The sequence below is a fragment of the Kiloniella sp. genome (assembly GCF_965205715.1).
Taxonomy (GTDB): domain Bacteria; phylum Pseudomonadota; class Alphaproteobacteria; order Kiloniellales; family Kiloniellaceae; genus Kiloniella.
This window is the reverse complement of record NZ_CBDBHW010000012.1, coordinates 112,552-166,814: the sequence shown is the minus strand read 5'-3', so window position 1 is coordinate 166,814 and position 54,263 is coordinate 112,552. Positions and strand designations below refer to the sequence as shown.

Annotated in this window: 54 protein-coding genes (1 of these 54 running past the window's edge); 28 read left to right on the top strand and 26 right to left on the bottom strand. The window is 46.8% G+C overall.

The window, feature by feature from the left end:
* From ACOGW3_RS11125 to ACOGW3_RS11110, 4 genes are all read left to right on the top strand, one after another.
* A partial coding sequence (locus ACOGW3_RS11125) for an efflux RND transporter periplasmic adaptor subunit (RefSeq protein WP_419903032.1) occupies positions 1 to 601 on the top strand: 601 nt, incomplete at its 5' end.
* 2 nt (positions 602 to 603) lie between these two features.
* A complete protein-coding gene (locus ACOGW3_RS11120) occupies positions 604 to 1,404 on the top strand; it encodes an efflux RND transporter permease subunit (RefSeq protein WP_419903031.1) in 801 nt (266 codons plus the stop codon).
* 74 nt (positions 1,405 to 1,478) lie between these two features.
* Positions 1,479 to 2,711 (top strand): ISL3 family transposase, encoded by a 1,233-nt coding sequence (locus ACOGW3_RS11115; RefSeq protein WP_419901077.1) that lies wholly within the window; start codon positions 1,479 to 1,481, stop codon positions 2,709 to 2,711.
* Positions 2,687 to 5,095 carry an efflux RND transporter permease subunit gene (locus ACOGW3_RS11110; RefSeq protein WP_419903037.1) on the top strand — a complete coding sequence of 803 codons (2,409 nt, stop codon included), beginning with the start codon at positions 2,687 to 2,689 and terminating at the stop codon, positions 5,093 to 5,095. The genes ACOGW3_RS11115 and ACOGW3_RS11110 overlap by 25 nt, the downstream gene beginning before the upstream one ends.
* 62 nt (positions 5,096 to 5,157) lie before the next feature.
* On the opposite strand, the gene ACOGW3_RS11105 is transcribed toward ACOGW3_RS11110, so the two are convergent.
* From ACOGW3_RS11105 to ACOGW3_RS11090, 4 genes are all read right to left on the bottom strand, one after another.
* Positions 5,158 to 6,375: an NAD(P)/FAD-dependent oxidoreductase gene (locus tag ACOGW3_RS11105; RefSeq protein WP_419903030.1), complete on the bottom strand. Its 1,218-nt coding sequence runs from the start codon at positions 6,373 to 6,375 to the stop codon at positions 5,158 to 5,160.
* Positions 6,376 to 6,467: 92 nt separating this feature from the next.
* A complete protein-coding gene (gene infC / locus ACOGW3_RS11100) occupies positions 6,468 to 6,989 on the bottom strand; it encodes a translation initiation factor IF-3 (protein WP_419903029.1) in 522 nt (173 codons plus the stop codon).
* Between the two features lie 185 nt (positions 6,990 to 7,174).
* Positions 7,175 to 9,094 carry a threonine--tRNA ligase gene (gene thrS, locus ACOGW3_RS11095; RefSeq protein WP_419903028.1) on the bottom strand — a complete coding sequence of 640 codons (1,920 nt, stop codon included), beginning with the start codon at positions 9,092 to 9,094 and terminating at the stop codon, positions 7,175 to 7,177.
* A gap of 170 nt (positions 9,095 to 9,264) precedes the next feature.
* Positions 9,265 to 10,161: a LysR family transcriptional regulator gene (locus ACOGW3_RS11090; RefSeq protein WP_419903027.1), complete on the bottom strand. Its 897-nt coding sequence runs from the start codon at positions 10,159 to 10,161 to the stop codon at positions 9,265 to 9,267.
* A gap of 213 nt (positions 10,162 to 10,374) precedes the next feature.
* On the opposite strand from ACOGW3_RS11090, the gene ACOGW3_RS11085 reads away from it, so the two are divergent.
* Positions 10,375 to 11,439: a D-cysteine desulfhydrase family protein gene (locus tag ACOGW3_RS11085; RefSeq protein WP_419903026.1), complete on the top strand. Its 1,065-nt coding sequence runs from the start codon at positions 10,375 to 10,377 to the stop codon at positions 11,437 to 11,439.
* Positions 11,440 to 11,518: 79 nt separating this feature from the next.
* On the opposite strand, the gene ACOGW3_RS11080 is transcribed toward ACOGW3_RS11085, so the two are convergent.
* Positions 11,519 to 12,742: a glycosyltransferase family 4 protein gene (locus tag ACOGW3_RS11080; protein WP_419903025.1), complete on the bottom strand. Its 1,224-nt coding sequence runs from the start codon at positions 12,740 to 12,742 to the stop codon at positions 11,519 to 11,521.
* Between the two features lie 31 nt (positions 12,743 to 12,773).
* Between ACOGW3_RS11080 and ACOGW3_RS11075 the strand changes: the two genes are divergently transcribed.
* The 5 genes from ACOGW3_RS11075 to ACOGW3_RS11055 all read left to right on the top strand — a co-directional run bounded on the left by ACOGW3_RS11075 (position 12,774) and on the right by ACOGW3_RS11055 (position 16,181).
* Entirely contained in the window at positions 12,774 to 13,571 is a 798-nt protein-coding gene (locus ACOGW3_RS11075; protein WP_419903024.1) for an alpha/beta hydrolase family protein, read from the top strand.
* Positions 13,572 to 13,697: 126 nt separating this feature from the next.
* The gene (locus ACOGW3_RS11070) at positions 13,698 to 14,660 is read left to right on the top strand and encodes a bifunctional helix-turn-helix transcriptional regulator/GNAT family N-acetyltransferase (protein ID WP_419903023.1); all 963 of its coding nucleotides are present in this window, start codon (positions 13,698 to 13,700) and stop codon (positions 14,658 to 14,660) included.
* 45 nt (positions 14,661 to 14,705) lie between these two features.
* On the top strand, positions 14,706 to 15,455 hold the full coding sequence (locus tag ACOGW3_RS11065) for an AzlC family ABC transporter permease (protein WP_419903022.1): 750 nt from the start codon (positions 14,706 to 14,708) through the stop codon (positions 15,453 to 15,455).
* Positions 15,452 to 15,769, top strand: a complete 318-nt coding sequence (locus tag ACOGW3_RS11060; RefSeq protein ID WP_419903021.1) for an AzlD domain-containing protein — start codon at positions 15,452 to 15,454, stop codon at positions 15,767 to 15,769. The genes ACOGW3_RS11065 and ACOGW3_RS11060 overlap by 4 nt, the downstream gene beginning before the upstream one ends.
* A gap of 40 nt (positions 15,770 to 15,809) precedes the next feature.
* Positions 15,810 to 16,181, top strand: coding sequence for a cupin domain-containing protein (locus tag ACOGW3_RS11055; protein ID WP_419903020.1), 372 nt, complete (start codon positions 15,810 to 15,812; stop codon positions 16,179 to 16,181).
* A 30-nt stretch (positions 16,182 to 16,211) separates the two neighbouring features.
* Here the strand turns inward: ACOGW3_RS11055 and ACOGW3_RS11050 are convergent, their stop codons facing one another.
* Positions 16,212 to 17,099, bottom strand: a complete 888-nt coding sequence (locus ACOGW3_RS11050) for an SDR family oxidoreductase (RefSeq protein ID WP_419903019.1) — start codon at positions 17,097 to 17,099, stop codon at positions 16,212 to 16,214.
* A 102-nt stretch (positions 17,100 to 17,201) separates the two neighbouring features.
* On the opposite strand from ACOGW3_RS11050, the gene ACOGW3_RS11045 reads away from it, so the two are divergent.
* On the top strand, positions 17,202 to 17,981 hold the full coding sequence (locus ACOGW3_RS11045) for a tetratricopeptide repeat protein (RefSeq protein ID WP_419903018.1): 780 nt from the start codon (positions 17,202 to 17,204) through the stop codon (positions 17,979 to 17,981).
* A 22-nt stretch (positions 17,982 to 18,003) separates the two neighbouring features.
* Here ACOGW3_RS11045 and ACOGW3_RS11040 read toward each other — a convergent pair whose 3' ends face one another.
* The gene (locus ACOGW3_RS11040; protein ID WP_419903017.1) at positions 18,004 to 18,675 is read right to left on the bottom strand and encodes a glutathione S-transferase family protein; all 672 of its coding nucleotides are present in this window, start codon (positions 18,673 to 18,675) and stop codon (positions 18,004 to 18,006) included.
* Positions 18,676 to 18,893: 218 nt separating this feature from the next.
* On the opposite strand from ACOGW3_RS11040, the gene ACOGW3_RS11035 reads away from it, so the two are divergent.
* Together ACOGW3_RS11035 and ACOGW3_RS11030 are read left to right on the top strand one after the other, a co-directional pair.
* Positions 18,894 to 19,574: an ArsR/SmtB family transcription factor gene (locus ACOGW3_RS11035; RefSeq protein WP_419903016.1), complete on the top strand. Its 681-nt coding sequence runs from the start codon at positions 18,894 to 18,896 to the stop codon at positions 19,572 to 19,574.
* A 29-nt stretch (positions 19,575 to 19,603) separates the two neighbouring features.
* On the top strand, positions 19,604 to 19,957 hold the full coding sequence (locus ACOGW3_RS11030; protein WP_419903015.1) for a hypothetical protein: 354 nt from the start codon (positions 19,604 to 19,606) through the stop codon (positions 19,955 to 19,957).
* A 46-nt stretch (positions 19,958 to 20,003) separates the two neighbouring features.
* Here ACOGW3_RS11030 and gltB read toward each other — a convergent pair whose 3' ends face one another.
* The 3 genes from gltB to ACOGW3_RS11015 form a co-directional block, all read right to left on the bottom strand.
* Entirely contained in the window at positions 20,004 to 24,533 is a 4,530-nt protein-coding gene (gltB, locus tag ACOGW3_RS11025) for a glutamate synthase large subunit (RefSeq protein WP_419903014.1), read from the bottom strand.
* Between the two features lie 11 nt (positions 24,534 to 24,544).
* Positions 24,545 to 25,972 carry an NAD(P)-dependent oxidoreductase gene (locus tag ACOGW3_RS11020; RefSeq protein ID WP_419903013.1) on the bottom strand — a complete coding sequence of 476 codons (1,428 nt, stop codon included), beginning with the start codon at positions 25,970 to 25,972 and terminating at the stop codon, positions 24,545 to 24,547.
* Between the two features lie 240 nt (positions 25,973 to 26,212).
* Positions 26,213 to 27,163, bottom strand: coding sequence for a complex I NDUFA9 subunit family protein (locus ACOGW3_RS11015; protein WP_419903012.1), 951 nt, complete (start codon positions 27,161 to 27,163; stop codon positions 26,213 to 26,215).
* A 288-nt stretch (positions 27,164 to 27,451) separates the two neighbouring features.
* Between ACOGW3_RS11015 and ACOGW3_RS11010 the strand changes: the two genes are divergently transcribed.
* The 8 genes from ACOGW3_RS11010 (at position 27,452) to ptsN (ending at position 34,520) form a co-directional block, all read left to right on the top strand.
* Positions 27,452 to 28,075, top strand: coding sequence for a ribonuclease D (locus tag ACOGW3_RS11010; RefSeq protein WP_419903011.1), 624 nt, complete (start codon positions 27,452 to 27,454; stop codon positions 28,073 to 28,075).
* A gap of 219 nt (positions 28,076 to 28,294) precedes the next feature.
* The gene (locus ACOGW3_RS11005) at positions 28,295 to 29,266 is read left to right on the top strand and encodes a KpsF/GutQ family sugar-phosphate isomerase (protein ID WP_419903010.1); all 972 of its coding nucleotides are present in this window, start codon (positions 28,295 to 28,297) and stop codon (positions 29,264 to 29,266) included.
* 30 nt (positions 29,267 to 29,296) lie between these two features.
* Complete coding sequence (gene lptC / locus ACOGW3_RS11000; RefSeq protein ID WP_419903009.1) at positions 29,297 to 29,998, top strand: LPS export ABC transporter periplasmic protein LptC; 702 nt, start codon at positions 29,297 to 29,299, stop codon at positions 29,996 to 29,998.
* Complete coding sequence (locus ACOGW3_RS10995; protein ID WP_419903008.1) at positions 29,998 to 30,837, top strand: LptA/OstA family protein; 840 nt, start codon at positions 29,998 to 30,000, stop codon at positions 30,835 to 30,837. The genes lptC and ACOGW3_RS10995 overlap by 1 nt, the downstream gene beginning before the upstream one ends.
* Before the next feature lie 82 nt (positions 30,838 to 30,919).
* Positions 30,920 to 31,708: an LPS export ABC transporter ATP-binding protein gene (lptB, locus tag ACOGW3_RS10990; protein WP_419903007.1), complete on the top strand. Its 789-nt coding sequence runs from the start codon at positions 30,920 to 30,922 to the stop codon at positions 31,706 to 31,708.
* An 11-nt stretch (positions 31,709 to 31,719) separates the two neighbouring features.
* Entirely contained in the window at positions 31,720 to 33,249 is a 1,530-nt protein-coding gene (gene rpoN, locus ACOGW3_RS10985) for an RNA polymerase factor sigma-54 (protein ID WP_419903006.1), read from the top strand.
* Positions 33,250 to 33,455: 206 nt separating this feature from the next.
* Entirely contained in the window at positions 33,456 to 34,037 is a 582-nt protein-coding gene (gene hpf / locus ACOGW3_RS10980) for a ribosome hibernation-promoting factor, HPF/YfiA family (RefSeq protein ID WP_419903005.1), read from the top strand.
* An 18-nt stretch (positions 34,038 to 34,055) separates the two neighbouring features.
* Positions 34,056 to 34,520 carry a PTS IIA-like nitrogen regulatory protein PtsN gene (gene ptsN, locus ACOGW3_RS10975; protein ID WP_419903004.1) on the top strand — a complete coding sequence of 155 codons (465 nt, stop codon included), beginning with the start codon at positions 34,056 to 34,058 and terminating at the stop codon, positions 34,518 to 34,520.
* A gap of 120 nt (positions 34,521 to 34,640) precedes the next feature.
* Here ptsN and ACOGW3_RS10970 read toward each other — a convergent pair whose 3' ends face one another.
* The 3 genes from ACOGW3_RS10970 to ACOGW3_RS10960 all read right to left on the bottom strand — a co-directional run bounded on the left by ACOGW3_RS10970 (position 34,641) and on the right by ACOGW3_RS10960 (position 36,376).
* Entirely contained in the window at positions 34,641 to 34,859 is a 219-nt protein-coding gene (locus tag ACOGW3_RS10970; protein WP_419903003.1) for a DUF1150 family protein, read from the bottom strand.
* A 114-nt stretch (positions 34,860 to 34,973) separates the two neighbouring features.
* On the bottom strand, positions 34,974 to 35,426 hold the full coding sequence (locus tag ACOGW3_RS10965) for an Hsp20 family protein (protein ID WP_419903002.1): 453 nt from the start codon (positions 35,424 to 35,426) through the stop codon (positions 34,974 to 34,976).
* A 479-nt stretch (positions 35,427 to 35,905) separates the two neighbouring features.
* Positions 35,906 to 36,376, bottom strand: a complete 471-nt coding sequence (locus ACOGW3_RS10960) for a sensor histidine kinase (RefSeq protein WP_419903001.1) — start codon at positions 36,374 to 36,376, stop codon at positions 35,906 to 35,908.
* 145 nt (positions 36,377 to 36,521) lie between these two features.
* On the opposite strand from ACOGW3_RS10960, the gene istA reads away from it, so the two are divergent.
* Positions 36,522 to 38,030 (top strand): IS21 family transposase, encoded by a 1,509-nt coding sequence (gene istA, locus ACOGW3_RS10955; protein ID WP_419902888.1) that lies wholly within the window; start codon positions 36,522 to 36,524, stop codon positions 38,028 to 38,030.
* Entirely contained in the window at positions 38,027 to 38,839 is an 813-nt protein-coding gene (gene istB, locus ACOGW3_RS10950; protein ID WP_419901088.1) for an IS21-like element helper ATPase IstB, read from the top strand. The genes istA and istB overlap by 4 nt, the downstream gene beginning before the upstream one ends.
* Positions 38,840 to 38,846: 7 nt before the next feature.
* Here istB and ACOGW3_RS10945 read toward each other — a convergent pair whose 3' ends face one another.
* From ACOGW3_RS10945 to ACOGW3_RS10935, 3 genes are all read right to left on the bottom strand, one after another.
* The gene (locus ACOGW3_RS10945; protein ID WP_419903000.1) at positions 38,847 to 39,662 is read right to left on the bottom strand and encodes a sensor histidine kinase; all 816 of its coding nucleotides are present in this window, start codon (positions 39,660 to 39,662) and stop codon (positions 38,847 to 38,849) included.
* Positions 39,663 to 39,867: 205 nt separating this feature from the next.
* A complete protein-coding gene (locus tag ACOGW3_RS10940) occupies positions 39,868 to 40,395 on the bottom strand; it encodes a rhodanese-like domain-containing protein (protein WP_419902999.1) in 528 nt (175 codons plus the stop codon).
* A gap of 43 nt (positions 40,396 to 40,438) precedes the next feature.
* Positions 40,439 to 40,723, bottom strand: a complete 285-nt coding sequence (locus ACOGW3_RS10935; RefSeq protein WP_419902998.1) for an ArsR/SmtB family transcription factor — start codon at positions 40,721 to 40,723, stop codon at positions 40,439 to 40,441.
* Positions 40,724 to 40,815: 92 nt separating this feature from the next.
* Here ACOGW3_RS10935 and ACOGW3_RS10930 point away from each other — a divergent pair, with 92 nt between their 5' ends.
* Positions 40,816 to 41,676 (top strand): MBL fold metallo-hydrolase, encoded by an 861-nt coding sequence (locus ACOGW3_RS10930; protein ID WP_419902997.1) that lies wholly within the window; start codon positions 40,816 to 40,818, stop codon positions 41,674 to 41,676.
* A gap of 50 nt (positions 41,677 to 41,726) precedes the next feature.
* Here the strand turns inward: ACOGW3_RS10930 and pyk are convergent, their stop codons facing one another.
* The 3 genes from pyk to ACOGW3_RS10915 all read right to left on the bottom strand — a co-directional run bounded on the left by pyk (position 41,727) and on the right by ACOGW3_RS10915 (position 44,655).
* Entirely contained in the window at positions 41,727 to 43,169 is a 1,443-nt protein-coding gene (gene pyk / locus ACOGW3_RS10925) for a pyruvate kinase (RefSeq protein ID WP_419902996.1), read from the bottom strand.
* Between the two features lie 240 nt (positions 43,170 to 43,409).
* Positions 43,410 to 44,417, bottom strand: coding sequence for a type I glyceraldehyde-3-phosphate dehydrogenase (gene gap, locus ACOGW3_RS10920; protein ID WP_419902995.1), 1,008 nt, complete (start codon positions 44,415 to 44,417; stop codon positions 43,410 to 43,412).
* A 73-nt stretch (positions 44,418 to 44,490) separates the two neighbouring features.
* Entirely contained in the window at positions 44,491 to 44,655 is a 165-nt protein-coding gene (locus ACOGW3_RS10915) for a hypothetical protein (RefSeq protein WP_419902994.1), read from the bottom strand.
* Here ACOGW3_RS10915 and ACOGW3_RS10910 point away from each other — a divergent pair.
* Positions 44,642 to 45,874, top strand: a complete 1,233-nt coding sequence (locus ACOGW3_RS10910) for an ISL3 family transposase (protein WP_419901077.1) — start codon at positions 44,642 to 44,644, stop codon at positions 45,872 to 45,874. The two genes, ACOGW3_RS10915 and ACOGW3_RS10910, sit on opposite strands and share 14 nt — an antisense overlap.
* Before the next feature lie 66 nt (positions 45,875 to 45,940).
* On the opposite strand, the gene ACOGW3_RS10905 is transcribed toward ACOGW3_RS10910, so the two are convergent.
* Complete coding sequence (locus tag ACOGW3_RS10905; protein WP_419902993.1) at positions 45,941 to 46,882, bottom strand: nitrilase-related carbon-nitrogen hydrolase; 942 nt, start codon at positions 46,880 to 46,882, stop codon at positions 45,941 to 45,943.
* A gap of 138 nt (positions 46,883 to 47,020) precedes the next feature.
* Here ACOGW3_RS10905 and ACOGW3_RS10900 point away from each other — a divergent pair, with 138 nt between their 5' ends.
* The gene (locus ACOGW3_RS10900) at positions 47,021 to 47,905 is read left to right on the top strand and encodes a glycosyltransferase family 2 protein (protein WP_419902992.1); all 885 of its coding nucleotides are present in this window, start codon (positions 47,021 to 47,023) and stop codon (positions 47,903 to 47,905) included.
* Positions 47,906 to 48,023: 118 nt separating this feature from the next.
* A complete protein-coding gene (locus ACOGW3_RS10895; RefSeq protein ID WP_419902991.1) occupies positions 48,024 to 49,010 on the top strand; it encodes a glycosyltransferase family 9 protein in 987 nt (328 codons plus the stop codon).
* 51 nt (positions 49,011 to 49,061) lie between these two features.
* Here the strand turns inward: ACOGW3_RS10895 and gshB are convergent, their stop codons facing one another.
* The 6 genes from gshB to rsmI all read right to left on the bottom strand — a co-directional run bounded on the left by gshB (position 49,062) and on the right by rsmI (position 53,042).
* Positions 49,062 to 50,006 (bottom strand): glutathione synthase, encoded by a 945-nt coding sequence (gshB, locus tag ACOGW3_RS10890; protein ID WP_419902990.1) that lies wholly within the window; start codon positions 50,004 to 50,006, stop codon positions 49,062 to 49,064.
* A 20-nt stretch (positions 50,007 to 50,026) separates the two neighbouring features.
* A complete protein-coding gene (locus ACOGW3_RS10885; RefSeq protein ID WP_419902989.1) occupies positions 50,027 to 50,890 on the bottom strand; it encodes a SirB1 family protein in 864 nt (287 codons plus the stop codon).
* Positions 50,891 to 50,967: 77 nt separating this feature from the next.
* On the bottom strand, positions 50,968 to 51,621 hold the full coding sequence (locus ACOGW3_RS10880; protein WP_419902988.1) for a BON domain-containing protein: 654 nt from the start codon (positions 51,619 to 51,621) through the stop codon (positions 50,968 to 50,970).
* A gap of 71 nt (positions 51,622 to 51,692) precedes the next feature.
* Positions 51,693 to 51,923 (bottom strand): YraN family protein, encoded by a 231-nt coding sequence (locus ACOGW3_RS10875; RefSeq protein WP_419903036.1) that lies wholly within the window; start codon positions 51,921 to 51,923, stop codon positions 51,693 to 51,695.
* Between the two features lie 9 nt (positions 51,924 to 51,932).
* A complete protein-coding gene (locus ACOGW3_RS10870; protein ID WP_419902987.1) occupies positions 51,933 to 52,073 on the bottom strand; it encodes a hypothetical protein in 141 nt (46 codons plus the stop codon).
* Positions 52,074 to 52,091: 18 nt separating this feature from the next.
* Entirely contained in the window at positions 52,092 to 53,042 is a 951-nt protein-coding gene (rsmI, locus tag ACOGW3_RS10865; protein ID WP_419902986.1) for a 16S rRNA (cytidine(1402)-2'-O)-methyltransferase, read from the bottom strand.
* On the opposite strand from rsmI, the gene ACOGW3_RS10860 reads away from it, so the two are divergent.
* Positions 53,033 to 54,263, top strand: the 5' portion of a protein-coding gene (locus ACOGW3_RS10860; RefSeq protein ID WP_419902985.1) for a penicillin-binding protein activator. Its footprint extends 197 nt past the window's final position; only the first 1,231 of its 1,428 coding nucleotides appear in the window; the start codon lies at positions 53,033 to 53,035; the stop codon falls past the right edge of the window. The two genes, rsmI and ACOGW3_RS10860, sit on opposite strands and share 10 nt — an antisense overlap.

Sequence of the window (54,263 nt, the reverse complement as noted above, 5' to 3'; positions counted from 1 at the left end):
CGAAATATACAGCCCCATTGATGGACAAATCAGTCGATCAAAATATAGCGTGGGTAATCTTGTAAACTCCAACAGCGAACCACTCGCTACGATTACAAGTATGGATCCTATTTATGTAACCGTGCCTGTTAGCGATAAAATTATACTGGCAGAACGCCGCAAAGGATTGACCAAAGAAGCCCCTGTAATTCCAACACTCATCCTCTCTGATGGAAAACCATACCCCCTCGAAGGACGATTTAGCTTTTTGAACACAGAGGTCAACCAAGACACCAACACAATCCTCACCCGCGCCGTTTTTGCCAACCCCAATCGCATACTGGTTCCGGGTCAATTCGTAAGCGTTACGGTTCGCGACAAGAAAACCCAACGCGCCCTCGTTATCCCTCAAGCATCGGTACAAAAAGATCAGCAAGGATATTTCGCCCTTGTCGTCAATCGCGCAAACAAGGTTGAAGTCCGTCGCATTCAAGTTGGAGACCAGATCGGAACAGACTGGGTAATTCTAAACGGCCTTCTGAAAGGAGAACGCCTCATTGTTCAGGGCATTCAAAAGGTAAGACCAGATATGCTGGTCAACCCGGTTGAAGAAGGAGCCTGATCGTGTTCTCAGCTTTTTTCATCAATCGGCCGAAGTTTGCATTGGTTATATCCATTGTTATATCACTCGCCGGCCTCATCGCCCTTAATGCCCTGCCTATCGCAGAATACCCTGACATCGCCCCACCCCAGGTTAAAGTTTCCACAAGCTATCCAGGGGCGAATGCCACCGTTGTCGAACAATCTGTTGCCTCCCCGATTGAAGCTAAGGTCAATGGGGTCGACAACATGCTGTACATGTCCTCTACCAGTGGCAACGATGGGAGTTACGAACTAACTATTACCTTTGCGGTTGGTACAGATCCTGACATTGCGGCCGTGAATGTCCAAAATCGCGTTGCAACGGCCAACTCCTCCTTGCCACAAGATGTCATACGGCAAGGCGTCATCACTCAAAAGCAGTCAACCTCAATGCTTTTGGTTATCAACCTTGTCTCCCCTGATGAAAGTAAAGATTCCTTATTTCTCAGTAACTACGCATCAATCAACATTCAAGATGCACTTGCCAGGATTAATGGTGTCGGAAGTGTTTCACAGTTTGGAGCCCTCGATTACGGTATGCGCATCTGGCTTGACCCGGACAAACTGACCGCGCTAGAGCTTACGACCAAGGACATTTCAAATGCGATTGAAAGCCAAAACATACAGGCGACAGCAGGGCAATTGGGAGCGCCTCCATTCGAAGGGACGCCTCAATTTCAGTATACCTTACAAGCAAAAGGTCGCCTGACATCCGTCCCGGAATTCGAGCAAATTGTCGTCCGGGCCAACAGAGACGGTTCCGGCTCTTCTCCGCTTTGTTGAGTAGAAAAAGATGCCGACCTCCAAGTAACCTGTTGATATGTATGGTTTCTGATAACTTTACATAGAGCAGGTATATGACAATCAACATCTCGCAGCATATTTTAGGCCTCAAAGGGCAACGTGTAAATGAAATTAAACTGGATGACGGCGGTGTTAAGATTGTCATTCACTGCAGCCGAGACGCGCGTAGGAGGGCTATAGACCCTGCTACAGGCCAGAAGGGAAGCATCAACCAGCATGTCCGCCGACAAGTAAACGACATCCCCCTTTTTGGGTATCCTTGTGTGGTCGAGATTGAGCTGGCGCAGGTTTATATTAACAAGGGCGAACGCCGCATTGAGGGGTGTGATTTTGTTGATAAAGGGTGCCGTTTCACTCACCGATTTTGCCGACTGATCAGTGGATTATGTCGGCATATGTCTATTCAAGCGGTTTCCAGACATTTGGATATACGATGGGAAACGGTCAAGAATATCGACAGGGCATACCTTATTGAAACTCTCCCTACGCTTGATCCTGCAGAGCTAACTGGCTTGGAATATATTGGTGTAGATGAAGTTGCCCGGGCGAAAGGTCATGACTACATGACGGTGGTCTACGATATGGTTGGCGGTCATCTGATCTGGGTTGAAGCAGGCCGAACTGCCGAGGTTTTTTCAAGGTTTTTGAAACAACTGCAACCAGATACAGCCTGCAAAATAAAGGCCGTAGCGATGGATATGGGGCCTGCCTACCAAAAGGCTGTCAGAGAGTCCTTGCCGTTGGCCGACATAGTATTTGACCGTTTCCACGTCATGAAAAACTACAGCAAAGCTATCCATAATCAGCGTCGACTTGAGTTCAGAAAGGCCGATCCAAGTGGTAAAGAGTTGATGAAAGGGACGCATTATCTGTTGCTCAAAAATGCGGATAAGTTGAGTGAAAAACAAAGTGACAAGCTGCAAAGGTTGCTGGAGAGCAATAGCAACCTGAATGCACTTTACGTCTTGAAAGAACAGCTTCAGCTGCTGTGGAGTGCCGCTTCATTTGAGGCGATGGCGGAGCAACTGGAACGTTGGTGCCTGATAGCAGATCAGTCACAGATGCTCTATCTAAAAAAGTTCGCGAAATCCCTACGGAAACATTGTGTGGGCATCTGCAACTACGCCAAACACAAGCTCACAAGCGCCAGGATAGAGGCTGGTAATGTCAGTATAGGAATGATCCGTAAGCGAGCCAGAGGCATCAAGGATACCGAATACTTCAAACTCAAAATTAGACAATCATCCATTCCAGATAATCAATCTATGCTCTATTTGAAATCCTAAATCTACTCAACAAAGCGGAGAAGAGCCACGGTTCCTTTGTTAAACTGAAGGACGTCGCTCGCATCGAACTTGGGTCACAAAGCTATTCCTCCACATCCAAGCTAAACAACAAACCATCCGCAGCCATAGCCGTCTATCAATCTCCTGGGGCAAACGCACTGGATGTTGCCGATGGCATTTATGCGGAACTCAACCGCCTGTCAGACAGCTTCCCTCAAGGCGTCGAATACAAGATACTCTACGACACAACCAACTCGGTTCGAGCTTCTGTTAAAGAAGTTGTCGAAACCTTGATGATCACTTTTAGTCTTGTAGTCGCGGTGACTTTCTTCTTCCTGAGCGATTGGCGTTCGACACTTATTCCCACACTCGCCATCCCCGTTTCCCTTATCGGTACCTTTGGCATCCTCTATCTTATGGGCTTCAGCATTAACATGATCACTCTTTTTGCCATCATTCTGGCAATCGGGATCGTGGTGGATGACAGCATTATCGTCGTTGAAAATGTTCAAAGGATTATGAAAGAGACGGGCCAAAGCGCGAAAGATTCAACGCGTCAGGCAATGAAGGAAGTCACAGGACCTGTAGTTGCGACAACCCTTGTTCTTGTTGCAATTTTTGTCCCGGTATCCTTTATGCCCGGCATTACTGGAGAACTCTACAAACAGTTCTCTATAACCATTTGCGCCGCAGTGATCCTGTCTTCGGTCAACGCTCTAACACTCTCACCGGCTTTATGCGGTCTCCTCTTAAAACCAAGTACGGCTGAACCAAGAGGACCTCTTAAGTTTTTTGCAAACTTGGTCGACAAAACGCGCAATGGATACACCCGCGTAGCAGCACTTATGATCCGCCGCACACTATTATCCGTTGCCGTGTTTGCTATATTCATTGCCGCGACAGGCTATATGTTCACGACCGTTCCAACAGGCTTTCTTCCCATGGAAGACAAGGGTGTGTTTTTTGCGAACGTTCAACTCCCTGACGGCGCCTCACTTGACAGAACCAACAATGTCACGGCCCAAGTCACGGAGATGTTGTTACAAGAAGAAGCCGTAACAGACGTCATTTCAGTTGCAGGCTTCAGTATACTTTCCGGCGCAGCTTCCAACTCCTCACTCCTTATTCCTATTTTGAGCGATTGGGATGAACGAACGGCCCCAGAACTCCAGTGGTATAGAATTCTAAGACGACTTAATGGCAAACTTGCAAGCCTTGCCTCTGCGGAAGCTTTTGCATTCCCCTTGCCTCCCATATCAGGATTGGGAACAAGTGGTGGCGTGGAAGCTCAAGTACAGGATTATCTCGGCCGATCTCCTCAAGAACTTGCAGCTGCAGTACGAAGCCTTTCTTTTAGCGCAAACCAGCAGCCAGAACTAAGCAACGCATTTAGCACCTATTCAGCTAACATTCCCCAGTTGTTTCTCGAAGTTGATAGAGAAAAAGCACAGGTTCTTGGTATTCAAATCTCTGATATTTTCTCAACCTTGCAAGCAAACCTCGGCTCCTCTTACATCAACGACTTCAACCTTTTTGGTAAAGTCTATCGCGTACAAATTCAGGCCGAGGCCAAATACAGGGAAGGCATCAAAGACATTGAACGTCTCCATGTCAGAAATTCAAACGGCGACATGGTTCCGCTACGCACACTGATAGAGATCAAACCGATACTCGGCCCCCTATCGGTTACGCGATACAATCAGTTTAAAACGGCTTCCTTCACGGCCTCTCCGGCTACTGGTTACAGCACAGGTGATGCGATCGCAGCACTTGAACGGGCAGCCAAACAAGCCCTTCCCGAAGGCTACGGGATAGAATGGACAGGGACCTCAAAACAAGAGCAGGACGCCGGTGGTTATATCCTCATAATTTTCTCTCTTGCCCTAACTTTCGCCTACCTCTTTCTGGTCGCGCAATATGAAAGCTGGAGCGTGCCACTGTCTGTTATAACTTCTGTGGCTATTGCTGTATTTGGTGCTCTTGTCCCAATGACATTGTTTCCTTTTCTCGACAACAATCTCTATGCCCAGATTGGAATGGTCATGCTCATCGGTCTCGCAAGCAAGAGTGCTATTCTGATTGTTGAGTTTGCGAAAGAACGGCGTGAAGCAGGTCTGAGCATTCATGACGCCGCGCTTGAGGCTGCAAGCTTGAGATTTAGGGCCGTGATGATGACTGCCCTATCATTCATCCTAGGCGTCTTACCATTAATCTTCGCCAGTGGTGCAGGTGCTGCCAGTCGCGTTGCCGTAGGCTTTGTCGTATTTGGTGGCATGGTTGCAGCAACTTCAATTGGAATACTTTTCATTCCAACACTTTATGTAAGCTTCCAAACTATGCGTGAAGCCATCAACAAACGACTGTGGAAAACGAAAGAAAGCTAGAATAAAAGAGGCCGGATTTTCCGGCCTCTTCATTTTTAAAAACTATGATCGCAAAATATAAATCACTTCGATTTTCTTGCCCGTGCCTTGGCACACTGGTTTTGAAAGTCCTCAGAAACGGGATCGATAGCGCCAAACCTTTGGGGGGCAAAAGCACTGAGATCATAATTTGAGCGACCGGTAATCACGACTTCAGCGAGAGCTTCGCCAATCCCGCCAGAAGCCATCACCCCCGATCCACAACATCCAGCGGCAACGTAAAGCCCTGAAACAGGATCTGCCTGCCCTAAAATAAAATGCCCGTCAGGCGTATAGGCAGACAGGCCAGCCATGTAACTTTCGAAACGTGCGTTCTCAAGCCCTGGAAAAAAGGATGACACTCTGCTTTCGGCCTCGATGAGAGCATCCCATTCTGTCCCCTCTTCCGTGACAGCAAAAGAAAGAATATCTTCTGGAAGCCTGCGAAAATCAAACGTCCGCGATCTTTCTTCTTGTACACCAAGCAAGAGACCACCCACTTCTGGTCGCGTGTAAGCCCCAGCATCAGCGTGAACCAGCATTGGCTGATTGTCGGAAAAGTTCTTGTCCGGCGCAGCAATCCAAAAATGACTACGTGTAGGTATCATAGGCAATGCGACACCTAACGGCATCGTCAACTGGTTTGACCAAGACCCTCCCGCAACGACCACCTTATCACACAGAATGGTACCCTCGTTGGTATCTACCCCAACGATAGCTCCTTTATCCTGCTTTATAGATAAAACAGAAGTCCCCGTTTTAATTTTGGCGCCATAGCTTCTCGCAGCTTTTGCATAGGCAGATGTCAGTCGATAAGGATCAATATAGCCTTCATCCGGGAAGAAGACCGCAAGAGCATCCCTAGCTGTTCTCAGCCATGGAAGATGATCCTTACGCCAAAGCTCGTCGACCTTATTTGCCCGCAGCCCTTCTTCACGAGCACGCGTATATAGGTTGGTCAGGCTCTCACGGTGCTCGTCCCCCTCCGCAAGTCGAAGAGTGCCAACCGATTTGAAATCCAAAGCCTCACCCGTGATAGCTTCAAGTTCAGGAAAGACATTGAATGTACGACGGGACAACTGGTCCACTGCTGGCTTTGAAGATACCTGAAACATCAACCCTGCGGCCTGAGAAGATGAGGCCGTTGCAAGGTCCCGCCGCTCTAACAAAAGGACGTCTTTATGGCCCTGGCTTGCCAGATGATACGCAACGGAAGTCCCAAGGATACCACCGCCGATGACAATTACGGATGCTTTCTCCATACCTATACCCCCTATAGATCAGACCGATAAATTGCAGACACAAAAAAAGCCGCCCTATTTCAGAGCGGCTTTTTTATCGTATTCAGTAGAGCCTACTTCGGCGCCAAAATCATAATCATTTGGCGGCCTTCCATCTTGGGTCGCAACTCTGTCTTTGCGACTTCAATCAGATCAGTCTCAATCCGCTTAAGGACTTCGAGGCCAACCTCTTGGTGCGTAATCTCACGTCCGCGAAAGCGCATAGTCACTTTCACCTTGTCACCAGCGGAAATGAACTTCTGAGCGGCCCGCATTTTCACGTCATAATCGTGAGTATCGATATTTGGGCGAACCTTAAGTTCTTTGAGCTCAACAATTTTTTGCTTCTTGCGAGCTTCATTTTTCTTTTTCTGCGTTTCAAAACGAAAACGGCCATAATCCATAATCTTACAAACAGGTGGCTCCGCATTCGGAGAAACCTCTACAAGATCAAGACCAGCGTCGAATGCACGTTTCTGAGCATCCCGTGTTGGCACAACGCCAACCTGTTCACCGTCTGCATCTACCAGACGTACAGAGTTGACTGTAATTCGTTCGTTTACCCGCGGACCGTCGATGCGCGGGGGTGTCGTCATTGGTGCGCGTGCTATTGTCGTGCTCCCGTTTTTTCCGTTATCCCAAAATTGCAGGCTTTTGTCTGCAACAGGCTGTTACCCTAAAATACCAACCGTTTATATTGCGTTTACGCATAACACTTTCGTGTGGCGCATAATGCCAATAACCCGTACCAGTCGGCAACCCGAAAATTTAATTTTATCACTTACTTTTCAGCAGGTGACTTTGCTTCTTCAGTCAAAGAGCTAAGTGCTTCTTCCAAAGACATAATTTCTTGATTCTTACCGCCCAACCGACGCAGAGCAACTTTCCCTTCCTCTGCCTCTCGGCGACCAACCACAGCAATAACAGGTGTTTTACTAAGGCTATGCTCGCGGATCTTATAGTTAATTTTCTCATTACGCAAATCAGCTTGCACTCGGAGTCCCGCAGCTTTTAGCTTATCACGTACTTCCTCAGCATAATCATTTGCATCTGTCGTGATCGATGCAACAACGACTTGTTGCGGAGACATCCACAATGGGAACTTACCAGCATGCTGTTCGATCAAAATTGCGAGGAAACGTTCGAACGAACCCAAAATCGCACGGTGCAGCATAACAGGACGATGTCGTTTATCGTCTTCACCAATGTACGAAGCATCCAACCGTTCCGGTAGAACAACATCTACCTGCAATGTACCACACTGCCAGTCACGACCGATAGCATCCTTGAGGACAAACTCAAGTTTTGGCCCGTAGAAAGCACCTTCGCCTGGGTTCATCGTGTATTCAAGACCGGCTTCTTCGACAGCTTCTCTCAAAGCGGCTTCAGCTTTATCCCAGGACTCATCTGTACCAGCACGTCTTTCTGGTCGATCAGAAAACTTTACGACAATCTCATCAAACCCAAGATCTTTGTATACCGTTTTCAGGAGATCACAAAAAACAACAGTTTCGCTATTAATTTGCCCCTCGGTACAGAAGATATGAGCATCATCCTGAGTAAATGCGCGTACACGCATCAAACCATGCAAAGCCCCTGATGGTTCATTTCTGTGACAAGCGCCAAACTCGGCCATACGTAACGGAAGGTCGCGATAACTGGTTTGTCCTTGTTTGAAGATCTGAACGTGACCAGGACAGTTCATCGGCTTGACCGCAAGTGTTCGATCATCTTCAGATGTGGCAACGAACATATCTTCCCGGAATTTCTCCCAGTGCCCGGAAGCTTCCCACAATGCGCGATCAATTAGCTGAGGGGTCTTAACTTCCTGATATCCGCCAACTTCAAGACGCTTTCTCATGTATTCTTCGAGTGAGCGATAAAGCGCCCAGCCTTTTGGATGCCAAAATACGGACCCCGCAGCTTCTTCCTGCATATGGAAGAGCCCAAGCTCTTTACCCAGGCGGCGGTGGTCACGCTTTTCGGCTTCCTCCAACATCTGAAGATATTTTTTCAGCTGTTTTTCATCAAGCCAGCAGGTACCATAAATACGTTGAAGCTGATCGTTGTCTTTATCCCCGCGCCAATAAGCACCAGAGACTTTCATCAACTTAAAGCCCTTGCCAATTCTACCGGTCGAAGGCGCGTGTGGCCCACGGCATAAATCGAGCCAGTCACCTTGGCGGTAAATCGTAAGATCTTCATCGCCCGGAATGTTATCAACATGCTCGGCTTTGTACTTTTCGCCTTTAGAAGCAAAGAGTTCTTTAGCTTTTGCACGGTCCCAAATTTCACAAACGAAAGCCTCATCGCGCGCGATGATTTCATGCATTTTGGCTTCAATTTGTTCCAGATCATTAACAGAGAAAGGCTCATCACGGGCAAAATCGTAATAAAAACCAACTTCAGTCGCAGGACCAAAAGTAACCTGTGTCTCAGGATAAAGCTCCTGAACGGCTTCAGCCATCACATGCGCACAATCATGGCGCAGCAAGTCCAGAGCAGCAGGGTGTTTCCGGGTCACAATTTCTAAGGTCGCATCCGTGGTAATGGTATAGGTTGTGTCTCTCAACTCACCGTTTACCACCACAGCTAAAGCATCTTTGGCCAAACGCGGGCCAATAGATTCTGCTACCTCATGTCCTGTTACAGGACCATCATATTTGCGCTGACTTTCGTCAGGCAATGTAATTGTGACCATTGGAAATCGTTCTCGGTTATAGTTCTATCAACTTAGGAATATTTAATCTTGTAGAGTTTCAGCAATGTAAAAGGATTCCTTGTCCTGTCAAGCAAAGGCCCTAGGAATCTACCAATCTTTGACGAATATACAACATTGTGGCTTTAAACAGGATTTCTTCTTCAACTTACCTAGTTTGATTCGTTTCTCATTTGAAAAAAATTGAGAAGTTCAATAAGAACAGGTGAAGACTTACGGTAACGCGCCGTCACAAAGCAAAACTCCCATGTCATTTCAGGTTCAATGGGCACTCTAACAACGCGAGCTGCGTTGCTTTCACGCGCAATACCTTCATCCATCAAAGACAGCCCCGCTCCTTCTTCCACAAGGCGTAGAGCTATTCTCTGAGTTCGGACCTCTGCAACGAAGTTGGGCTCGATTGAGCGTTGCCTAAAAAGCTCCATAGCCTGATAACGAAAAGGGCTTCCAGAACCGATTGAGATAAAATCCTGGCCATTCAAATCATCAAGATCAATTCGTTTCAAAGAAACAAATTCGTGCCCTTGAGGTACTGCGCAAATTACAGGAGATTTTTTCCACGGGTAAACCCTCAGTGATGGGTTGCGAACAGGCAAGGCAACAATGCCAAGATCAAATTGCCCAGAAGCAACCAACTCAATCACTTGTGTCATGCCAAACGACTCTATTTCGACAAAAATGCCTTTGTGCTCAGCCATGAAGCCGCCAACAACAGATGCAACCTCTCCATCCGCATAAGCAGGCAGAGCAGCAATACGAATATGACCAACCTTGCCTTGCCTAATGGCTTCAGCTTTTTGCTCGATATCCGAGACTGCTTTTATAGAAAGTCTGGCTTCTTCGAAAAATCGGCGCCCATTTACCGTCAACTCCAGGGATCGCCCCAACCTTTCAAACAACTTAAAACCGACGCCCTCCTCTAGAGTTCTGAGAAGGTGACTAATTGCAGGCTGGGTCACATTGAGATATTCCCCTGCAGCTTTGACAGAGCCAAGATCAACCACAGTATGAAAGGCTTCAAGTTGTTTGTGTGTTATCCGTGCTGACACGCCTATTTCCTTAAAACTCGACCACAATTCATTAGGTTATTTTAATTAAAAGAAAGAATTTCTCAATTTTTCTTATGATTACGATGTCTTAGTTTTGAAATGGTCAGAACAATTCATACACTCAACTAAAGACTTTATATGAACAAGAGCTTGTCGTAACGTTTTGATCCTGTGATATATTACTTCAATTGGCTCAGCCAGAGGACCTGTCTAATGACATTACTCAACTCCCCTTCACCGGAAGAACTCATTCCTGAGCTTTCTCATCATAAGAGAGTCCCTCTCGGGCATGGCCCAACGCCAATTGATCATCTGCCGCAATTGGGAAAAGAGCTCGGTATAAAGCTCTGGGCAAAAAGGGATGACTGCAATGGTCTTGTCTTTGGGGGCAATAAAGTTAGGCAACTCGAATACTACCTGGGTCCCGGCGTGGAACAAAATGCAGATACCGTCCTGATCACTGGTGCATTGCAATCTAACTTTGTTCGATTAACTGCAGCTGCCGCTTGCAAGCTTGGCTGGCAAGCCCATGTTCAGCTTGAAGAACGGGTGCCCAGTGACGACGCCCTTTATCGTAGTTCAGGAAATATATTTCTCAACAATCTTCTCGGTGCAGAAATATCATATTTTCCTGAGGGGGAGGATGAAGCTGGTGCTGACAAGGCCTTGGATGATCGCGCCGATGTACTGAGAAAAAATGGTCGTCGGCCCTATGTCATCCATCTCGGACTAAACTCTCTACCACTCGGAGGCTTAGGCTATGTCAGAGCTGCCGAAGAAACATGGGAACAGGTAAAACAAGCAGGGAACGAACCTGATTATGTTGTCATTCCCTCTGGAAGCGGATTAACCCACGCTGGATTTCTGGTCGGCGCCAGAGCAATTGGCTGGAATATTCCCATTATCGGCATTTGCGTCAGACGGGGCCGTCCCAGTCAGATCGCAAGGATTGCCCAGCGCGCTAAAGAGATAGAAGACATGATAGGCCGCTCCGGCCTGATCAAAGAGAGTGATATCGAGATTTCAGACGCTGTGCTCGCCCCTGGCTACGGCAAGATGAATAAAGCCGTGCAAGAAGCTATAGATAAGTCAGCACAGCAAGAAGCGCTCATCCTCGATCCGGTATATAGTGGCAGGACAATGGCCGGCTTATTTGAACAGGTTCGAAGAAACAGGATCCCCCAGGGCTCAAAGGTTCTCTTCATTCACACCGGTGGAAACCCCGCCATTTTTGCCTATCAAAATGCGATCACCAACTTTAGCCAGTTGAGTAGCTAGCAAACCATTTTGAATAGAGTTAAGCACACCCTGTTTGCATGATATTAACTAAAGATATCAACGCGAGCAGGATGGTGGCTTAATTTGGCTTTTTGGCATTTACCAATTCGTGATAAACGCCCACGGTCTTTGCGCACATTAGCTTCTTTGTAAAGAGTTGCTGCACACGCTCCTGACCTTTGAGTGAGAGAATTTCTCTCTCCCGCGCATTTAGTCCCAAAGCTCTGCGAATCGCTCGGGCACAACTCTCAGCATCGCCATTTTCAAAAAGAAAACCTGTTTCATTTGGAAGCAGTTGTTCTTTGGCCCCACCGTGGTCACTTGCAACTACCGGACGGCCCATGGCTTGTCCCTCACTGACCACTCGTCCAAATCCTTCAGGATCTGTCGAAGCAGAAACGACCACATCAGAAAGCATATAGGCTGATGGCATGTCGTCACAGTCGTCCATAATAAATGCACGTCCGACAAGATCCAAATCCACGATCATTTTCTCAAGCTCGTCGCGGTACCCCTTACGCCCCTGATCTGAACCAACCAGCGCACAGCATAAATCCAGATCTCGCAAGTGGGTTAAAGCTTCTAAAAGGACAGTCTGACCTTTCCAGCGTGTGAGGCGACCAGGCAACATGATCAACGGCACACCATCCGGTAAGCGCCAGCTGTTCGAAAGCTTGATAACCCGAACAGCACTTACGGTGTGCGGGCTAAAGCTATCCGTATCCATACCACGATGGACAATGCGGATTTTACCTTCATCAACCTGATAGTTTGTTTTGATGTAACTCGACACAAACTCTGAAATAGAGATAACAATGTCGCCCTTGGTCATTATCGAATTGTAATAACGCTTAAAGCGATTGTGTATGTTGTAAGGCGCGTGAACCGTTGTCACAAAAGGCACACCAGTTTTACGAGCCGCGCGATGTGCCGGCCTTGCAGGAGCCCGCGATCTGGCGTGTACAATATCAACACCGCGTTCTTTAATCAGCTTTGCCAACCGCCCCGTGTTACGCCACATGGTCCAAGGATTTTTCGAGTGAGCAGGGAGTTCAACGTGCTCAGCACCAGCAATCTTTAGCCGAGCAACAAGCTGCCCGCCCTTTGAAGCGACTATGGCTTTGCCACCAGCTTCGATAATGGCTTTCGCCATATCAAGTGTTCCGCGTTCTACACCGCCAGAATCCATAGCGGGAACGACCTGGAGCACAGTTATCGGCGTGCCATCAGCTTTTACAAGAGAAGGAAGCACCGGGGTAGCGGCTTCAGATATCATGGTGTTAAGGTAAGTACTATCAGTCATATTTCGGTTACTTCAGGAGTCCTATTTTTTTATGCCCAATAGCGATACAGCGTCCAATAGTGATACAGGTCAATCTGCACAACTTCCAGCATTTATCGAACGCCCTGATGGGGAGCGTATAGCCTATATCAAGACAGAAGGCGACAAGGATTTACCTGGCATCGTCTTTCTTGGTGGCTATATGTCCGACATGACAGGGTCAAAAGCAACAGCTCTGGAAGAGTTCGCAATCAATAACAATCAAAGTTTTGTTCGTTTTGACTATATGGGGCATGGACAGTCATCTGGCAAGTTCACTGATGGAACAATTGGCCGCTGGACCGAAGATGCTCTCGCTGTGATCGATGAATTGACCTCCGGCCCCCAAGTTTTGGTCGGGTCTTCCATGGGTGGGTGGATTATGTTCAATACCGCTCTTAAGCGGCCAGAACGTAGCAAAGCACTTGTTGGGATCGCTGCTGCGCCTGACTTCACCCAGGATCTTATGTGGGATATCTTTTCCGAAGAAATAAAAGATACCCTCCTAAGTGAAGGTGTTTATTACGAACCGAGTGAATACGGCGACGAGCCCTATGCCATTACCCTTAATTTAATAGAAGAAGGTCGCCAGCACCTCTTACTAGGCAAACAACAGCCGATTGATTGCCCAGTAAGATTAATTCAAGGCATGAAAGACGTAGATGTGCCGTGGGATATCGTACCTCGCATTGTCGATTCGGTACGGGCTGATGACGTTGAAGTCACGCTGGTTAAGAACGGTGACCACCGTTTATCCGAACCCCACGACCTCCAGCGACTTAGAAAAATCATTAAAGAGATCAGTTGCTAAGCAAGGCTCAACCTCTTCTACACACTCCCCTAAAGCAGTCCAGATTATCGCGGCTGCTTTTTCTTCTTTTCTAAGAAAGGTGTTTTTGATAGAATATTATGTAACCAGTTACGTAATAGGTTTATTATGAATTTTCTCGCCTCCCTCGGAAGCCTCACATTAGGTAGTCGCCTAAAACGTTTGAGCGATACCCTTTTTAATGAGGTCAACATTATCTATGAGAAAACAGGTCTGACCATTCAGGCCGGTTACTTCCCACTCTTCTACCTCCTGTATAAAGAGGGAGCTGTTTCAGTGTCTGATTGCGCCTCAGCGACTGGTGTAAGCCATCCGGCAATCAGTAAAATGGCTCGAAAGATGGTTGAAGAAGGATGGATTGAGAAAAAGCCATCTCCAAAAGATGAACGTACCCAGTTATTGACCTTATCTGATCAGGCAAAACATGCATTGCCAAAGCTCATTCCGATCTGGGATGAAATCAAACGCTCCCTCGACGGTATGTTGTCAGATACCGAGCCTGGAAATCTACTCAACCAACTTCTCAATCTCGAGAAGCTGAATGAGGATGCCCCGCTCAGTCAAAGAGTTCTCAACAACCTGGCAGATCCATATCTGTCAGGAAATATTGAAATCATCAATTGGGATCCAAAGTATGCCGCATCATTCAAAGAATTAAACAAAGAATGGTTGGATTACTATTTCTTAAATCTCCAGGAAGAATGGGACAAAGATTCCCTTGATAATCCCGGGGGTTACTACCTTTCACGTGGAGGCACAATCTTCTTCGGCCTTTGCGGGGGAACCCCTGTAGGCACCTGTGCTCTCGCCAGGGTTACAGATGATCTTTATGAAATTTCCAAAGTTGGTGTAACACCTCCGGCCCAGTCCAGAGGCATTGGGCGTCGACTGATCGTTGCAGCCCTTAACGAAGCCCGCCGTTTAGGGGCAAAAAAAGTCTTTTTGGAAAGCAATCGCAAACTTGTTAATGCGCAAAAACTGTATCGAAAGTTAGGGTTTTGCGAAGTGCCTCATCCCAATGGGAAATCGGACTACAAACGCGCAAACATCTATATGACAGTAACACTATGAGTACGAATAATGAATAATCTCCAGCAACCGGATAACTGCCCCACAATGGGTACAATTGTAAGCGACAATCAAAAGCTGCCAAGTAAAGAAATCCTGAAAGAGATCTTTGCAGGGTCCAGAGCAACGATCCCTATGGTCGTGGGCGCTATTCCTTTCGGTATTATATTTGGAACTCTTGCCGACCAAAGCGGACTATCACCGATTGCTGCAATTGCGATGTCTATATTTGTTTTTGCAGGCTCTTCCCAGTTTATTGCTCTTGGGTTGCTAGCTGCGGGTACAGGGCCACTGATCATTATCGCGACGACTTTTATCGTAAACTTACGCCACTTGCTTTACTCCGCAGCCATTGTTGATGACGTCAAGCACCTCTCCGCCCCCTGGCGTGCCCTCATTGCCTTTGGCCTCACAGATGAGAGTTTTGCCACGATCGCCGACAAGATCAGGAAGTCTGACGATGCCTGGCGCCTGAAATCAGTTCAATGGTTCTACCTGGGCTCCTTTAGCACCATGTATGGCAACTGGATACTCTGCACTATTATAGGCATCACCCTGGGCGAACTGGTACCTGGCATGAGCAATTGGGGTCTCGATTTTGCTATGTCAGCAACCTTTATCGGTATGGTTCTGCCTTACTTAAATACGAGGCCGATGATGGCTTGTGTTTTAGTAGCCGGTGCAATGTCCCTGGGCACCGCTGACATGCCGCACAAACTCGGACTTATGGTTTCCGCATTATCAGCCCTGGCCGTAGGCCTTTCCTACCACCTCGTTAGCCGGAAGAAAAAATCATGACTGAAGCCCTTATGATTGCAGGCATGGCCTTTGTTACCTTTGGCATTCGTTATGTTTTACTCGCCTCTGCGGGTCACTTCACTTTTCCGAGCTGGGCAAAAGCAGGCCTCAACTTCGTCCCGCCTGCCGTTTTAACAGCCATTATCGTTCCAGCAGTTCTTATTCCCAATGGCAACGGGATTGAATTCAATTTGCAGAACGCGTCCTTGCTCGCTGCCTGCGTTACTGTGGTCGTCGGTCTCATCCGAAAGGATCTCCTGACGACCATCGTAGTCGGAATGATCGCCTTTGGCCTCTTCAGGTGGCTGCTTTAATTGCGCACCACTCATACACATAGCTTAAATTGGAACACCAATGACTGACCGTAATGTTGTTAATTTACCAAAAGCCTTGGACGAGTTGAGTGACCAGTGGTCGCCGAAAATTCTTGCCCGGGTAAACGATCAATACGTGAAAGTTGCCAAAATTCAGAACGAATTTGTCTGGCATAAACACGATAATGAAGACGAGCTATTCTATATTATCAAGGGTAGCTTACAGATGCAGTATCAAGACAAAACCCTCACGTTGAACGAAGGGGATATGCATGTCGTGCCCAAAGGCGTTATGCATAATCCAGTAGCAGAAGAAGAGTGCTGGATTATGCTCGTAGAACCCGTTGCAACCGCTCACACAGGTGATGTTGTAACTGATCGCACACGCAGTCTCGAAGAACAACTGGGTTAGAGCAGAGCAAAGGCCTTCTTTAACTCATGATTAGAGAAGGCTTTTTAAGCCGGCTTGATAATCTGGATAACGAAGCTCAACTCCCAGTTCTTGAGTAATACGTTGGTTATCAACTCTTTTATTATCAAGCCAAAAGGTCCGTGCCATCGGGCTCATATCGGCCTCTTCAAAGGATACCAACGGCGGAGGGTCAACGCCCAAAAGCTCACTTGCAAAGGTCGTTACCCTCCAAGGCTCCTCAGGAGCATTGTCACACACATTATAAATTCGACCAGGATTTGGTTTTTCCAATGAAGCCATGAGGACATTCGCAATATCCTCAACATGAATACGGCTAAAAATATGACCGGGCTTTTGAATGCGTTGTTTTACTCGACCAGATCGGAGTGAATCCAGAGGACTTCTGCTTGGCCCATATATTCCTGCTAACCGAAAAATATGTACAGGAACCTGAGAGTCTTCAAAGAGATCAAGCCATCTTCGCTCTGCAAAAGCCCGCTGCTCGCTTCTCGGGCTAGAAGGATTGAGTTCATCCTCTTCTCGAACCAGGCCACCATCCCGGTTACCATAAACCCCGGTGGTAGATAAGTAGGACAACCAATTCAAGCTACCACATGCCGCAATATCAGCGGCGTGATGATCTAAAACAGCATCTCCTTCTTTTCCTGGTGGTACGGAAGTTACGATGTGAGTAACTCCCTCCAAAGCTGCGCCTGGATTAACAAGAGGAGAACCTCTATCAAAGGGATAAATCCTGAAGCCCTCGGCCTGAAGAGCTTCCATCTTACCACGGTCTTTTTCTGTATCAGGTCGCACTGTACCTGATACAATCCACCCCTGCGCTTTTAGTCGACGTGCAAAAACCAGAGCGGAATAACCCAGCCCAAAACAGAAAAGATGGTTAGAAATTTGCGTCATGCGCCCCTCGATCTCGAAATTGCCTAATTCCTTATATAGGGTCCACAACACAACAAGAAAGCAAAGCTTGCCAAGAACACTTTTTATGGTCCAAATGCCGCAATGATTAAAAAACAAATATTACCCACCACCCTGCTTTCACTCATTATCGCGGGCAGCCTTTCCCATAGCGTTGAGGCTTCGGGAAAAAAGAAGCCGATAAACCACGAAGAGCAATACATTGCTTGTATTAAGTTGGTAGAACGGCGCCCTGATGCAGCTTTTGAATCTGCTCTGTCCTGGGCTTCTCAAGGTGGCGGGTTCCCGGCAGAACATTGCGCGACCCAAGCGCTTTACGCCCTAAAAATATATGACGCCGCAGCAACTCGTCTGGAAAAACTCGCCGACGCGATGAAAACGGACAACATTGAGCTTCGCTCACAGCTGCTTCATCAAGCCGGGCGCGCCTGGTATGACCACGGTGACTTGGAACGTGCCTTCGCCGTACAAAGCACCGCGATAACCCTCTATCCCGATGGTACAGATTATTATATCGACAGAGCTGAAATCCTTGCCGAGCTAGGGCGATTTGACGAAGCCCTCATCGACCTGGAAGTAGCTCACAGCTTAGATAATGAGCGTGACGACATCATCACCTTGCGGGCAACAGCCAAACGCTATCTTGGGGATGATCTCGGCGCCAAAGCCGATATAGACATGGCTTTAGAATTAAACCCTGATAATCTTGAAGCACTTTTAGAGCGAGGCATTCTCAAACGAATCAGCGGTGACGATATAGGAGCACGAGAAGACTGGCTGCGGATCGTAAATGTCGCACTGGGTACACCAGCAGCGGATGCAGCTCAGCGTAATCTCGAAAAACTAGACGTTAAGATCGAGTAGAGCTTCAGCCGAATAACCTCACTTAAAAATCAAGATCGGCATAATGCTTCGGTGGTGGCACGCCAGGAATCAGGTCGGTAAGAACACCCCGCATACACGGACGTGACTTCACTCGTGCATACCAATCCTTGGCACCAACGTGATCTTTCCAGGGAACATCACCCATATAATCAAGAGATGAAATATGCGATGCCGCAGTAATATCTGCCAGAGAGAAGTCATCCCCTGCGAGCCAGGTTCGACGATCGGTTAGCCAGGCAATATAATCCAGATGATAGTGAATATTGGCATGCCCTGCACGAATGGCCTGAGAATTTGGTTCCCCCAAACCAAGGAAACGCTTGAGCATTTTTTCTTCCACCAGGTTTGTGGTTACTTCACGCCTGAATTTATCATCAAACCAGGCGACGATCCGGCGTACCTCGGCCCGCGACAGAGGATCTTCCCCGAGTAAGGTATTCTCAGGATAAGCTTCTTCCAAATACTCTGAGATTACCTGAGCTCCACCGGTTATGCAGGTCCCGTCAGATTCCACCAACACGGGGACCTCTCCCGCTGGATTGAGTTTTAAAAACTCGTCCCGGCGTTCCCAGACTTTTTCGGCGTACAGTTCGCATTCCAGCTTCTTTTCCCGCAATAACATACGGATTTTACGACAGCCAGAATCGAGTGGAAGATGGTGAAGCTTTCTCATTAGCCCGACTATAACGCTGGTAGCCTTACGAGAAAACCTCGGAAAATACGGATATCAAAAAGAACACAGACCACGAGACAAAGCACCAGAACATTTTGTTTTATAAGGAAGATCAGCTTTGCCCTATAAAAGTGTCTGGATAAAGACGATATTGGTTTTTAAACCACATCATTTTAAATTTCTTTGCTTACCAAGGACACTTCGTTTAATATCTAAGTATGAAAGAAGGACCAGACATAGCCCTACTGGGCTCTCTCATTGGCGACCCAGCGCGCTCGAATATGCTGTCTGCCCTGATAAGCGGCAAGGCACTTACCCCCAGCGAGCTTGCAGAAATCGCCAATATCACACTCCAAACGACCAGCGCCCATCTCAAAAAAATGGAAGCCGGCGGCCTAATTCGGCAGCGGAAACAAGGGCGCCATCGCTATTTCAATCTAGCCGATGAAGACGTCGCAGCTTTGATCGAAAACATGATGGGGCTTGCTGCAAAAAAGGGCCATATTCGAACAAGAACAGGCCCTAAAGCACCAGAACTGAGGAAAGCACGGGTTTGCTACAATCACCTTGCTGGTGAATTTGGCGTGCAAATGTACGACAGCCTAATTGCCAGAGGCTACCTTATTGAAAATGAAGAAGAGGTAACTCTGACTGACACTGGCCAAGAATATATATCAACTCTCGGCATTGAAGTTGATGCTTTAAGAAACTCTCGCCGCCCCCTATGCAAATCATGTCTGGACTGGAGTGCTCGGCGGAGCCATCTTGCGGGATCACTTGGAACAGCATTGCTGGATTATATTTACGACAAAGGCTGGGCCCGACGGCTAAACGAAGTCCGCGTTGTTGAGTTCTCGAAAAGGGGTGAAACAGAATTTCTGGCTCGCTTCCCACTTTAAAAACGACACCATCTGAACGGACCGACCTCTTGAGCTCTCTCAATTTCAAAACTCTGTTTCATCTTTCAAATGATACTGTCCACATTATTGAAATTAAACGCCTGGGATTGCCTGGTGATAGTGACAAATCGCTTCTTTTCTATTGGCTCTTGATAAAAAAAGGACATCTGCCTCAACGCCTAACATTTCAAGGCATGGCAGAGAACGGCGAAAACCAAACAAGAGACTTCAAAGAGGGAAAGCTATGCTTTGGTGATGAGATTGGCGAATTTACGGAATCTGGCAATCGCACATCTCACCAAATAGACGTCATTACACCGCCAACCCTCAGCTCTTCACTCAATCAATCCATAACGAGCTATCTTTCCGGATCTAGGCAATAAAAAAGGGCTGACAATCGCCAGCCCCCTTTAAGGTCACGTGTCGAAATTAAGCCGTTTTCAATTCGGCTTCGTTGGCAATCGGGTGCTCCAACAGTGCGAGCATTTCTTTCGGAATGACCTGCCAAAAATCACCTTTGATCTGCTGCCAATCATTCAAAAGACGCTCGGTATAAACCGATTGCGTTTCAGCCTGATGTTCTCTCACAAGATCAAGCAGGACCTGCTCCCAATGATCAGTTTTAACTTGCTGATAGATAACACTTTCATCATTGATCCGGCTTGGCAGTATACGGTTAGGATCGTAGACAAAGGCCATACCACCCGACATTCCAGCAGCAAAGTTCATCCCAACATCGCCAAGAATAACAGCTGTTCCACCTGTCATATATTCGCAACCATTGGAGCCGCAACCTTCGACCACAACTTTAGCACCCGAATTACGCACGGCAAAACGCTCACCTGCTTGGCCTGCAGCGAAAAGTTTTCCTGCCGTCGCCCCGTAAAGCACAGTATTTCCAATGATCGTGTTGTGTTGTGTAGAAAGGTTGCTTGATGCCAATGGCCTCACAACGATCTCTCCACCGGACAGCCCTTTTCCAACGTAATCATTGGCATCACCAAAGACTTCCAATTTCATCCCCTGAACCGCAAAAGCACCAAGAGATTGCCCCGCAGATCCGCGTAAACGGACTGTTATATGGCCAGGCTGTAACTCTTTCATGCCAAAACGGCGGGTGATTTTAGAGGCCAATCGCGTACCAACAGCGCGGTGCGTATTGCGTACGTTGTATTGTAACTGCATCTTTTCCCCGACTTCGAAGAATGGATTAGCATCTTCAATAATCTGGGCATCAAGAGTATCTGGAACAGCATTACGCCCCTCCAATGTGCAGTAACGTTTTGCATCCCCACTGTCAGCAAGAGCAAGCAGAGGGTTAAGGTCCAAATCATCGAGGTGAGGAGCACCACGACTAACCTGTTTCAAAAGGTCGGTGCGTCCGATGATTTCGTTCAAGGTTTTGAAGCCTAGAGACGCAAGGATCTCACGCACTTCTTCTGCAATGAAGCTAAAGAGATTAACTACTTTTTCAGGTGTACCATCAAACTTTGCCCGGAGATCATTATCTTGAGTACAAACCCCAACCGGACAGGTGTTTGAGTGACACTGACGAACCATAATACAGCCCATAGCGACAAGTGAAGCCGTGCCGACACCGTATTCCTCAGCACCTAGCATCGCTGCGATAACAATATCCCGGCCCGTTTTCAGCCCACCATCGGTCCGTAGCGTTACGTTATTACGCAGACCGTTTAGGGTCAAAACTTGCTGCACTTCACTCAGACCGATCTCCCAGGGTACCCCCGCAAACTTCAGGGATGTTTGAGGAGAAGCACCAGTTCCGCCAACATTACCAGAAATGAGAATGACATCCGCTTTGGCTTTAGCGACACCAGCGGCAACAGTTCCGATACCGGAACGCGCAACCAATTTCACGCATACCTTCGCAATTGGATTGATCTGTTTCAGATCGTAAATAAGCTGCGCCAAATCCTCGATAGAATAGATATCGTGATGCGGTGGTGGAGAAATCAGTGTCACACCTGGTGTCGAGTGACGCAGCCTCGCAATTAGCTTTGTCACCTTGAAACCCGGGAGCTGCCCGCCCTCGCCAGGCTTTGCCCCCTGAGCAACTTTGATTTCAATCTCACGACACTTGTTCAGATATTCAGCCGTCACCCCAAAGCGACCAGAAGCCACCTGCTTGATAGCAGAGTTTTCATTGTCGCCATTGGGGTGAGGCACGTAACGCTCGGGCACTTCACCACCTTCCCCAGAATCGGACTTGGCTCCGATACGGTTCATGGCAATGTTAAGTGTTCCGTGCGCCTCTGGGCTCAAAGCACCGAGCGACATCGCTGGCGTAATGAACCGTTTACGAAGAGAGGTGATAGATTCTGTATCTTCCACATCCAAGCCACCATTGGGATCATGCTTAAAATCAAGCAGATCAAGCAGATTGATCGGCGGACGTTCGTGGAGACCTTTGGTATATTTTTTAAAGAGCGAATAAGACCCTTTGGTCACAGCGGTCTGCATCGTGTGGATTAACTGCCCCTCCCACGCGTGTTCTTCACCACCAGCTCGGTAACGGTAAAAACCACCAATCGGCAGGGTCGTCGTATCTGAATCCCACGCTATCTTGTGTAATTCCAGGGCCTTTTCTTCCAGACCGCTCATACCAATACCTGAGATCCGGCTTGGCATACCCGGGAAGAATTCATCAACAAGTGTTCTGGAAAGACCTAGCGCCTCAAAATTGTAACCACCGCGATAAGAGGAAACAACGGAGATACCCATCTTACCCATAATTTTGAGCAAGCCATCATCAACAGCGGTGGTAAAACGTTCCATACATTCATCGAAACTTAGTTCACCAAATAATCCGCGACGATGACGATCAGCAATCGCTTCTTCAGCAAGATAAGCATTTACGGTCGTCGCACCGACCCCGATAAGGACGGCAAAGTAATGCACATCAAGGCATTCAGCACTACGTACGTTGATAGAGCAGAAAGAGCGAAGCTTATGGTCGACGAGATGAGTGTGAACAGCACCTGTCGCCAAGATCATCGGTATGCAAACCCGTTCTGCGGACTGCGTTTCATCACTCAGAACAACGTGTTCAAAACCCTCTCTAACGAGCTCTTCTGCTTCTCGGCGAATACGGTGCAGGGCATGACGAAGAGCCCCCGGTTTACCATTGGCCTCAAAAGTACAATCAACAACCCCAACCGAACGGCCCATGTGCTTTGAAAGCGCAACAAACTCAGAGTTGGTAAGAACTGGCGAGTCCAATTGCAGGATCGTCACCTGGCCTTCTTCTTCATCAAGCACGTTCCCGAGATTACCCAAGCGCGTGATCAAGGACATGACCTGCTTTTCTCTCAGGCTGTCGATAGGCGGGTTGGTAACCTGGCTAAAGTTCTGACGGAAGAAGTGGTGCATAGGGCGCACTTTATCGGACAAAACAGCAAGAGGCGTATCATCGCCCATAGATCCGATAGCTTCTTTTGCATTCTCGACCATCGGATGGAGAATAAGCTCCATATCTTCCACAGTGAGACCAAAATCTAACTGGCGACGGCGTAATTCATCCCTGCTGAGGGGCTGCTGGCTATACTTATGTTTTTTGACCAAGTCATCGATAACAAGAATATTCTGCAGCCAGTCGCCATATGGCTGTTGGGCAGCCAAACGATCTTTAAGCTCTTTATCCTTGTAAATACGGCCTTCTTCAAAGTTAACCGCAATCATTTGCCCCGGGCCTAAACGACCATTTTCAACAACACGGCTGACATCAATATGCACCATGCCTGTTTCAGATCCAGCGAAGAGCAGACCATCTTGTGTAATTGCATATCTTACTGGGCGCAGACCATTACGGTCCGTCCCCGCCAAAGCCCAAGGGCCAGAGAAACCACAGACAGCAGCAGGACCATCCCAAGGCTCCATCACTGCATTACAATAGGCATAGAGTTCCTTGTGCTCTTGCGGCACAGCATCATTTTTACTCCATGATTCTGGCACCAGAAGTGTTTTCGCCATTGGCAAACTACGGTCTGATCTAATCATGAGCTCAAACACAGAATCCAACGCTGCAGAATCAGAACTCCCCGGCAAGATGACCGGTTTGAGATCTTCCACATGAGAACCAAATTTAGGGTGATCAATCCGGCATTCGTGGGATTTCATCCAATTGACATTACCGCGGAGAGTGTTGATCTCACCGTTGTGTGCAATGACCCGGAAAGGCTGAGCAAGATGCCATGTTGGAAAAGTATTGGTCGAAAATCGTTGGTGGAAAATCGCAAAACTAGAGACAAAGCGCTCATCTTGAAGATCCGGATAAAAGTCTGCCAACTTCTCGGCGAGAACCATTCCTTTGTAGATGATAGAACGACAACTTAAGGAGCAGATATAGAAGTCCTTGATCGAATCACGTTCTGTCGCGGCTTCAATCCGACGACGAATAATGTAGAGATCTGTCTCAAAACGCTCAGCATCGACACCCTTGCTGTTCGCAATCATGATCTGTTCGATTTCAGGGCGATTCAGGCTTGCTTTTTCACCGCATATTGACGTGTTGACCGGAACCTGACGCCATCCATATATGGAATAACCAAAGTTAAGAATTTCGCGCTCAACGATAACACGACAGCGCTCTTGAGAGCCAAAATCCGTCCTCGGCAAAAACACCATGCCAATTGCCAAGTCTTCTTTTTTCTTGGCATGACCGATGTGCTCAATATGCTCGCGGAAAAACCCTTTTGGAATCTCGACGTGGATACCGCAGCCATCACCTGTCTTGCCATCAGCATCGACAGCACCACGGTGCCAGACTGCTTTGAGCGCTTCAATACCAGCCTCGACGACGGAACGACGTGGTTTTCCGTCAATGGCGGCAACAAGTCCAACACCACAGGCAGAGTGCTCATCTTCCGGATTATACAAACCATGCTTTTGGTAGTGCGCAGCCTGCTGTTCCCATTCTTTAATCGGGTTATTCGTATCCATGGGGTCTCTCCTTAAGCGGCGGCAGTTTTTCTGCGCTCAATATATGAATGTATTTGATCGGCGGCATCGCGGGCATCTTTGATCGCCCAAACCACAAGTGATGCACCGCGGACAATGTCACCAGCAGCAAAAACACCATCAAGGGCAGTCATCATCGTTGCATTATCTATGCGCAGAGTTCCGTGGCTACTGACTTCAAGCCCTTCTTCGTTAAAGAGCTTGGGTAGGTTTTCCGGGGAAAAACCGAGAGCCTTAATCACCAGATCTGCAGGAATAGCTTCTCTTGAGTCAGGAACAATTTGCGGCACTTGCCGGCCGGAAGAATCTGGCATCCCCAGGTGAACTTTTGAAACCAGGACTTCACTGACGTTTTCGTTTCCGATAAAAGCATCGGGCGCAGCCAACCAAACAAATTCCACACCTTCTTCTTCTGCATTTTGCACTTCACGCTCAGAACCCGGCATATTTTCTTTATCGCGGCGATAAAGGCACTTAACTGATTTCGCGCCCTGACGTACAGCTGTCCGAACACAATCCATTGCAGTGTCCCCACCACCGATCACGACAACGTTCTTATCCTTGGCATCAAGGGCTTCACTCATATGATCGGAACCCATACCGAGATCTTGCCGGTTTGATTCTGTCAGATAATAAAGCGCGGGTAGTATATTACCAAGTTCGCTACCGGGAAGACGAAGATCCCGCGCTTGATAAACACCTGTCGCAACCAAAACCGCATCATGCTTCTCACGAAGTTCAGAAAAAGGAAGCGTCCCACCAATGTCCTGGCCGAGATGGAATTCAATACCCGCCTCTTCCAAAAGAGCAATACGGCGATCGACCACGTCTTTTTCAAGTTTAAAGCCTGGAATGCCATATGAAAGCAATCCTCCAGCGCGATCATACCGATCATATATATGGACCTGATAACCCTTGCGGCGGAGCTGTTCACCCGCGGCCAACCCTCCGGGACCAGCCCCAATAATTGCGACTGTTTCTGCGCGTTCGCTCCGGGGCTTTGCGGGCTTAACCCAACCATTGTCCCATGCATTATCAGTAAGATACTTCTCAACTGCCCCAATGGTCACGGTTTCATGACCTGACTGCTGAATTACACAGGAGCCTTCGCACAAACGGTCCTGAGGGCAAATTCTGCCACAAATCTCCGGAAAATTATTCGTTGCCTGGGATAGCTCATAGGCCTCTTCCAAGCGACCATTTGCCGTTAACATCAACCAGTCCGGGATGTTGTTGGAAAGAGGACAGTGGATCTGACAAAAAGGCACACCACACTGGGAGCAACGGCTTGCCTGAATTTGGGCCGCTCCCTCAGTAAAAGAGTCGTATATTTCACGAAAATCTTCATTCCGCTGATCAGCAGCTCTTTTTTCAGGCATCTTTCGCTCTTGCCGAACGAATTGCAGCATCTTGTCAGACATACTTTATCTCCTGAACCAGGCTGCCATTTTTTTATTATCGTCAGTTACTTATGAAATATTTCAAAAGTTGGCACCCAGTCATCTTTATTATAATAATGATCAATGATGCATATAGGTAACTATATTTGACCTATTTGTCAAATTTATACAAAATTTCAGACTTAAATATGAGTTAGAAATTTAAATTTTTGCAATTTAGTTCCGATACGAGACTATATTGTAGCCAGTCAATACAATCCATTATTTTCCTCCCTCCCGATACCGCGACAGATAGGTCGGTAAAACAACCCTGACATCAACAGGATCGATTCCAAAGTCACGGAAACCCATAGCCTCACGACTTACAACATTATCCCGCTCTAACATTTTAAGCTGATCTCTGGTTAAAGGCGGTTGTGGTAGAAGTTCAAAAAATAAGGCCTGTAACCACGCCAACCACAGTGGAAGCGGAACCAAAAGGCGGCGACAGTTCACATGCTTCAGCATACTTTCCAAACATTCGCGAAAGGACAGTATCCTCGGACCGCCCAATTCATAGGTTTTCCCACCATACTTTTCAGGATCATTAACCGCTTTAAGAATGGCCTCAGCAACATTCTGAACAAAAACAGGCTGAAATTTAACTTCCCCTCCACCAACAAGAGGCAAAAAAGGACTGACGGAGGCCATCTTCGCAAAACGATTAAAAAAATCATCTTCAGGACCGAAAACAATACTCGGGCGGATGACAGTCACACCCGGGAAGCCTTCCCTAGCAGCTTCCTCCCCCTCCCCCTTAGTTCGACCATAGGCAGAGGCCGAATTTAAATCCGCGCCGATGGCAGACATCTGAACAAAAGCAGAAACCTGACAGTCTCTGGCCGCAGTCCCGACAAGTCCCGGCAACTGGGATTGAAGGATATCGAAGCGCTGCCTTCCGCTCTCGAAGAGGATCCCAACAAGATTAATAACTGCACTACTACCAGCAACAACGTGCGTAATCGACTCCTGATCACGAATATCAACCGCGATCGGCACGACTTGCCCAACACTACTACTGGGTAGCAGATACTTAACCCCCTGAGGATCACGAGTAGGCACACGAACCTGCCACCCATCTCGCGCCAACATCGAAACGACATAGCGACCGATAAATCCCGACCCGCCAAACACTGTTATGACCTTGGGGGAATTTTTTGTAGGGCTGACCATCTGCCTATCCTCTATACGATTAGGTTACGCCTAAACATACTCGGCCTATAATACCATACCCCAAACAAAATCTATTCCTATAGCTATAGATTCCCCTGCTTCATAAGACTTACTCAGATCAACTTAGCTCTAGGCATAGGGGCCCTTTAAGCAAGAGGCTAAAATACACTGCTATCAGGCAAGAAACTTGACAGAATCTTACTTCCAGTGAGAATGCAGCACATTAACGATACATCGACGCTTAGCTGTTATGCTCTTAGCGCGAACAACCCAATTCAGGAGTTTCCAGTGAGCGAAGTAAAAATCCATCTCCATCAAACAGACCTACCCGACGATATTGATTTTGGGAACTCTGTTGCGGTTGATTCCGAAACCATGGGTCTGAACCTCTCTCGCGATCGTCTCTGCCTAATCCAACTCTCTGCCGGGGATGGTGTTTGTCACCTCGTCCAATTTAAAGAGGGTAACTTTGACGCACCAAATTTGCGAGCCCTCTTTACAAATCAAAATATCACTAAAATCTTCCATTTTGCCCGCTTTGACCTTGCCGCAATTGAACGGTACCTCGGTGTCACCTGCAATCCTGTTTTCTGCACCAAAATTGCCTCAAAACTAATAAGAACCTACACAGACAGACATGGCCTGAAAGAGCTCTGCAAAGAGCTTTTAAAAGTCGATATCTCCAAGCAGCAGCAATCTTCTGACTGGGGCTCGCCAGACCTCTCTGAAGATCAGTTAAAATATGCCGCCTCTGATGTGCTTTATCTCCACAAAATGATGGCCATTCTCGAAGAAAGACTTGAGCGGGAAGGCAGAACCGAAATGGCCAAATCTTGCTTCGATTTCCTCCCCTGGCGCGCCAAACTAGACATTGCTGGTTGGGATGAAACTGATATTTTTGCCCACAGCTAAAATGATTACACTTAAAGGCTGATCATAATTTGTGAGATCAGCCTTTATCTCGACATTTTTTGAAGCCATTTTTCGAATGTTTTTAACTGCGTTGGTTTTACTTACCTGCGTTTTGAGTGTACCAATTAACTAGACATGCACCTTTGGTGCCAAACCTAGTTTTTGTCTTGGAATTAATTATTACTAATGGCCAATCAAGTTCGTACTATCGAGCCAAGCATGACCGACACGATAAAAGATAAATCTAACGCGCTAGAAACAGCGCGGCGCGTTTTGGATTTAGAAGCTGAAGGCATACAGTTGCTCAGTAAAGAGCTCGATGGAAATTTCATCGAGGCCTTGACCATACTGAACAACGTCACGGGTCGCGTCATAATCTCAGGGATGGGCAAGAGCGGGCACATCGCCAAGAAAATAGCTGCGACCCTGGCATCGACAGGGACGCCCGCTTATTGCGTACATCCTGGCGAGGCAAGCCACGGCGACCTTGGCATGATCACAAGGAATGACGCAGTTCTGGCCATGTCAAACTCTGGAAACACTTCAGAACTAAGTGATCTCATCACTTATACTCGACGCTTTGGCATCCCCTTGATCGCCATGACCAGCAAGAAGAACTCTTCATTAGCAGAAGCCGCAGATGTAGCGCTTATTTTACCATCACTTCCAGAAGCTTGCCCCCATGGCCTGGCACCGACAACATCGACAACAATGTCACTTGCCCTAGGCGATGCCCTCGCAATCGCCCTTATGGAGCAAAAGAATTTTCAGCCCAACGACTTCAAAGTCTTCCATCCAGGCGGGGCATTAGGCAATCAACTCTTAAAAGTTTCTGACATCATGCATGGTGAGAGGCTCCCGCTTTGTACGAGCGAGACTTCCATGACAGAAACAATCCTTATCATGACCAATCGCGCCTTTGGCTGTATAGGTGTCACAAACACTCAGGGACAACTGACAGGTATCATTACGGATGGGGACTTACGTCGCCATATGGATGCTGACTTACTTTCCATGACTGCGGAAAAAGTAATGACCGCCGCCCCAAAAACTACGCGTCCAAACGCCTTGGCTGCAGAAGCGCTTGGCCAGATGAACGAAAGGTCAATCACAAGCCTTTTTGTTACTGAAGATGACCTCCCTGTCGGAATAATACACATCCATGACTGTCTCCGCGCCGGGATTGCCTGACATTGTATATGAGTGAGATTGCATAAGAGAATGAGCTCGTCACAAAGATCATCTGATAGGATTGCAAAAACGGGTACTATAACACCGGAAGTAAGCGCACCCGTCAAACCTCCTAGTTATTCAGGAGGCAACGCCTATAGTGTCTTTGTAAGTATCGCCAAAGTTACTCTTCCTATTTTCGCAATCGTTCTAATACTCCTCGTTGTCGTCTGGCCCCAGCTGGAAAAGCAGGTGATTTCAGAAGCGACAATAATCACGAAAGAAATCCTTGGCGAAACGACACCCGACACTCTAAGTGCTCTAAACCCGAAATATCTCGGCCTTGATGATAACGATCAACCCTATACTATAATCGCGGATCTTGCTGAACAGTCCAGCGAACGTGAAAGTGAAATTTTTCTAACACTTCCAAAAGCGGACATCACCTTGGAAGATGGTACTTGGCTCGCTCTCTCTGCTCAATCGGGCATCTACGATAGGGATGAAAAATACCTCAATCTCAACGGCAATGTGAATATCTTCCAAGATCAAGGTTTTCAGATTCTCACAGAAGAAGCTATGTTTGATGCCAAGGCAGGTTCAGCCTTTGGACAATTACCTGTTGAGGGGCATGGCCCTGCAGGAACTATCAATTCTGAGGGTTTTGTTATCACTGATCGCGGAAAACGCATCACCTTTACAGGGAAAAGTCGATTGATCATCCTTCCTGGGGCTCAGGAGGCCTTGAAATAATGACCCGCGAAATAAAAATCTGTGAAAAAATTAAACGCCTGGCGTCTGCCCTTACGCTTATAACAACACTTATCACCGCCCCGCTCACAGCTATCAACGCTCAGGCACTGACGGAGGGACTGGGAAACAGCAATGTTCCTCTCGAAATCAATGCCGACGAGGGTATTGAGTGGCGTAGAGATCAAAAGCAATACGTCGCGAGTGGCAATGCACGTGCCGCCCAAGGTGAGCTGGAAGTTTATGGCGACCAGCTTGTTGCTCATTACCGTGAAGGCGTTGAGGGGGGCACTGAAATATATCGCGTTGATGCGGTTGGAAATGTCAAAATCGTTTCCCCAGGAGAAACCGCTTACGGTGATAACGGCGTCTATGACATCGACAAACAAGTAATGGTCCTTACCGGTCAAAACCTGCGCATGGTAAGTGGCGCCGACACAATTACGGCCAGAGACAGCCTCGAATACTGGGAAACCAAACAGTTGGCAATTGCGAGAGGCAACGCAGTTGCCATTCGTGAAGACAAGCGCGTTCGGGGCAATGTTCTGACGGCATATTTCGTCCGAGACGCTGCGAACAAGCTCGAATTGGATCGCATTGATGCACATGGGGATGTCAGGGTTGCGACCAAAACAGAATATGCCACGGGGGACAATGGCACTTATTATGTAAAGAAGGAGTTGGCTAACCTGACCGGGAATGTCAAAATAACTCAGGGGGAAAATCAAATGAATGGTGATCAGGCTGAGTTCAACCTCGCAACCGGAGTTAGTAAGCTAAAGAGCCAAAGCGGGAAACCTGTTACCGGTTTGATACTCCCCTCAAGCAAGAAAAAACCGTAATTGAAAACATGAATAATTGAGAAGCGCCCACCGCGTTTCAAAGGCATATAACAATAATCGTGACGAGTAACGGCAGAGCTTAATGACAGAAGACCAGAAAATAGCGGCAAACCAGGATGAGAAACCGAAGCCGTCTCTTATCGCTGACAACCAGGGGCTAATGGTCACCAACATAGGTAAGAGCTTCAAAAAGAGACCCGTTCTCAGGGCCGTTTCTATGCGCGTACAAAGGGGAGAAGTCGTTGGACTTCTAGGCCCCAATGGTGCAGGTAAAACCACAAGTTTTTATATCATCACCGGATTACTTTCTCCAGATTCAGGTTGGGTAACGCTAGATAATCAAGACATTACTGACTTGCCAATGTACCGCCGATCACGCATGGGTATTGGCTACCTCCCACAAGAAGCCTCTATTTTCCGCGGCCTCTCTGTTGAGGAAAACATTCGCGGCGTATTGGAAGTCGTAGAGCCTGTGAGAAGTAAACGGGAAGCGAAACTTGACAGCCTCCTGGCTGAGTTCTCCATTACCCACCTTCGTAACACGCCCGCAATAGCCCTTTCTGGTGGTGAACGTCGCCGTGTAGAAATCGCCCGTGCCCTTGCTTCAGATCCAAGTTTCATCCTCCTAGATGAGCCTCTTGCAGGTATTGATCCCATTGCTGTCGGTGACATCCGCGATCTGGTCATGCACCTTAAGGATAGAGGAATTGGGGTTTTAATCACTGATCACAATGTACGAGAAACCTTGGATATTGTTGATCGGGCCTATATCATCCATGATGGAATGGTGCTGATGGAAGGCACTCCTGGTGAAATCGTAAATAACGACGACGTGCGTCGTGTTTACTTAGGTGAAAGGTTTAGCCTCTAAGGGTTATACCTATGGCAATATCGCAAAGATTAGAGCTGAGGCAGAGTCAAAGCCTCGTTATGACCCCGCAGTTACAGCAGGCGATAAAACTCCTGCAGCTGTCGAACATGGATTTGGCTGACTACGTTCAACAAGAAGTGGAACAAAACCCTCTTCTTGACCGGGATGACGGCACAGGCAATTCAGCCCTGACGAACTCTGAAAATACAGACCTGCATTCAGCAGCTGCAGCTCCTTCAGAAAGCGAAACATCTCAGCCTGATTCCCTTGAGCTTTCCAATGCAGAAACGCTACCAGACAGCAACCAGGCCCCTCTCGACAATGAATTCGATAATTATTACGACAGCAGCCCTGACAACCAATGGACAGAAGATAGTACGTCTTTCTCTAATTGGGGTCCCGGCGGAAACACCCGCTTCGACGATGCCTCTTATTCTCTCGAAAACAGACTAAAAGAAACAATAACGCTTCGAGATCATCTGCGCGAACAACTCAATATGGAGATCGATTCCCCGACCAAAAGACTTATCGGGGTTCATCTGATCGATCAAGTAAATGAGTCTGGCTACATAAAAGCCAATCTTGAAGAGCTTGCAGAACAGCTTGGCTGCCCTCTAGACCTTGTTAAGTCTGTACTTAGCTCACTTCAAGAGTTTGACCCCGTTGGCATTTGCGCTCGAGATCTCGCAGAATGCCTCGCAATACAACTTAAAGAAAAAAATCGACTCGACCCTGCTATTCAGGCCCTTTTGGACAACCTCGATCTTCTGGCAAAACGGGATTTAAAAGGACTCCGTAGTGTCTGTGGTGTTGACGAGGAAGATATCACAGAGATGGTTGCGGAAATCAGGGCCTTAAACCCAAGGCCCGCTGCTGCATTTGATACCAGTGATGTCGAAACTCTTATTCCTGAAGTTATTATTAAGTCCGATAATGCAGGCGGCTGGCATATTGAACTCAATAGTGATGCCCTCCCCAAAGTGCTCATTAATAACAAGTACTACGGCAGCATATCTGATCAGGCCCGAAGCAAGGAAGATAAGACCTACATATCCGAGCAACTTCAATCAGCCAACTGGCTTATCAAGGCTCTTCATCAACGCGCAACCACCGTATTGAAAGTCGCGACTGAAATCGTACGCCAACAGGATGGCTTTTTACAAAAAGGGGTGCAAGCCCTCAAGCCCCTCACCTTAAAAGATATAGCGGAAGTCATTGAGATGCATGAATCTACTGTAAGTAGGGTGACATCCAACAAATACATGGTGACGCCTCGGGGCACATTTGAGATGAAGTATTTTTTCACCTCTTCAATCGCTGGCGATGATGGCAATGCTCACTCTTCAGAGGCCGTTCGAGACAGGATTAAGAGGTTAATCGACGACGAAGATCCCAAGAAAATCTTGTCAGACGATGCGCTCGTTACAAAATTAAAAGCCGAAGGCATTGATATTGCCCGACGCACAATTGCGAAATATCGGGAAGCCCTGGGAATCCCTTCTTCCGTACAACGACGCAGAGAAAAAAAGCTTACTTTGTAATTTTTTCGCTTAACAAAATCGACTCTCTTAAAAAGACTGTGTATACTACGTATGTCGTTTACTTTAGCGAGAGGAAAACATGGTTCTACCTACTGTCCTTGACTCTGATAAACGACGTCACTATGGTGCCGCCCCAGATAGCGGGGCTTGATTGGCACATATGGCCATTACGCTAACCCCCTTAACAATTCAGAGAATTTGTTCACATGCAGCTTTCCGTTAAAGGCAAGCAGCTCGACGTTGGCGACGCGCTGCGCACTCATATCGAAGAAAATCTTTCCGCTACACTGGATAAGTATTTTGGTGATGCAATTGATGTAAATGTCACTATATCCAAAAATGCGTACCTCTACCGCACAACGGTAGTTGCGCACGTTGGAAAAAATATACGACTAGAAGCTAATGGTGAAGCAGGAGAACCATACCCTGCATTTGATCTGGCCGCTGAGCGACTGTCCAAACGGTTGCGCCGCCATAAGCGCAGACTACGCGATGATCACGCCGAGGGTGGTAAAGAAGCTACCCATGCTCAGCATTACATTCTTTCTGGTGAGCAGGAAAAAGAAGAACAAAACGAAATTGACGCTGAAGAAAGCCCCTTAATTGTGGCTGAAATGGCGACTGAGATTCCAACTTTAACAGCAGGCCTTGCCGTTATGCGCATGGATCTCGAAGATCTTCCAGCAATGATGTTCCACAACAGCAAACACGGAGGATTAAATATGATCTACCGTCGTTCTGATGGAAATATTGGCTGGGTTGACCCCTTAAAAAGCCAGAGCACGTAACAGCTAAAGACTTATGTAATGGAATTAACCGACCTAATCGGCCCTAATGCCGTGGCCGCTGATTTGCGCGCCAACAGTAAAAAGCAATTTCTTCAAGAAATTGCTAAACGGGCTGCAAAAATTACTGGATCAGAAGAGCGGGACATCTTTGATGTTCTGATTGAACGGGAAAAACTAGGAACTACCGGGATCGGACAAGGCATTGCCATTCCTCACGGTAAACTTCCTAATCTCGACAAACTCTATGGTTTCTTCGTTAAATTGGAACGCCCAATTGACTTTGATTCCATCGATGAGCAACCTGTGGATCTGATCTGTTTGTTACTTGCACCTGAAACGGCCGGTGCCGATCACCTCAAAGCTTTAGCGCGGGTATCTCGCTTTCTAAGGAACGCATCCACCTGTGAGAAGCTGAGAGGAACTGAAAGCGACGATGGCATCTATGCACTCTTGAGTGCAACAACAACCAGCCACGCAGCTTAACAAGACTTCGGTTAAAACATTAAAAGACAAAAGGCTCCCAAATGGGGGCCTTTTTTTAATACTGGATATTCTAAGACATCACACACGAAAGGTATTTAGCGTCAAACAGAAAGGAATTTCCTAGTGAACACTCAAAGGCTCTAAGTCCTGTTGGCGTACAGCTGCAAATGCAACATCTCGATCCCCAACAACAGTGATTTCGGTTCCATCTGCTGCAAAAATGCCAAAGCAAGCATCTCCCTCTACATCAACAGGCTTAACATAGGCCACGACTTCCAAGCCAAGGGCCGTCATATCCTGATCTGTCATTAACTCTGATATAACTTGCTTAATCATCATAACTCTTTTCCAACCTAGGCTCCGACAGCATCAAACTCAAATCGGTCACCATCGCCCCTATCATAAATTCATTATTCTTAAAGAACCATCAACCTGATTTAATTCTTTTCCAAATTATTCGTGCTTGTCTTCAATTACAGCCGCTTTGGCTTGATTGTTATTTGTTTGAATCTCGATACTTCGAATTGTAACGTTCTGTAGGGGCTGTTCAAGCTCAACATGCAAGAGTCCATTATCCATATTTGCATTAAGAACTTCGATACCCTCAGCTAGAACAAATGCCCGCCGAAATTGTCGGGTTGCAATTCCGCGGTGAAGGTACTCTTTATCGTCGTCCGACTTTGCCTTACCGCGAATAACCAATTGATTATTCTCAATTTGAACCTGTATATCTTCGGGGGAGAACCCTGCCACTGCGAGCGTTATACGTATTTTATTTTCACTGACCTTTTCCACATTATACGGTGGGTAGCCATCAGTAGCGGTCTTGGAAATCATATCCATCGCCTGCTCGAATTGCTCAAAACCTAGCATCAATGGACTGTTAAACAGAGACAATCTCGACACTCATACCTCCTCTATAGAGCAAGGCTCATTATTCATTGGCCCCAATAGGCAGCCATTTAATTATCGCAATCTGGATTCCAGCATCGCGGCTCCCCTTAAACTTGGGGCTTGATAGGCGCTTGGTCAAGATAGAGTTATTATAGAATCCAAAAACTATTGATTACCTCGGACAAATGCACACTCATAGGTATTTATTAACACCAAATATCTACCTAAGATTTAATTTCTTTTCGAATCACCCTAATTTGTGTATATCTAGTTAGGCACACCACCACATCTTGTGGACAACTCTGTGGATAACTTGATGAAAACTTCTTATTCCGTTACCGCTAGCCCTTACTTAACCAAACCATTGCGCTCTTTAGAGCAAGTAAAAGCTGATTTGGATGAAAAAAGGTGTCGACTGGAACAAGAAGAAATTAAGCGAAACAGTTTTACAATCACTACTTTGAAGAAAAATTCACACTAGAACAGGAGTGTTAACTGTTAATCACGACGAGTTCCAAAGGGAACCTAAGAGTAATAGCGGTGCCTAACCCCGGCTCGGAAGAAATCGTAAAATCACCTCCCAAAGACTCAACTGATTTTTTAGAGATAGGTAATCCCAGCCCCGTACCCCTGACATGTGTATGTATTTGCGCTTCATGAACCTGGCTGTAAGGGCTTAATGCAAGAGCAAGTTGCTCAGAAGTCATACCGATACCATTATCGCGAATAACCATCAAAACGGCCCCGTCTTTCACATCAAACTGACCCTCAACACATACACGACCGCCTCGTCGCGTAAACTTGATAGCGTTAGAGACAAGGTTTGTTAGAACTTGCTTAAATCGACGCTCATCCGTTTTCAGGCCAGGAAAATCATCCGCAATATTGACTGAAAGCTCAACCCCAGACTCCTCTGCAAGCAAAGCCTGTTCAGCGACAATAACCTTGGCCGGTTGCGACAACCACCTTGGCCGGTGGATCTGATCATTAAAAAGGGCGTGCCCGTTTGATAATCAGATCCACCGGCCAAGGCTTAATTTGGTGTTAGTTACAAGCTGCTGTGAGTTGATAAATTAGGAACCTCTAGATGTAATTGGAGGAACCTGTTTGCCGTATAAATTTATCACAGATGAACAACTGAGACTTTACATGACAGATAGAAAAACTCATGGTCAACGAACCGCCGCTGCCCGCGCAGGGTTTAGCGAACGCACGGCCCGCCGATTTTACGTTGATGCGACTTTACCGTCACAACGCAATATAAAGCGAGGGCGAACAGTTTCTGATCCGCTTGAAGATATCTGGGATAAGGACATCCTTCCCATTTTGGATAAAGACAACTCGGTCAAACCCATTACTTTGTTGCGCCACATACAGAGCCTCTATCCGCTCCGTTTTCCCGATGACCGTGTCAAGCGCACGTTAGAGCGCCGAGTTCGGGGATGGCGGGCTCTGAATGGCCCTGAAAAGGATATCATTTTCAGGCAAACACCTGAGCCGGGTTACATGGGCCAATCAGATTTCACGGATGCAGCCGACTTAAGTATTACCATTGCAGGAGATCCTTTGGTGCATCGGCTCTATCATTTTGTTCTGGTATATAGCCGATGGGAACATGTTGGGGTCGTACTTGGCGGTGAGAGTTTTACAGCCCTTGCGGAGAACTTACAAAATGCGCTTTGGTCCTTGGGGGGCGCTCCTGAAAACCACCGGACCGACAGCCTGTCTGCGGCCTTTCGGAATTTGAGCGTTGAGGAAAAGGAGGACATTACCAAACGTTATTCTGCTTTTGTTGAGCACTACGGTATGGAGGCCAGTCGAAATAACAGAGGGGAATCACACGAGAACGGTGCCATTGAATCTCACCACGGTCACCTTAAGACTGCGATAAAGCAGGCCCTGATTTTGCGTGGCAGTAATGACTTTGACACTTTGGATGAGTATCGGCGATTTTTGGACGAGCTGATTGCTAGACGGAACAAACATCGTGACCAAGATATCCAAACAGAGTTGAAATCTCTCAAGGCGTTACCTCCTCGGCGAACAACAGATTACACTGAAGTCGTGTCGAGAGTTACCAAAACAAGTGGTTTTTTAGTTAAGCAGGTTTTTTATAGCGCCCCTTCTCGCCTAATTGGTCAACGCTTGCGTGTCCATATTTACGATAACCGGATAGAAGCCTATCTAGGCAGCACTCATGTCGTCAGCCATTCTCGTGAGCGGGGGCACGGCAAAGGCCCCCGCATTCATGTTATCAATTATCATCACGTCATTCATGCTCTCAAACGTAAACCTCAGGCACTCGCCAATTCTATTTATCGTGACAGTATTTTTCCAAGAACCGAGTACTCCCTGGCCTGGACATTGTTTCAGAAAAAGTTGTCCCGCAGAGATGCGTGTCGTCAGATGGTTGGGATACTTTTCCTTGCGCACGAAGAGGCTTGTGAGGCCGAAGTCGCGCACCTGATTTCGAGAGAAATCAATGCAGGAAGGCTACCTTGCGCAAAAAAACTTAAGCTGAATATCACAAAAAAGAACACGGATTTACCTCCTGATATTCCCGTGGTTCAACCTTCATTATCAGTCTTTGATACTCTGTTGGAGGATCGGGCATGACAAACATTGAAGTGGATCAGCACAAGCTGCCTCTTATGCTAACTGACTTACGATTACCCAGCTTTCACAAACACTGGCAAGATATCGCAATCCAATCCGACAAGGAGGGCTGGTCAGCAGCCAGGTTCCTTGCCGTTTTGGCCGAATATGAATTGGCCGAAAGGGACACGCGACGCATTCAACGCCATCTCAACGCATCAAACCTGCTGGGCGGAAAAACTCTGGCCACTTTTAACTTCAAGCGGCTGCCTAACGTGAAAAAGGCGCAGGTCGAAGCCTTGTCTGCCGGTGACTGGATTGACGCAAGAGCAAATCTGATTGCCATTGGAAATTCAGGGGGAGGAAAAACTCATCTCCTATGCGCCGTAGGTTATGCTCTTATAGAGGCTGGATACCGTGTGCTCTATACGCAAACCAGTGATCTGGTGCAAAAACTCCAGGCTGCCAGACGTGAACTTATGCTCGAAAACGCCCTCGCAAAACTCGATAAATTTGATCTCATCATTCTCGATGATATTACCTATGCACAAAGGGATATATCTGAAACATCCGTGCTCTTTGAATTGATCGCCAGACGATATGAGTACCGAAGTATTGCAATTGCTGCCAATCAACCTTTTAGCGGATGGGACAATATTTTTCAAGATAAGGCCATGACCGTTGCAGCAATCGATCGTCTTGTTCACCACTCAACCATTCTTGAGATGAATATCGACAGCTACAGACAATGGGAAGCCGCCCAAAATCTCAAAAAAATGTTGCGGAAAACCACAAACAAAAAGGTGAAAAATATGCCTGAAGCATCGTAAATAAACGTCAGATCACAGCCGCATCAAAAGCGGCCAAGGTGGTTGACGCAACCGGACAAAGTGGTTGACGCTCTACAAAAGCCATCATTCTCATGGTCTCATTAACTGCATCCAAAACGGATATCTCAGTAATCTCAAGGCTTGGCTCTTCTGGTTCTGTTTTAGCCAGATCAAGAACATCATTTACAATACCAAGAAGATGTTTACTCGCGTTATGGATATCCCCGACATACCCAAGATACTTATCATGCCCCAGAGACCCCAGACGTTCTTCCTTCATAATTTCAGAGAAGCCAAGTATCGCATTTAAGGGCGTCCGCAACTCATGGCTCATGTCGGCAATGATGTTGTGGTTTTCTTGATCCCGGCTCAGTAAATCTGGGTTTTTATCAATAATTTTCTTCTCAGCCTGCTTAAGAAGAACAAGGGCTAAATCCGCCTTCTGTGTTTTCTTAGCCAACTCGGCTTCTAGTCGTTGACGTTCCAGAACCCAATCCCGACGCTCCCGATGCGTATACAATACAGAAGAACAACATAACCCTAGCCGATTTAAGTCCCGTGGAAATGAGATGACATCACTAAAAAGTTCAAGGCTTTCCTCGTCAGATAACTCATGCCCCTCTTTCTCAATACACAACATTGGGCAGGCTTTATTATCAGGCAAGCTCCGCAACTGACTGAGAACGAGCTTCAAACTTTCATTTAAAGACCCGACATCAAACAGTAGTAATTCTGGGTTAGAATTTTCAGTGAATTCAAACTCATTACAGCTTGCGACATTAACGAAGCCAACATCACGTAAACTGGTTAGAAGATCAGACAAAAAACGCTGATCCTCACTTACCACCATTAACCGTGCTTGTTTATTTTCTGAATTTAATAACAAAGGAAATCAGAGCCACCACAAAAATCTCGATTCCTACAAAGAGCAGGCATCACAAAAACCAAACAGCAGAATATAAGCCGATAGTTATAAAACTATTAAATATCAGTGGCTTTTTATCTAATTTATTAAGGCAGTCTTTTTGTTAAATTATCCTTTTATTCCAAGGCATAAACCTTAGAAAACGCGCCATACCACAAAACCCTGAAATGCCCGCAAGAAATAATCCACCGCCCACAAAACCTGAAATGAATAAATAATTGGGACTTACAGTCACTCCCAACACCACACCGAGCATTACAAGGCTTCCTGCTATTATCTGTACCTGACGCATAATATCCATAGGAGCTCTTGTGGATTTCTTTGTGGCTAGTCGTTGCGCTTTCCAAGCCATAAGTCCGCCTTCGAGAATTACAATTTCCTTGAAAGGCTGCTTTCTCAGAAGTTCCGTTGCCTGGGCTGTCCGGTGGCCTCCTCGGCAATAAAAAACAACAACCTTGTTACGTATGTTTTCAAAATCGTTATCTTTCAACTCTTCAATTGGAATATTAATCGAACTTTTCAGGCATTCATCCGCATATTCCTGAGCATTACGAATATCGACCAAAAATATGTCTTCATTCTTTAAACGCTCAACAAGATCAAGGGGGGATATTTTCTTAACTATTCTCATTATAAATGGGTATCCTTGTTACAATAAGGTTAAGCGAAGGGCACTACTGCTCCGGGCAAAAACTATCATAAAGTACCTGAAGAATTTTCGCGGCTGGCTCATTATCCAATGCGTAATATATACTTTGCCCCTCCCGCCTTGAGCAGACGAGGCCTTCTCTTTTAAGAATTGCCAGCTGCTGAGAGACCATCGCCTGTGCGAGATCTAGTTTTTCAACTAAAACCCCAACAGATCTTTCACCCTCAACCAGTTGACATAGGATCATGAGCCTTCTCTCATTTGCTAAGGCCTTGAGAAGATCTCTTGCCTCTCCTACAGAAGCTGCCATATCATTTATATTCATATTTTACTATATATCAACATTGCTATATTTAAGTCAACTGTTATAATCATCTTCAAACTCATAATCCGGAGGTAAGAATGCAGACTAAGGTTGAAGCATTTTTTCATGAAGCCAGTAACACAATTTCTTATGTCGTCTGGGATCCCCAGACAAAGCAAGCAGCCATAGTGGATTCTGTCTTGGATTTTGATACCAACTCCGGTCGAACCTCGACCACGAGTGCAGAAATTATTGTAAAGCGATTCAAAGAATTAAACCTTAGTTGCCACTGGGTCCTGGAGACACACGTCCACGCAGATCACCTAAGCGCGGCTCCGTTCATAAAGCAGGAATTAGGGGGAAAAACTGCCGTTGGCGATCACACTCCAGAAATTCAACGCACGTTTAAAACCATCTACAACGCAGAATCCTCATTTAAAACCGACGGCCAACAATTCGATTATTTGTTTTCAGACAACGAAGAATTTTCATTAGGAAATATAAATTGCCGGGCAATCCATACACCGGGACACACACCTGCTTGCCTAACTTATCATATCGAAGACCTGGCCTTTGTTGGCGACACCCTCTTCATGCCTGATTTTGGAACAGCCCGCGCAGATTTTCCAGGTGGTGATGCTGGTCAGCTGTATGATTCTATTCAGAAAATACTCGCCCTACCTGATGACACGCGCCTCTATACCTGCCATGACTACGCCCCGAATGGCCGCGAGATTGCCTGGGAGACAACCGTCAAAGAGCAGAGAGAAAAAAACCTTCATACGCACGAAGGCATCACGAGAGAAGAGTTCATCAAAATGCGAACAGACCGAGACAAACAACTTGCCATGCCCGCCCTCTTAATCCCTTCCATACAAGTAAACATGCGCGCAGGCTCACTCCCACCAGCAGAAGACGATGGCGACCATTACCTGAAAATCCCCATTAACAAGCTATAAAAAAGGCAGCCCTCTGGCTGCCTTTTTAAAGTCAAATCATCTTAAAAAACCTAAGAGATTGGGTCAGGCTTTTCATGTTGACCTACAGTCGCAATTCGAAGGTTATTTGTTGAGCCTGGTGTCCCAAAGGGAACCCCCGCGGTAATAACGATTTGATCGCCGTTTTCACAGAAGCCTTCACGGCGCGCAATACGAGTGGACTTCCCGACCATTTCTCCAAAACTGCTGACATCACGTGTATTCACAGAATGCACCCCCCAGATCAGGGCCATTTTACGCGCGACCCTAAGGTCAGGCGTTAAACCGAGCAGAGGTGTATTCGGGCGCCCTCGCGCAGCACGAAATGCGGTACTGCCCGTAGTCGTAAAGCTCACGATGGCTTTCGCATTGATAAGATCGGCGACATGGCGTGCTGCATCACTGATGGCGTCAGCCTCAGTTGGATTTGGCGCCAGCTCATCTGCATGCACTAATTTAACGTAGAGCGGATCCTGTTCAATTGTTTCAATGATACGGTTCATCATCGCAACAGCTTCAAGCGGATATGCCCCACTTGCAGATTCTGCCGAAAGCATAACCGCATCTGCACCATCATAAACAGCCGTCGCCACGTCTGAAGCTTCGGCTCTTGTTGGCGTTGGTGCTGATACCATGGTCTCAAGCATCTGAGTTGCAACCACGACCGGCTTGCCATATTCACGGCAAATCCTCACGATCCGCTTTTGAAGCACAGGCACGTTTTCTGGTGGAAGCTCAACACCCAGATCACCACGGGCAACCATCACAGCATCTGTCAGCTCAACGATAGCCTCTAACTGCTCAATTGCAGAAGGCTTCTCAAGCTTTGCCATTACACCAGCACGCCCTTTAACCAAACGCTTTGCTTCGAGAATATCTTCAGGTCGTTGAACAAAAGAAAGTGCACACCAATCACAGCCCAGCTCAAGACCAAACTCCATATCCAGCAGATCTTTTTCCGTAAGCGCAGAAAGGGGAAGAATAACACCCGGAACATTTACGCCCTTATTGTTCGACAAGATGCCGCCAACAATAACTTCAGTCGTAGCTTCCGCGTCTGTTACTGCCGTAACCCGAAGCCGGATACGCCCGTCATCGAGCAATAGATCTGTACCGGGCTCTATCGCCTGAAAAATTTCTTTATGGGGTAAGGTGGCCCGGGTTGCATCACCGAGCTCATCTTTCATATCCAAACGGAAAGTACTGCCATTTACCAATTCAGCTTTATCATTAGCAAACCGACCGACACGAAGTTTTGGCCCCTGAAGATCCATCAACACAGCGATAGGGCGACCAGCTTCTTTTTCCACTTCCCGAATAAGGTCGTAACGAACCTTATGATCTTCATGGGTTCCGTGACTGAAGTTCAGGCGGAAAGTATCAACACCGGCTTCAAAAAGAGCCGCGATGGTCTCTTTCTCAGAACTCGCCGGGCCGAGGGTCGCAACAATCTTACAAAGGCGCTTACGCTTCATTCCTGAAACCTTTTCATTTTATTTCATTACAGGACAATGACCTGCATTAAATGTCATAACATTTTTCTGTTACAATTGCTTGGCTTAACGACGACAGTTTTATCGCAATGCGCGAAACCCTTAAACACAGAAACGGCACGCCAATCCGTGCCGACTTAATTTTATAATTTCATTTCTCGCAAAAGCACTGCTAAAAAAAGATCAGGAGGAAGCCCTCTACCTCCTCCTGATCAAGTAGACCTAGAGGCTAAGCCCCAGGGCGACAGCAGTGTCAACCATACGGTTGGAGAACCCCCACTCGTTATCATACCAGCTCAAGACCCGAACCAGACGATCCCCAACCAATTGGGTTTGCGTCGAATCAAAGGTCGAACTCGCAGGCGAGTGGTTAAAATCAATAGAAACCAGCGGCTCATCGTTCACATCAAGCACTCCTTTCAGAGGCCCTTCAGCAGCGATCTGCATAGCTTCGTTTATTTCTTCAGCAGTTGTTTTTCGTCCAGCCGTAAAGACGAGATCAATCAGGGAAACATTGGCCGTTGGAACACGCACTGCGGTACCATCCAACTTTCCGGCTAATTCAGGTAAAACCAAGCCAACGGCACGGGCAGCCCCTGTTGAGGTTGGGATCATAGAAAGTGCAGCTGCTCTCGCCCGACGCATGTCGGAATGCATGGTATCAACTGTATTCTGATCACCTGTATAGGCGTGAACAGTTGTCACAAAGCCTTCTTCCAAACCAACCAGTTGGTTCAGAACGTGCGCAACTGGCGCAAGGCAATTCGTGGTACAAGAAGCATTCGAGACAATTTTGTGTTCAGGAGTGATTTTGTCATGATTTACACCATAAACGACGGTGAGATCAGAATTATTACCAGGCGCAGAGATCAATACTTTTTTGGCACCAGCTTCAAGATGGAGAGACGCTTTTTCACGGCTGGTAAAGAGCCCCGTACATTCGAGCGCAACATCGACATTCAACTCACCCCAGGGAAGGTCAGCCGGGTTACGTTCAGACAAAGCCGCAATACGCTTACCTTCGATAATGAGAGCACCATCATCGGCTTTGATGCTCTTACGCAAAGTTCCGTGAACCGAGTCATACTTTAACAGGTGTGCATTTGCCTGAGCCGAGGCAAGATCATTAATGGCAACAACCTCAATATCATCACGGCCAGATTCAATGATGGCTCGAAGTACAAGTCGGCCTATCCGACCGAAACCGTTAATCGCTACACGAACCGCCATAATCTGCTCCTCAGGGAATAAGTAAGTATTCTTAGTTTCAATAAATGTTCATTTTCGAACATAAACGCAAGCACTATTTTTCTAAAGTGAATATTTCATGACACTGAATTTGTATTAAAATAAGTAAACGGCTCTTCTCCGCTTTGTTGAGTAGAAAAAGATGCCGACCGCCAAGTAACCTGTTGATATGTATGGTTTCTGATAACTTTACATAGAGCAGGTATATGACAATCAACATCTCGCAGCATATTTTAGGCCTCAAAGGGCAACGTGTAAATGAAATTAAACTGGATGACGGCGGTGTTAAGATTGTCATTCACTGCAGCCGAGACGCGCGTAGGAGGGCTATAGACCCTGCTACAGGCCAGAAGGGAAGCATCAACCAGCATGTCCGCCGACAAGTAAACGACATCCCCCTTTTTGGGTATCCTTGTGTGGTCGAGATTGAGCTGGCGCAGGTTTATATTAACAAGGGCGAACGCCGCATTGAGGGGTGTGATTTTGTTGATAAAGGGTGCCGTTTCACTCACCGATTTTGCCGACTGATCAGTGGATTATGTCGGCATATGTCTATTCAAGCGGTTTCCAGACATTTGGATATACGATGGGAAACGGTCAAGAATATCGACAGGGCATACCTTATTGAAACTCTCCCTACGCTTGATCCTGCAGAGCTAACTGGCTTGGAATATATTGGTGTAGATGAAGTTGCCCGGGCGAAAGGTCATGACTACATGACGGTGGTCTACGATATGGTTGGCGGTCATCTGATCTGGGTTGAAGCAGGCCGAACTGCCGAGGTTTTTTCAAGGTTTTTGAAACAACTGCAACCAGATACAGCCTGCAAAATAAAGGCCGTAGCGATGGATATGGGGCCTGCCTACCAAAAGGCTGTCAGAGAGTCCTTGCCGTTGGCCGACATAGTATTTGACCGTTTCCACGTCATGAAAAACTACAGCAAAGCTATCCATAATCAGCGTCGACTTGAGTTCAGAAAGGCCGATCCAAGTGGTAAAGAGTTGATGAAAGGGACACATTATCTGTTGCTCAAAAATGCGGATAAGTTGAGTGAAAAACAAAGTGACAAGCTGCAAAGGTTGCTGGAGAGCAATAGCAACCTGAATGCACTTTACGTCTTGAAAGAACAGCTTCAGCTGCTGTGGAGTGCCGCTTCATTTGAGGCGATGGCGGAGCAACTGGAACGTTGGTGCCTGATAGCAGATCAGTCACAGATGCTCTATCTAAAAAAGTTCGCGAAATCCCTACGGAAACATTGTGTGGGCATCTGCAACTACGCCAAACACAAGCTCACAAGCGCCAGGATAGAGGCTGGTAATGTCAGTATAGGAATGATCCGTAAGCGAGCCAGAGGCATCAAGGATACCGAATACTTCAAACTCAAAATTAGACAATCATCCATTCCAGATAATCAATCTATGCTCTATTTGAAATCCTAAATCTACTCAACAAAGCGGAGAAGTGCCTCCTAAATCTACTCAACAAAGCGGAGAAGTGCCGGAAAATTATACTTCCTCTACCGAGATGTGGTCAGCCGTCCACCCACCAGGCCAGACTTCTGCAGATCCGTTACGCAGCTCTCTAATCTCTTCTATGGGAAGATCTTTTGCGATAATCAAAGGACCAAGGCCCACTGTGGTATCTGAAGGTGATATTTCAGTGGCAATGCCCGTGTGACCGAGACTTTCTTCACAGGGAAGATAAACAGCAGCAGCTGAGGTTTGGTTTTTGCGTTTGCCCCCTAAAAAACTTGTCGCGCCAATGGGGCCTACAACGGCAACAGCGGCTTGAAGTTCAATTGCTCTGGCCTTTGCACACCCAAAAACCCGATTATAACCAGCGAGCTTCGACGTCATCGAAGGTACAAGGATAAGATCAACATCTTGATCCGCGATAAGAGATGAGAGTGCAGGCATTTCAATATCCAGGCAGGTCAGGATTGCCATGCGAACACCCCGCCATGTGAAGACCTTTAGCTTATTACCCGGGGTGAGGCACCAGGCATTGGGATCCTGTTCGTTTGGGGTAAGGCTAAGCTTGTCTTGGGTAATGTAGGTGCCATCTGGCAGGAAAAGGTGGGCACGGTTGTAATAACCATCATTGTCATTGACGGGTTCTTCAGACATATCGTCGTCTGCATCCGTAGCTACTGGGAATGTACCGGCCAAAAGAGCAATTTCATAGCTGGAAGCAAGCTGTTTCAATAACTCTTTTGCCTCAGAAGCTTGTGTGACCATCCAAGGGATCTCTTCATCTGGGCATATGCCAGAAGGCGCATACGACATCCACTGTTCTGATACGTATTCAGGCATAATAAGAAGGTCAGCACCTGCATTTTTGGCACTTTCAACGCGTGTTCTTATCTGACCAACCCATTCAGCCAATGAGCTTAAAGGAATATCTAGATTTACGGCCCAAAGTGCGAGGGATAAACTTTTTTCGATCACGCATACTCTCCTGTGTTGTTTCTCTTATGGCACATATTTTTATCAGGGAGGAGATTTTTACTTCTGGTGGCATTAATTCGAAACAAAGAAGTTTGGCAGAACGGTGCTAAAGATCTAAAAGATACCTGAACAGGTGTTTTGATCGATAGATCTGCACTGAGTTACTTATACTCTGGAGTTATTATGACCCCCGCGACAAAAATCAGCGTAATTATATCCACCTATAACTGGCCGCAGGCGCTGGAACCGGTTCTGCGTTCCATCGAAAGCCAGACGGATAGAAACTTTGAAGTTATTATTGCTGATGATGGTTCTAAGCAAGAGACCGTGGATCTTATCAATTCTTATGCTGAAAGGTCCTCAATTCCAATAAAACACTATTGGCAAGAAGATGACGGATACCGACTTGCTGCTTCGAGAAATGGTGCGGTTGGCCTTGCAGAAGGGGATTACCTTATTTTCAGTGATGGTGATTGCTGCTTCATGCCCGACTTTATATCATCTCATCGAAAATTGGCAGAAAAAGGCTGGTTGGTCGCTGGCCGACGGATTTACCTAAAGAGCGGGTTCACTAAAAAGGCCCTTGAAAAAGGGTGGAGGTTTTTCAAGTGGTCCCGTCCTGTTCTTTTCCTGTTGGGGATTACGGCCCAATGCAATCGACCCTTTCAATTTATTCCCCTTCCGCAATCTGAACAAAAGCGAAAGAGTAAATCGCAAAACTGGGAGCAAGTTCAAACTTGTAATCTAGCTGTCTGGAAGGATGATTTTTACAAGGTTGATGGTTTTGATGAAAGCTATGTTGGTCACGGGTGTGAAGATTCAGATTTCACCTTAAGGCTTATCAGGAGTGGTGTAAGGCGAATTACGGCAAATCACACTTCGCCTGTTCTTCATATTTACCACAGTCGATCCATTCCTGGGCGTGCAGATACAGAATGCTTAAACCCACAACGCTTTCAAGCTCTATTGGAAAGCGATCGTCATACCGCGGTACTTGGAATTTCAAGTCACCAAGGGTCTTGATAAGTATAAATATATTGGCATTTTAAATTTACATCGTACTAGGACTATTGATCATTTATGTCTGTTATAGTTGTCTTGGAAGCATATCTTAAGTTCGAAAATAGGACTCCATATTCGTATGTCCGAATTAGGTAAAACACTTGTCGTTACGGGGGGGGGATTGGGAGATACCCTGTTCCACCTTCCCTTCATTCGTTCGATACAACAGCGATCTACGGGTAAGTCTGTGGTTCTTGCCTGTAAAAAGGGCCGGGAAATCAGCGAACTTTTTTCCGAAGTTGACATGGTGAGTTCTGTCTTACCGATAGCACGTGATCAGGATGTTTCCGGTAAAGCTGACTTGGGGCGATTACGTCAATTGACCAAAGAGGCCGGGATCGAAACCGCCTTTGTATTCCACAAATCAACCGGCATAGCTTTTGCCATGATGATGGCTGGTGTTAAGAGGCGCTTTGGCTATTATTTCAAAGGATCCTGGAATAGGTTCTTTCTTAACAAAGGGACCCAGACCCCAAAGTCTGTTCCTTTACCTGCTTTTATGAACCATGCTGCGCTGGTTATGGATGACGCTGGAATTCCTTATGATTACAGCGATGTTCGATTTCGGCAGCCAGATCATGTTGTCGAAACTGCCTTTTCTAATCTAGAACTGCCTGAAAAGACGCAAATGATTGCTCTTGGTGTAAATGCAAGTGCCGAGTTTAAGCAATGGGGGACGGAAGGTTACTCAGCCATTGCTGAGCGGCTTCTTAAAGAATTTCCAGGGCAAATTCTGTTATTTGGTGCCGGTGATGTAAAGCATGTTTCTGAGGGGATACTTGCCAGAACAGATCAGCCAGAACGTTTTATTGATCTGACGACGAAAAAAGTACCGCTTCATCATAGCCATGCTTTGTTGCAGAGCTGTGATTTTTATGTCGGGAATGATAGTTTTGGTCTCAATTTGGCAGCGATGTCTAGCTTGGCAGCTGTGGGGATATTTATCAAAAGCTACCACTTTTCCTATTCAGACTGGATAAAACCCGTAGTCTCCAGCAGTGATAATATTGTGGATATTACCGTGGATATGGTTTGGGATGAAGTCTCCAAATTGATTGCAGAATAGAAAAGAATTAAGGCCGGGATAATAAGGGCAGCGCTTGGGCTGCCCTGTATTTTATCTGTTCAGTTTACCTTCAATGGCATCCCAGATATCTGCTTCAAGAGCTACGTTGTTGAAACGATTGATTTCCTGGATACCTGTTGGCGAAGTGACGTTGATTTCTGTCATGTAATCACCGATCACATCGATACCGACAAAAATCAAACCGCGTTCTTTGAGGGTTGGTCCAATAGCGGCGCAAATTTCGTGGTCGCGTTCTGTTAGGCCAATTGGGTCAGGACGCCCCCCTACGTGCATGTTTGAGCGAGCTTCTCCTTCAGCAGGTATGCGGTTGATAGCACCAGCTGGTTCACCATCGATCAGGATAATGCGTTTATCACCTTTGCGAACATCGGGAAGATATAACTGAGCGATAATCGGCTCGCGGTAATACTGTTCGAAAAGCTCGTAAACAGAGTTCAGGTTTTCATCATCAGGTTTGATATGAAAAACTCCTGCACCACCGTTTCCATAGAGAGGCTTTACGATAATGTCTTTGTATTCAGCCCTGAAGGCCTTGATTTCTTCAAGATCATTCGTGATCAAGGTCGGGGGCATTAGTTCTGGAAACTCAGCGATAAAGAGCTTCTCGGGACAGTTTCGTACCCAGCTTGGGTCATTGACGACCAAAGTTTTGGGGTGCACATGATCAAGCAAATGGGTCGCTGTGATATAGGACATATCGAAAGGGGGATCCTGACGCATAAGGATAACATCGATGTCCTCCAGATCCATCATTTGCGATTCACCCAAACTGGCATGGTTTCCTTGTTCTTTTCGGAACACGACTGGGCTAACTTTGGCATATACCCGTGAACCCTTCATGGAAAGGTCTCTAGCCAGATAATGGAATAATTTGTATCCCCGCTTCTGGGCCTCGAGCCCTAAGATAAAGGAGCTATCACCAATGATATCAATGGTTGATACAGGGTCCATTTGGATGGCAACGGAGAGAGTCATCTATTTTAATCCGTAATTGGTCAATTCAACTGTGTTCTTAACTGCTGTAATAAAATAGCAGTCTCTGGGTGCCCTCTTGGGTCTTCTTCGATCATTAGATAGTGTTCTAGTGTCTTAATTGCAGCCAAAATATTATTTAAGAAGGCCTGTAGCATACCGGTTTCCCTCCAAATAGAAGGTTCCTGAGGTGCTATGAGTAACATTTGTTGCAAAACTGCGAGGGCTTTTTCGGGCTCTTTGGCTTCAATAAGACGTATTTTAACATTGTTCTGTAACCGTAACAAAATGCCTCTGTTGGAAACACTACGGGAGTAATCAGACGTCAGTTCAGCATCTTTACCGAGATACGATTTTAATGTTTTCCTTAGCCAGGGGGTGTTTCTGATCTCGCCGCGTTGGAAAGGATCTATGATTTGGCGTTCTTTTCCCCTTACCGCTCGGAGCAAGAAGTGTCCGGGGAAATTAAGTCCATCTACTTCCATGCTAAGAGCGCGGGCGATATGGATATAGAGAATACCTAGGACAATGGGCAGACCTTTTCGTTGATCAATCACAGAGATAATATTGGCATTCTCTAAATTATCGTAATCATCTTTATCGCCCTTATAACCATGCAGGTCATAAAGTACGGTTTCAATGGTACTTAGATAATCACCTAAGGTAGGTTCCGCCTCATTGGATTGGATTTGAGCCATCAACGAATGTGCATCATTCACCAGACACTTCAAATGGTCTTTATAACGATCTAGAGAGGTAATTTCTCGATCATCGGCGGCGAGCTGTAGAGCACATTCGGCCAAGTTGATGTCACCATCTTCGGCTTGGCCTATAGCTTGAAGAAAAGTATCGATTTCTGAGTGATCTAGCGGTTTTCTATCAAGCATATGTGTGAACTTCATTATTATCGTCGCTGGTATTCCCGAGGCCTACTTTTCTCCGGGTACTTTTTTCTTAAAGACAGTTATTGATTCCGCGATGGGCTGTCTTTTAAAACAACATAACTGACGACTCTTTTGACATAGTCAATGTCTTTAGCATGGGCGATGACTCGATTGACCTCATTTTCGTCCTGAGCGATACCCAAGAGATAAACATTCTGGTTAACGGTATCAATGTTGTAGTTTATTGAGGTCACTTTTTTATCAAAAATAATGGCTGTTTTTAATTGTGTAGATATCCAAACATCCTGAGCATAATCAGTTATGCCACTGTCGTTGTTTATTTCAATTTCATTGATGACTTCACGCACTCCGGGAGCTTTCCATGCTTGTTTAACCGCCGTTATCCTGTGGTCGGGTAGCTCAACATTTCCGCTCAGTAAAACCTTACCTTCACTCACCTGAATATTTACTTTGCGGAAGATGTCGATGTTTTCTTGGAGTAATAAGTCGTTAATTTTTATCTGAATTTGAACATCGGTAACGGCTTTGTTAAAGGAGCGTTCCTCCGCTGCAGTATTCGCAGCTGCGGCTCCTACACCGATGGCTGCGCCTGTTGCGCTGCAGCCGCTTAGCGCGATGAGCCCAAGTAGGCTTAATACTATTTTGGTAGATACTTTCTGCGTACTTTCCCGCTCACTAGACCGGTTGTGATTAAATGTCCCCATAGTGGTCATAGTGATCTCACTCCTCTTAACTGACCTGATACTTTAGATAACTCTGTGATAATAACTCGATAGTATGGAGGTCAATCGACCTGCCAAGCGTTTTTAATATGGTATGGAATAACTGTGGCACCAATAAGAACGGCATCAAATCTTTGATCGTAGCTAAGATAGCCGGAATGCTGCCTTAAGAAATTTTCGGCTGCGCGGATAATACGCGCTTTCTGTTTTGTAGAAATTGACTCGGCTGCTTCTGCCTTTGTGGCTCGTTTTTTTACCTCTATGAAACAAATCACTGAGCCTTTTTTAGCAATTAAATCGATTTAGCCGACTTTGGTTTTATAGTTATTTTCAAGTATTTGATAACCCTTAAGTCGGAGAAGCCAGGAAGCCAGTAGCTCTGCATAACGCCCTTTTTTCTGCGCTTTTAATCTTCTTGGGTCGATACCATTCTTGTTTTTCAAAGTGGACACCGAGGGCTCTTACTTATTCTTCGATAAATCAAGCGCGCGTTGGTATACTTTCTTTTTAGGCAAGCCAGTTGCGGTGCTTACCAGCGCTGCTGCGTCTCTTAAAGTATTGTGTTCCAGTGCATCCTTGATTTGAGTGTCGAGATCGTCCTCACTCAGCTCCGTGACCTCTGTGGCTGGTGGCCCGACGACGACAACAATTTCCCCTTTGGGGTTTCCGGCCTCTTGATAATGATCGGCGAGTTCTTGAAGAGGACCTCTCCTGACTTCTTCGAACATTTTCGTAAGCTCACGGGTTACTGCTGCAGGGCGGTTTCCAAGAACTGCGGCCATATCAGCAAGGCTTCCCGCTAGGCGGTGTGTTGATTCGAAAAAAATAAGTGTTGAAGGGATGGTCGTGAGCTCTTTTAACGCTTTGCTCCGGGCTCCGGTTTTGTTCGGTAAAAATCCGTTGAAGAAAAACCGATCAGTTGGAAGCCCAGAGAGAATCAGAGCCGTGATTGGCGCAGAAGCACCTGGAATAGATGTTAGGCCGATTCCCTCTTCTACCGCTGTGTTTGCCAATTTGTAACCGGGATCAGAGATCAAGGGTGTACCTGCATCTGATACCAGGGCCACAACATTGCCTTTTTTTACCTTTTCAATAAGGATTGGTCGTACTTTATCCGCATTATGCTCATGATAAGCAATGAGAGGGGCGGTAAAACCAAAGGCCTGAGCTAGCTTTCGTGTGACCCGAGTGTCTTCACAGGCGATAAGATCCGCAGCCGCGAGGATCTTTTTTGCGCGATCCGTAATATCCCCCATGTTGCCGATAGGGGTCGCAACGAGGTAAAGTGCTGCTTCTGGTTTTTCTCCGATTGGAACATCTGCACTGTTGGCTTGTTCTTCGGTAGATGTTTTATTAGCCCGTGAAGTTTTATCTGTAGGGCGATTTGAAGAGGATGAGTGTTTTGAGCTCAACGTTGGCAACTTTCTTGTCAGGATACTTAGCGGTTTTGGGTCGCAGGGTTGGTGCCCTGTCCGTGGTCGTCGTGTTTACACTGCTTGTTTCTGCCTGTCAGACAACCATGAAAACAGGGCCAGATGCAACGGCTGAAAAGCCTGAGGTTAAAGAAACCGTCGCTGAAGTCGAACCTGTCGAGGAACCTCTTGCGCCTATAGAACCGGAAGTCATTGAAGAATCCAGTCCCTTTGCTGATATTGAAACAGAGACGGTTATTATTTCTGAACGCAGAACGAAGGTTGGCTTTTTGCTTCCCTTAAGTGGGCGTCACAAAGCTGTGGGACAGGCATTGTTAAACGCCGCTCAGTTGGCACTGTTTGATGTTTCCGGAGAGAAGTTTGACCTTATCGTTCGCGATACTGCGGGGACTCCTACTGGTGCACGCGGGGCCATGGAATCTTTGGTAACAGAGAAGGTTGATCTTGTGATCGGTCCTCTTTTTGCTACATCAGTTTCTGCAGTAACCCCCCTTGCCCGGTCATCTGGTATCAATGTTTTGTCTTTTTCCAACGATCAAGCCGTGGCGGGTGATGGGGTTTATGTACTTGGACTTACTCCGGAAGAGCAAATTCGTCGGGTAGTTGACTATTCTGCGTCACAGGGCATACGAAAAATCGCTGTATTTGCCCCAGATAATGTTTACGGGCGCCGGATAGTAAGTGCGTTACAAATTCAGTCATACGGATCAAATTTTGAAATTTCTCGTCTGGGATTCTTTAATCCCAAGGACCCTGACTTGACGGATGAAGTCAAAGCAATAGCTAATTACAATCAACGACATCAGGCTTTGCTTTCCCATAAAGCAAATTTGAAAGCTAAAGGGGATACTGCCTCAAAGAGGGCTCTAAGACGCCTCAAGGGACGAGATACCCTTAATCCCCCTGATTATCAGGCGATTATTGTTCCTGCAGGAGGGAAGCAGCTTCTGACCGTTGCGCCCTTGTTGAATTATTTTGATGTTGACCCCGGTCAGGTAAAATATCTCGGTACGGCGCTTTGGAATAATCCAAAATTAGGTCGGGAACCTGCTCTGGTCGGAAGTTGGTACGCTGCACCTTCTCAGGCCCACTGGGATAGCTTTAAAAGTCGATATAGAGTTCTTTACGGTAAGGTTCCACCCCGCATCGTATCGCTTGCCTATGATACCGTTGCTTTGGCAGCTGTGATTGCAAGGCAGG

Bases quoted from the DNA above. Each gene is read 5' to 3' on its own strand.
- ACOGW3_RS11115 (WP_419901077.1), top strand. From the start codon at position 1,479: ATGACAATCAACATCTCGCAGCATATTTTAGGCCTCAAAGGGCAACGT.
- ACOGW3_RS11105 (WP_419903030.1), bottom strand. From the start codon at position 6,375: ATGGAGAAAGCATCCGTAATTGTCATCGGCGGTGGTATCCTTGGGACT.
- infC (WP_419903029.1), bottom strand. From the start codon at position 6,989: ATGACGACACCCCCGCGCATCGACGGTCCGCGGGTAAACGAACGAATT.
- thrS (WP_419903028.1), bottom strand. From the start codon at position 9,094: ATGGTCACAATTACATTGCCTGACGAAAGTCAGCGCAAATATGATGGT.
- ACOGW3_RS11085 (WP_419903026.1), top strand. From the start codon at position 10,375: ATGACATTACTCAACTCCCCTTCACCGGAAGAACTCATTCCTGAGCTT.
- ACOGW3_RS11080 (WP_419903025.1), bottom strand. From the start codon at position 12,742: ATGACTGATAGTACTTACCTTAACACCATGATATCTGAAGCCGCTACC.
- ACOGW3_RS11075 (WP_419903024.1), top strand. From the start codon at position 12,774: ATGCCCAATAGCGATACAGCGTCCAATAGTGATACAGGTCAATCTGCA.
- ACOGW3_RS11070 (WP_419903023.1), top strand. From the start codon at position 13,698: ATGAATTTTCTCGCCTCCCTCGGAAGCCTCACATTAGGTAGTCGCCTA.
- ACOGW3_RS11065 (WP_419903022.1), top strand. From the start codon at position 14,706: ATGGGTACAATTGTAAGCGACAATCAAAAGCTGCCAAGTAAAGAAATC.
- ACOGW3_RS11060 (WP_419903021.1), top strand. From the start codon at position 15,452: ATGACTGAAGCCCTTATGATTGCAGGCATGGCCTTTGTTACCTTTGGC.
- ACOGW3_RS11055 (WP_419903020.1), top strand. From the start codon at position 15,810: ATGACTGACCGTAATGTTGTTAATTTACCAAAAGCCTTGGACGAGTTG.
- ACOGW3_RS11050 (WP_419903019.1), bottom strand. From the start codon at position 17,099: ATGACGCAAATTTCTAACCATCTTTTCTGTTTTGGGCTGGGTTATTCC.
- ACOGW3_RS11045 (WP_419903018.1), top strand. From the start codon at position 17,202: ATGATTAAAAAACAAATATTACCCACCACCCTGCTTTCACTCATTATC.
- ACOGW3_RS11040 (WP_419903017.1), bottom strand. From the start codon at position 18,675: ATGAGAAAGCTTCACCATCTTCCACTCGATTCTGGCTGTCGTAAAATC.
- ACOGW3_RS11035 (WP_419903016.1), top strand. From the start codon at position 18,894: ATGAAAGAAGGACCAGACATAGCCCTACTGGGCTCTCTCATTGGCGAC.
- gltB (WP_419903014.1), bottom strand. From the start codon at position 24,533: ATGGATACGAATAACCCGATTAAAGAATGGGAACAGCAGGCTGCGCAC.
- ACOGW3_RS11020 (WP_419903013.1), bottom strand. From the start codon at position 25,972: ATGTCTGACAAGATGCTGCAATTCGTTCGGCAAGAGCGAAAGATGCCT.
- ACOGW3_RS11015 (WP_419903012.1), bottom strand. From the start codon at position 27,163: ATGGTCAGCCCTACAAAAAATTCCCCCAAGGTCATAACAGTGTTTGGC.
- ACOGW3_RS11005 (WP_419903010.1), top strand. From the start codon at position 28,295: ATGACCGACACGATAAAAGATAAATCTAACGCGCTAGAAACAGCGCGG.
- lptC (WP_419903009.1), top strand. From the start codon at position 29,297: ATGAGCTCGTCACAAAGATCATCTGATAGGATTGCAAAAACGGGTACT.
- ACOGW3_RS10995 (WP_419903008.1), top strand. From the start codon at position 29,998: ATGACCCGCGAAATAAAAATCTGTGAAAAAATTAAACGCCTGGCGTCT.
- lptB (WP_419903007.1), top strand. From the start codon at position 30,920: ATGACAGAAGACCAGAAAATAGCGGCAAACCAGGATGAGAAACCGAAG.
- rpoN (WP_419903006.1), top strand. From the start codon at position 31,720: ATGGCAATATCGCAAAGATTAGAGCTGAGGCAGAGTCAAAGCCTCGTT.
- hpf (WP_419903005.1), top strand. From the start codon at position 33,456: ATGCAGCTTTCCGTTAAAGGCAAGCAGCTCGACGTTGGCGACGCGCTG.
- ptsN (WP_419903004.1), top strand. From the start codon at position 34,056: ATGGAATTAACCGACCTAATCGGCCCTAATGCCGTGGCCGCTGATTTG.
- ACOGW3_RS10970 (WP_419903003.1), bottom strand. From the start codon at position 34,859: ATGATGATTAAGCAAGTTATATCAGAGTTAATGACAGATCAGGATATG.
- istB (WP_419901088.1), top strand. From the start codon at position 38,027: ATGACAAACATTGAAGTGGATCAGCACAAGCTGCCTCTTATGCTAACT.
- ACOGW3_RS10940 (WP_419902999.1), bottom strand. From the start codon at position 40,395: ATGAGAATAGTTAAGAAAATATCCCCCCTTGATCTTGTTGAGCGTTTA.
- ACOGW3_RS10935 (WP_419902998.1), bottom strand. From the start codon at position 40,723: ATGGCAGCTTCTGTAGGAGAGGCAAGAGATCTTCTCAAGGCCTTAGCA.
- ACOGW3_RS10930 (WP_419902997.1), top strand. From the start codon at position 40,816: ATGCAGACTAAGGTTGAAGCATTTTTTCATGAAGCCAGTAACACAATT.
- pyk (WP_419902996.1), bottom strand. From the start codon at position 43,169: ATGAAGCGTAAGCGCCTTTGTAAGATTGTTGCGACCCTCGGCCCGGCG.
- gap (WP_419902995.1), bottom strand. From the start codon at position 44,417: ATGGCGGTTCGTGTAGCGATTAACGGTTTCGGTCGGATAGGCCGACTT.
- ACOGW3_RS10910 (WP_419901077.1), top strand. From the start codon at position 44,642: ATGACAATCAACATCTCGCAGCATATTTTAGGCCTCAAAGGGCAACGT.
- ACOGW3_RS10915 (WP_419902994.1), bottom strand. From the start codon at position 44,655: ATGTTGATTGTCATATACCTGCTCTATGTAAAGTTATCAGAAACCATA.
- ACOGW3_RS10895 (WP_419902991.1), top strand. From the start codon at position 48,024: ATGTCCGAATTAGGTAAAACACTTGTCGTTACGGGGGGGGGATTGGGA.
- gshB (WP_419902990.1), bottom strand. From the start codon at position 50,006: ATGACTCTCTCCGTTGCCATCCAAATGGACCCTGTATCAACCATTGAT.
- ACOGW3_RS10885 (WP_419902989.1), bottom strand. From the start codon at position 50,890: ATGCTTGATAGAAAACCGCTAGATCACTCAGAAATCGATACTTTTCTT.
- ACOGW3_RS10880 (WP_419902988.1), bottom strand. From the start codon at position 51,621: ATGACCACTATGGGGACATTTAATCACAACCGGTCTAGTGAGCGGGAA.